At 68.5% G+C, this 57,671-nt stretch carries 47 protein-coding genes, 2 tRNA genes and 1 pseudogene (2 of these 50 only partly in view); 34 read left to right on the forward strand and 16 right to left on the reverse strand.

What is annotated here, in order from left to right; translation table 11 throughout:
• The 3 genes from nudC to ACZ5Z0_RS14475 form a co-directional block, all read left to right on the forward strand.
• Positions 1–236, forward strand: partial view of an NAD(+) diphosphatase gene (gene nudC, locus ACZ5Z0_RS14465; protein ID WP_464109023.1) — the 3' portion only. The gene continues 886 nt to the left of window position 1, outside the view; only the last 236 of its 1,122 coding nucleotides appear in the window; its start codon lies off the left edge, out of view; it ends in the stop codon at positions 234–236.
• 151 nt (positions 237–387) lie between these two features.
• Positions 388–2,529 (forward strand): ATP-dependent DNA helicase UvrD2, encoded by a 2,142-nt coding sequence (locus ACZ5Z0_RS14470; protein WP_464110795.1) that lies wholly within the window; start codon positions 388–390, stop codon positions 2,527–2,529.
• Positions 2,529–3,179: a M48 metallopeptidase family protein gene (locus tag ACZ5Z0_RS14475; RefSeq protein ID WP_464109024.1), complete on the forward strand. Its 651-nt coding sequence runs from the start codon at positions 2,529–2,531 to the stop codon at positions 3,177–3,179. The genes ACZ5Z0_RS14470 and ACZ5Z0_RS14475 overlap by 1 nt, the downstream gene beginning before the upstream one ends.
• Before the next feature lie 7 nt (positions 3,180–3,186).
• On the opposite strand, the gene ACZ5Z0_RS14480 is transcribed toward ACZ5Z0_RS14475, so the two are convergent.
• On the reverse strand, positions 3,187–4,641 hold the full coding sequence (locus tag ACZ5Z0_RS14480) for a zinc-dependent metalloprotease (protein ID WP_464109025.1): 1,455 nt from the start codon (positions 4,639–4,641) through the stop codon (positions 3,187–3,189).
• 235 nt (positions 4,642–4,876) lie between these two features.
• Here ACZ5Z0_RS14480 and ACZ5Z0_RS14485 point away from each other — a divergent pair, with 235 nt between their 5' ends.
• From ACZ5Z0_RS14485 to ACZ5Z0_RS14500, 4 genes are all read left to right on the forward strand, one after another.
• Complete coding sequence (locus tag ACZ5Z0_RS14485; protein WP_464109026.1) at positions 4,877–6,034, forward strand: YlbL family protein; 1,158 nt, start codon at positions 4,877–4,879, stop codon at positions 6,032–6,034.
• An 84-nt stretch (positions 6,035–6,118) separates the two neighbouring features.
• Positions 6,119–9,133, forward strand: a complete 3,015-nt coding sequence (locus tag ACZ5Z0_RS14490; protein WP_464109027.1) for a UPF0182 family membrane protein — start codon at positions 6,119–6,121, stop codon at positions 9,131–9,133.
• Between the two features lie 174 nt (positions 9,134–9,307).
• A tRNA-Met gene (locus ACZ5Z0_RS14495) sits at positions 9,308–9,381 on the forward strand.
• Between the two features lie 123 nt (positions 9,382–9,504).
• Positions 9,505–9,581, forward strand: a tRNA-Met gene (locus tag ACZ5Z0_RS14500).
• A gap of 70 nt (positions 9,582–9,651) precedes the next feature.
• Here ACZ5Z0_RS14500 and ACZ5Z0_RS14505 read toward each other — a convergent pair.
• From ACZ5Z0_RS14505 to ACZ5Z0_RS14515, 3 genes are all read right to left on the reverse strand, one after another.
• On the reverse strand, positions 9,652–11,076 hold the full coding sequence (locus ACZ5Z0_RS14505; RefSeq protein ID WP_464109028.1) for a cryptochrome/photolyase family protein: 1,425 nt from the start codon (positions 11,074–11,076) through the stop codon (positions 9,652–9,654).
• 95 nt (positions 11,077–11,171) lie between these two features.
• Positions 11,172–11,960, reverse strand: coding sequence for a PspA/IM30 family protein (locus ACZ5Z0_RS14510; protein WP_464109029.1), 789 nt, complete (start codon positions 11,958–11,960; stop codon positions 11,172–11,174).
• Between the two features lie 115 nt (positions 11,961–12,075).
• Complete coding sequence (locus ACZ5Z0_RS14515; protein ID WP_464109030.1) at positions 12,076–14,124, reverse strand: TPM domain-containing protein; 2,049 nt, start codon at positions 14,122–14,124, stop codon at positions 12,076–12,078.
• A 306-nt stretch (positions 14,125–14,430) separates the two neighbouring features.
• Here ACZ5Z0_RS14515 and ACZ5Z0_RS14520 point away from each other — a divergent pair, with 306 nt between their 5' ends.
• The 6 genes from ACZ5Z0_RS14520 to ACZ5Z0_RS14545 all read left to right on the forward strand — a co-directional run bounded on the left by ACZ5Z0_RS14520 (position 14,431) and on the right by ACZ5Z0_RS14545 (position 20,962).
• Positions 14,431–16,026 carry a S1C family serine protease gene (locus ACZ5Z0_RS14520; protein ID WP_464109031.1) on the forward strand — a complete coding sequence of 532 codons (1,596 nt, stop codon included), beginning with the start codon at positions 14,431–14,433 and terminating at the stop codon, positions 16,024–16,026.
• Positions 16,027–16,334: 308 nt separating this feature from the next.
• Positions 16,335–17,135, forward strand: a complete 801-nt coding sequence (locus tag ACZ5Z0_RS14525; RefSeq protein WP_464110796.1) for an electron transfer flavoprotein subunit beta/FixA family protein — start codon at positions 16,335–16,337, stop codon at positions 17,133–17,135.
• Between the two features lie 14 nt (positions 17,136–17,149).
• The gene (locus ACZ5Z0_RS14530; protein WP_464109032.1) at positions 17,150–18,109 is read left to right on the forward strand and encodes an electron transfer flavoprotein subunit alpha/FixB family protein; all 960 of its coding nucleotides are present in this window, start codon (positions 17,150–17,152) and stop codon (positions 18,107–18,109) included.
• Positions 18,106–18,885 carry a PIG-L deacetylase family protein gene (locus tag ACZ5Z0_RS14535; RefSeq protein WP_464109033.1) on the forward strand — a complete coding sequence of 260 codons (780 nt, stop codon included), beginning with the start codon at positions 18,106–18,108 and terminating at the stop codon, positions 18,883–18,885. The genes ACZ5Z0_RS14530 and ACZ5Z0_RS14535 overlap by 4 nt, the downstream gene beginning before the upstream one ends.
• A gap of 74 nt (positions 18,886–18,959) precedes the next feature.
• Entirely contained in the window at positions 18,960–19,505 is a 546-nt protein-coding gene (locus ACZ5Z0_RS14540; protein ID WP_464109034.1) for a gluconokinase, read from the forward strand.
• Positions 19,506–19,549: 44 nt separating this feature from the next.
• Positions 19,550–20,962: a GntT/GntP/DsdX family permease gene (locus ACZ5Z0_RS14545; protein ID WP_464109035.1), complete on the forward strand. Its 1,413-nt coding sequence runs from the start codon at positions 19,550–19,552 to the stop codon at positions 20,960–20,962.
• Between the two features lie 82 nt (positions 20,963–21,044).
• On the opposite strand, the gene ACZ5Z0_RS14550 is transcribed toward ACZ5Z0_RS14545, so the two are convergent.
• From ACZ5Z0_RS14550 to ACZ5Z0_RS14565, 4 genes are all read right to left on the reverse strand, one after another.
• Entirely contained in the window at positions 21,045–21,926 is an 882-nt protein-coding gene (locus ACZ5Z0_RS14550; RefSeq protein WP_464109036.1) for an anti-sigma factor, read from the reverse strand.
• A 1-nt stretch (position 21,927) separates the two neighbouring features.
• The gene (gene sigK, locus ACZ5Z0_RS14555) at positions 21,928–22,533 is read right to left on the reverse strand and encodes an ECF RNA polymerase sigma factor SigK (RefSeq protein WP_464109037.1); all 606 of its coding nucleotides are present in this window, start codon (positions 22,531–22,533) and stop codon (positions 21,928–21,930) included.
• Positions 22,534–22,787: 254 nt separating this feature from the next.
• Positions 22,788–23,255, reverse strand: a complete 468-nt coding sequence (locus ACZ5Z0_RS14560) for a tRNA (cytidine(34)-2'-O)-methyltransferase (protein WP_138768792.1) — start codon at positions 23,253–23,255, stop codon at positions 22,788–22,790.
• Positions 23,256–23,284: 29 nt separating this feature from the next.
• The gene (locus ACZ5Z0_RS14565) at positions 23,285–24,256 is read right to left on the reverse strand and encodes a J domain-containing protein (RefSeq protein ID WP_464109038.1); all 972 of its coding nucleotides are present in this window, start codon (positions 24,254–24,256) and stop codon (positions 23,285–23,287) included.
• Between the two features lie 125 nt (positions 24,257–24,381).
• Here ACZ5Z0_RS14565 and ACZ5Z0_RS14570 point away from each other — a divergent pair, with 125 nt between their 5' ends.
• On the forward strand, positions 24,382–25,284 hold the full coding sequence (locus tag ACZ5Z0_RS14570; protein WP_464109039.1) for a diacylglycerol/lipid kinase family protein: 903 nt from the start codon (positions 24,382–24,384) through the stop codon (positions 25,282–25,284).
• Between the two features lie 52 nt (positions 25,285–25,336).
• On the opposite strand, the gene ACZ5Z0_RS14575 is transcribed toward ACZ5Z0_RS14570, so the two are convergent.
• Positions 25,337–25,750 (reverse strand): hypothetical protein, encoded by a 414-nt coding sequence (locus ACZ5Z0_RS14575; RefSeq protein ID WP_464109040.1) that lies wholly within the window; start codon positions 25,748–25,750, stop codon positions 25,337–25,339.
• 90 nt (positions 25,751–25,840) lie between these two features.
• On the opposite strand from ACZ5Z0_RS14575, the gene ACZ5Z0_RS14580 reads away from it, so the two are divergent.
• The gene (locus tag ACZ5Z0_RS14580) at positions 25,841–26,539 is read left to right on the forward strand and encodes a helix-turn-helix transcriptional regulator (RefSeq protein ID WP_464109041.1); all 699 of its coding nucleotides are present in this window, start codon (positions 25,841–25,843) and stop codon (positions 26,537–26,539) included.
• Here the strand turns inward: ACZ5Z0_RS14580 and ACZ5Z0_RS14585 are convergent.
• Entirely contained in the window at positions 26,526–27,401 is an 876-nt protein-coding gene (locus ACZ5Z0_RS14585) for a DMT family transporter (RefSeq protein ID WP_464109042.1), read from the reverse strand. The two genes, ACZ5Z0_RS14580 and ACZ5Z0_RS14585, sit on opposite strands and share 14 nt — an antisense overlap.
• A 93-nt stretch (positions 27,402–27,494) precedes the next feature.
• On the opposite strand from ACZ5Z0_RS14585, the gene ACZ5Z0_RS14590 reads away from it, so the two are divergent.
• Positions 27,495–28,721 (forward strand): cysteine desulfurase family protein, encoded by a 1,227-nt coding sequence (locus ACZ5Z0_RS14590; RefSeq protein WP_464109043.1) that lies wholly within the window; start codon positions 27,495–27,497, stop codon positions 28,719–28,721.
• 8 nt (positions 28,722–28,729) lie between these two features.
• Here ACZ5Z0_RS14590 and ACZ5Z0_RS14595 read toward each other — a convergent pair whose 3' ends face one another.
• Positions 28,730–29,974, reverse strand: coding sequence for an NAD(P)/FAD-dependent oxidoreductase (locus tag ACZ5Z0_RS14595; RefSeq protein ID WP_464109044.1), 1,245 nt, complete (start codon positions 29,972–29,974; stop codon positions 28,730–28,732).
• 228 nt (positions 29,975–30,202) lie between these two features.
• On the opposite strand from ACZ5Z0_RS14595, the gene mnmA reads away from it, so the two are divergent.
• The 7 genes from mnmA to ACZ5Z0_RS14630 all read left to right on the forward strand — a co-directional run bounded on the left by mnmA (position 30,203) and on the right by ACZ5Z0_RS14630 (position 39,175).
• The gene (gene mnmA / locus ACZ5Z0_RS14600) at positions 30,203–31,309 is read left to right on the forward strand and encodes a tRNA 2-thiouridine(34) synthase MnmA (RefSeq protein WP_464110797.1); all 1,107 of its coding nucleotides are present in this window, start codon (positions 30,203–30,205) and stop codon (positions 31,307–31,309) included.
• Between the two features lie 659 nt (positions 31,310–31,968).
• Positions 31,969–33,603, forward strand: a complete 1,635-nt coding sequence (locus tag ACZ5Z0_RS14605) for an ABC transporter substrate-binding protein (protein WP_464109045.1) — start codon at positions 31,969–31,971, stop codon at positions 33,601–33,603.
• A 132-nt stretch (positions 33,604–33,735) separates the two neighbouring features.
• Positions 33,736–34,827 (forward strand): ABC transporter permease, encoded by a 1,092-nt coding sequence (locus ACZ5Z0_RS14610; protein ID WP_464109046.1) that lies wholly within the window; start codon positions 33,736–33,738, stop codon positions 34,825–34,827.
• A 1-nt stretch (position 34,828) separates the two neighbouring features.
• Positions 34,829–35,848: an ABC transporter permease gene (locus ACZ5Z0_RS14615; RefSeq protein WP_138768803.1), complete on the forward strand. Its 1,020-nt coding sequence runs from the start codon at positions 34,829–34,831 to the stop codon at positions 35,846–35,848.
• Positions 35,845–37,551 carry an ABC transporter ATP-binding protein gene (locus ACZ5Z0_RS14620; protein ID WP_464109047.1) on the forward strand — a complete coding sequence of 569 codons (1,707 nt, stop codon included), beginning with the start codon at positions 35,845–35,847 and terminating at the stop codon, positions 37,549–37,551. The genes ACZ5Z0_RS14615 and ACZ5Z0_RS14620 overlap by 4 nt, the downstream gene beginning before the upstream one ends.
• A gap of 134 nt (positions 37,552–37,685) precedes the next feature.
• Complete coding sequence (locus ACZ5Z0_RS14625) at positions 37,686–38,120, forward strand: chorismate mutase (RefSeq protein WP_464109048.1); 435 nt, start codon at positions 37,686–37,688, stop codon at positions 38,118–38,120.
• Positions 38,121–38,122: 2 nt separating this feature from the next.
• Complete coding sequence (locus ACZ5Z0_RS14630) at positions 38,123–39,175, forward strand: uroporphyrinogen decarboxylase/cobalamine-independent methonine synthase family protein (protein WP_464109049.1); 1,053 nt, start codon at positions 38,123–38,125, stop codon at positions 39,173–39,175.
• A gap of 3 nt (positions 39,176–39,178) precedes the next feature.
• On the opposite strand, the gene ACZ5Z0_RS14635 is transcribed toward ACZ5Z0_RS14630, so the two are convergent.
• Together ACZ5Z0_RS14635 and ACZ5Z0_RS14640 are read right to left on the reverse strand one after the other, a co-directional pair.
• Positions 39,179–39,889 carry a DUF4166 domain-containing protein gene (locus ACZ5Z0_RS14635; RefSeq protein WP_464109050.1) on the reverse strand — a complete coding sequence of 237 codons (711 nt, stop codon included), beginning with the start codon at positions 39,887–39,889 and terminating at the stop codon, positions 39,179–39,181.
• A 16-nt stretch (positions 39,890–39,905) separates the two neighbouring features.
• A pseudogene (locus tag ACZ5Z0_RS14640) lies at positions 39,906–40,123 on the reverse strand (DUF58 domain-containing protein); the annotation flags it as partial.
• Positions 40,124–40,338: 215 nt separating this feature from the next.
• On the opposite strand from ACZ5Z0_RS14640, the gene mtrA reads away from it, so the two are divergent.
• From mtrA to secA, 7 genes are all read left to right on the forward strand, one after another.
• Positions 40,339–41,013, forward strand: coding sequence for an MtrAB system response regulator MtrA (gene mtrA, locus ACZ5Z0_RS14645; RefSeq protein WP_290255690.1), 675 nt, complete (start codon positions 40,339–40,341; stop codon positions 41,011–41,013).
• Positions 41,014–41,170: 157 nt separating this feature from the next.
• A complete protein-coding gene (mtrB, locus tag ACZ5Z0_RS14650; RefSeq protein WP_464110798.1) occupies positions 41,171–42,940 on the forward strand; it encodes an MtrAB system histidine kinase MtrB in 1,770 nt (589 codons plus the stop codon).
• Positions 42,937–44,655 carry an LpqB family beta-propeller domain-containing protein gene (locus tag ACZ5Z0_RS14655; RefSeq protein ID WP_464109051.1) on the forward strand — a complete coding sequence of 573 codons (1,719 nt, stop codon included), beginning with the start codon at positions 42,937–42,939 and terminating at the stop codon, positions 44,653–44,655. The genes mtrB and ACZ5Z0_RS14655 overlap by 4 nt, the downstream gene beginning before the upstream one ends.
• A 104-nt stretch (positions 44,656–44,759) precedes the next feature.
• The gene (locus ACZ5Z0_RS14660) at positions 44,760–45,791 is read left to right on the forward strand and encodes a ComF family protein (RefSeq protein ID WP_464109052.1); all 1,032 of its coding nucleotides are present in this window, start codon (positions 44,760–44,762) and stop codon (positions 45,789–45,791) included.
• 143 nt (positions 45,792–45,934) lie between these two features.
• On the forward strand, positions 45,935–46,654 hold the full coding sequence (hpf, locus tag ACZ5Z0_RS14665; RefSeq protein WP_138768814.1) for a ribosome hibernation-promoting factor, HPF/YfiA family: 720 nt from the start codon (positions 45,935–45,937) through the stop codon (positions 46,652–46,654).
• Positions 46,655–46,684: 30 nt separating this feature from the next.
• Complete coding sequence (locus ACZ5Z0_RS14670) at positions 46,685–47,923, forward strand: winged helix-turn-helix domain-containing protein (RefSeq protein ID WP_464109053.1); 1,239 nt, start codon at positions 46,685–46,687, stop codon at positions 47,921–47,923.
• A gap of 84 nt (positions 47,924–48,007) precedes the next feature.
• Positions 48,008–50,743: a preprotein translocase subunit SecA gene (gene secA, locus ACZ5Z0_RS14675; protein WP_464109054.1), complete on the forward strand. Its 2,736-nt coding sequence runs from the start codon at positions 48,008–48,010 to the stop codon at positions 50,741–50,743.
• 111 nt (positions 50,744–50,854) lie between these two features.
• Here secA and ACZ5Z0_RS14680 read toward each other — a convergent pair whose 3' ends face one another.
• Both ACZ5Z0_RS14680 and ACZ5Z0_RS14685 read right to left on the reverse strand, forming a co-directional pair.
• Positions 50,855–51,325 carry an Rv3235 family protein gene (locus ACZ5Z0_RS14680; RefSeq protein WP_138768817.1) on the reverse strand — a complete coding sequence of 157 codons (471 nt, stop codon included), beginning with the start codon at positions 51,323–51,325 and terminating at the stop codon, positions 50,855–50,857.
• Between the two features lie 45 nt (positions 51,326–51,370).
• Positions 51,371–52,189, reverse strand: coding sequence for a LysM peptidoglycan-binding domain-containing protein (locus ACZ5Z0_RS14685; protein WP_464109055.1), 819 nt, complete (start codon positions 52,187–52,189; stop codon positions 51,371–51,373).
• A 183-nt stretch (positions 52,190–52,372) separates the two neighbouring features.
• Between ACZ5Z0_RS14685 and ACZ5Z0_RS14690 the strand changes: the two genes are divergently transcribed.
• Positions 52,373–52,951, forward strand: coding sequence for a hypothetical protein (locus ACZ5Z0_RS14690; protein ID WP_138768819.1), 579 nt, complete (start codon positions 52,373–52,375; stop codon positions 52,949–52,951).
• 39 nt (positions 52,952–52,990) lie between these two features.
• On the opposite strand, the gene ACZ5Z0_RS14695 is transcribed toward ACZ5Z0_RS14690, so the two are convergent.
• Positions 52,991–53,206 carry a helix-turn-helix domain-containing protein gene (locus tag ACZ5Z0_RS14695; protein ID WP_138768820.1) on the reverse strand — a complete coding sequence of 72 codons (216 nt, stop codon included), beginning with the start codon at positions 53,204–53,206 and terminating at the stop codon, positions 52,991–52,993.
• A 153-nt stretch (positions 53,207–53,359) separates the two neighbouring features.
• On the opposite strand from ACZ5Z0_RS14695, the gene ACZ5Z0_RS14700 reads away from it, so the two are divergent.
• The 3 genes in view from ACZ5Z0_RS14700 to ACZ5Z0_RS14710 are tightly spaced (at most 58 nt apart) and all read left to right on the forward strand, a layout consistent with a single transcriptional unit that may run on beyond the window.
• Positions 53,360–54,001, forward strand: a complete 642-nt coding sequence (locus ACZ5Z0_RS14700; RefSeq protein WP_464109056.1) for a CpaB family protein — start codon at positions 53,360–53,362, stop codon at positions 53,999–54,001.
• A complete protein-coding gene (locus ACZ5Z0_RS14705; RefSeq protein WP_464109057.1) occupies positions 54,001–55,332 on the forward strand; it encodes an AAA family ATPase in 1,332 nt (443 codons plus the stop codon). The genes ACZ5Z0_RS14700 and ACZ5Z0_RS14705 overlap by 1 nt, the downstream gene beginning before the upstream one ends.
• Before the next feature lie 58 nt (positions 55,333–55,390).
• Positions 55,391–57,671, forward strand: the 5' end (the start) of a protein-coding gene (locus ACZ5Z0_RS14710; RefSeq protein ID WP_464109058.1) for an NAD-glutamate dehydrogenase. 2,585 nt of this gene lie beyond the right edge of the window; only the first 2,281 of its 4,866 coding nucleotides appear in the window; the start codon lies at positions 55,391–55,393; its stop codon lies beyond the right edge, outside the window.

Raw genomic sequence — 57,671 nt, forward strand, 5'->3', positions numbered from 1 at the left:
CCCAGTCCTGGCCCTTCCCGGCCTCGCTCATGCTCGGCTTCACGGCGACGACGGCGGACACCGAGGCCACGCCCGACGGCGTCGAGGTCACCCGGGCACGGTGGTTCAGCCGCTCCGAGCTGCAGGAAGCGGTGCTGAGCGGCGAAATCGTCATCTCCAGCAGGCTCTCGATCGCCCGCGCCCTGATCGAGCACTGGTACGGCGGCGTCATCCAGGACCGCACGGACGACGCATGACGTCCCCGTGACAACGCATCGCGGGACCGCCGCGCCCGCCCGTTCCGCACTGCGGCGCCTCCGACGCAGACCCTCCAACGACTGAGCAGCAGAAGTGAACACAGATATCTTCCAGTCCAGCGCCTTCCCGGCCGGACAACCCGAATCCGGCATGCCGGCCGGCGAACCGCCCGCACCGGACACCCGATCCCTCGAGGAACGGATCCTGGGCGGCCTGGACGCCGAACAACGCGAAGTGGCCAGCACCCTGAACGGCCCCATGTGCGTGCTCGCGGGCGCCGGCACCGGCAAGACCCGTGCCATCACGCACCGCATCGCGTATGGGGTGCACTCGGGGGTGTACAGCCCGCAGCGGCTGCTGGCCGTCACCTTCACCGCACGGGCCGCCGCCGAAATGCGCAGCAGGCTCCGCGACCTGGGCGTCGGCAGCGTGCAGGCCCGCACCTTCCACGCAGCTGCGCTGCGCCAGCTCCAGTTCTTCTGGCCCCAGGCCGTCGGCGGCGCACTGCCGAACCTGCTCGACCACAAGGCCCAAATGATCGCCGAGGCCGCCCGCCGGCTGCGGCTCAGCACCGACCGGGCCTCCATCCGGGATCTTGCCTCCGAAATCGAGTGGGCCAAGGTGTCCATGCTCACCCCGGCCAACTACCTGGAAAAAGCCCAGGGCCGCGGCACCCCGGGCGGGTTCGACCTGACCGCCGTCGCCCGGGTGTTCCAGTCCTACGAGGACGTCAAGACGGACCGGAACGTCATCGACTTCGAAGACGTGCTGCTGATCACCGTGGGCATCCTGCAGGAGGACCCCAAGGTCGCCGCCACCGTGCGGGAGCAGTACCGGCACTTCGTGGTGGACGAATACCAGGACGTTTCGCCGCTGCAGCAGCGGCTCCTGGAACTGTGGCTGGGCGGCCGCGATGACCTCTGTGTGGTCGGCGACGCCAGCCAGACCATTTACTCCTTCACGGGCGCATCGCCCAAGCACCTGCTCGGCTTCAAGGGCCAGTACCCGGACGCCACCGTGGTCAAGCTGATCCGGGACTACCGTTCCACCCCGCAGGTGGTGAAGCTGGCCAACGAGCTGCTGGCCGGCCGCCGCAGCGGCGGCCCCGTGGCAGACGCCGCCTGGGCCGCGCCGCTGCAGCTGGTGGCGCAGCGGCCCGCCGGACCCGTGCCGCAGTTCACCGAATGCTCCGACGACGAGGCCGAGGCCGCCACCGTGGCGGTCAAGGTCCGGGCGCTGCTCGAAGCGGGCACGCCTGCGAGCCAGATCGCCGTCTTGTTCCGCACGAACGGCCAGTCGGAGGCCTACGAACAGGCACTCGCCTCGGCAGGCATCGGCTACCAGCTGCGCGGCGGCGAACGGTTCTTCGCCCGCAAGGAAGTCCGGGACGCGATCCTGCAACTGCGGGCCGCCACCCGGGCGGTCGCCGAAACCGCCGCGCCCGAGCCCCTCGGCCAGCTGGTCCGCGACATCGTGTCCTCCCTCGGCTACACCGACGCGGCGCCGCACAGCGGAGGCGCCCTCCGGGAACGCTGGGAATCCCTCGCCGCCCTGGTGGCCCTCGCCGACGAACTGGTCATCAGCAGGGGAGCGGAGTTCAGCCTCGCGGACTTCGTGAACGAACTGCAGGAACGCTCGCTGGCGCAGCACGCCCCGACCGTCCAGGGCGTGACCCTGGCGTCGCTGCACGCGGCCAAGGGCCTGGAATGGGAAGCCGTGTTCCTGGTCGGCCTGAGTGAAGGCCTGATGCCGATCTCCTTTGCGGACACCCCCGAGGCGGTGGATGAGGAACGCCGCCTGCTCTACGTCGGCATCACCCGCGCCAAGGAGCATCTGTACCTGTCCTGGTCCACCGCCAGGACCCCCGGCGGCCGGGCCAACCGCAAACCCTCGCGCTTCCTCGACGGGCTGCGGCCCGACTCGGTGGCCAGCTCCTCCGTCCGCGGCAAGGGGGCCGCGCCGCGCCGCAAGGCGGCAGCGCCGGCGTCGTGCCGGGTCTGCGGCAGCATGCTCTCCTCAGGCGCCGAACGCAAGGTGGGCCGGTGCAGCCAGTGCCCGCCGACTTACGAGGAACAGACGTTTGACGCGCTGCGGCAGTGGCGGAAGGCGGTGGCCCTGGAGGCCGATGTCCCCGCTTTTGTGGTGTTCACCGACGCGACCCTGACCGCGATCGCCGAGGCGCGGCCGGAATCCCTGGAAGAGCTCGCCAAGCTGCCCGGGGTGGGCGCCTCAAAGCTGGAAAAGTACGGCGAGACCGTGCTGGCGGTCCTGGTCGAAAGTTCCACGCTCTGATGGCCGGTGCCGTGAACCGCAGCAACACGCCGTTGACCACCGCGGACGGCGCACCCGTGGAGGTGCGCCGCTCGGCGCGCCGGCGCCGGACCGTGGCCGCCTTCTGGGAAAACGGCACCGCCGTCGTCGCTATCCCCGCGCACTTCAGCGGCGCGCAGGAGCGAGAATGGGTACACCGGATGCTGGAGAAGCTTCGCCTGCAGGGAACCCGCGGCCACAAGGCGGCGGGCAAGCGCCGCACCGGCAGCGACGCCGGGCTGGCGGCCCACGCGGCGGAGCTCTCGGCCAGGTATCTGGGCGGCCGGGCCGTCCCGACCTCGGTCCGCTGGGTGACGAACCAGAAGTCCCGCTGGGGCTCGGCGACGCCGTCGGAGGGGACCATCAGGCTCTCCCACAAGCTTCAGCCGATGCCGCAGTGGGTCATCGACTATGTGCTGCTGCACGAACTGGCGCACCTGCTGGTGGCAGCCCACAATGCGGCGTTCTGGCGGCTGCTGGCGGCCTACCCGGAAACCGAACGTGCCAAGGCTTTCCTGGAAGGTGTGTCCTTTGCCACCGCCCGCGGCCTCCCGGCCGGGGAGGGCGACGGCGTCGAGGGCACTGCCGACGACGTCGACGCAGCGGGCGAGCTCGAGGGCGCGGCCCGCTGAGTCGCCGTCAGGCCTTGGGGTTGCCGCCGTTCTCGCCGGCCCCCGGTTCGTCGCCGGAATCGTCAGTGGCGGGGCCGGAATCGTCCGTGCCGTCCGATCCGGCGTCGGGAGCCGCCGTGTCGAACCCGCCGCTGAGCAGCTTCTGCAGGGCGTCGTCGACTTCGGTGTCGCTGGCCTCGGCCAGCTTCCGGCGTTCGCTGAAGCCCTTCGGGTCATCCAGATCCTCCGCCGTGGGCAACAGGTCGGGGTGCTGCCAGATGGCGTCCCGGCCCTCCACGCCGCGTTCTTCCTTAAGCTGGGCCCACAGCGTGGCGGCCTCGCGCAGCCGGCGGGGCCGCAGTTCCAGGCCGACGAGGGACGAGAACGCATGTTCCGCCGGGCCGCCGGTGGCACGCCGTCGCCGGACGGTCTCGCGCAGCGCCGCCGCGGAGGGCAGCAGCTTCTCGGTGGCGGCGGCCGTGAGCTCGTCGACCCACCCCTCCACGAGCGCCAGGGCCGTCTCCAGCTTTTCCAGCGCCTGATCCTGGGCGGGGGTCCGCTGCGGCATAAAGACGCCCTGCGACAGGGCTTCCTGGATGCCCTCCGGATTGCTCGGATCCAGCTCGCGGGCCAGCTCCTCGATCTTCGAGGTGTCGATGTGGATGCCGCGGGCGTAGGCCTCGATCGCACCGAGCAGGTGGCCTCGCAGCCATGGCACCTGGACGAAGAGCCGGGCGTGGGCGGCTTCGCGGACCGCAAGGAAGAGCCGGATGTCGTTCTCCGGCAGGCTGAGGCCCTCGCCGAACTTCGCCACGTTGGCAGGCAGCAGCGCCATTTCCAGGTCGGCAAGGGGCACGCCGATGTCGGTGGAGCTGACCACTTCGGCGGAGAGGGCGCCGATCGCCTGGCCCAGCTGCATGCCGAAGATCGCCCCGCCCATGTTCTGCAGCATCGAGGAGGCGCCGCCCATCATGGACTTCATTTCCTCGGGCATCTGCTCGGTCATGGCGGAAGACAGTGCGTTGGCGATGCTGTTGGCGACCGGTTCCGTCAGCCGCTTCCAGGTGCCGAGCGTTTCCTCCACCCATTCGGCGCGGGACCAGGCCCGGCCGATCAGTCCGGTGGCGGGAAGTTCGGTGACCTGGTCCAGCCACAGTTCGGCAAGCCGCAGGGCTTCGTCGACCTCACGGGACTGAGCGGCGGTGACGGACGGGTCCGAACCGCTGGCGGCCACCCGTCGGGCATTCTCATGGGCCAGTTGCCAGTTCACGGGCCCGTCCGAGGACGCGCTCATCATGGCCTGCACCTGGGAAAACATCTGGGCCAGCAGGTTCGGGTCGTCCGGCAGTCCGGCGGCCTTGGCGAGCTCCGCCGGATCGATGTCCCCCATGCCCTTGCCGCCCATCAGGTTCTGCAGCATTTCTGCCAGCGGATCCTTGGGTTCGTCGTCCCCGTTGGACGGATTGAGTGGGTTAGAGGTCATGATCCCGCCGATCGTCGGTGTGACTGGTGCTCAAGTTCACGCTACCCCTCCGCGTGAGCGGCTGTCTTGCGAAACCCGGCCCCGTTCGCTGTCGGCAAAGAGCCCCGTGGGTGCCCGAGCGCGTAGTGTTAGAGGCTGGAATATTTGCAGGCTGCCGAGCCGGTTTCGGCCGCAGCCGCAGCGCCAGATTCCGGCCCCGAAAGTGGCCCAGGCGCCGGCACGGAGAGGTCCTTCATTGACGTTTACCCAGGGCGCACAGCCCCCCGGCGAAGCCGCCGCCCACGACGGCGAAGCCGCGCCCCACGACGACGGCACTAAGGCCCGCCAGGACGGTGGCGGGGGAGGGGACCGCCGCTCCTCCACCATGCTCGTCTCCGGCCTGCTGGCGCTGGGACTCGGCCTGGCCGCGATGACCCTCCCCGTCCCGTATGTGGTCGAATCGCCCGGCCCGACCTTCAACACGCTCGGCACGGACAACGGCAAGCCGGTCATCACGGTGTCCGGGCACGAGACGTTTCCGGCCAAGGGCAGCCTGGATCTCACCACCGTGTACGTCGACGGCGGCCCCAACGGCCCGGTGACCGCGTTCGAAGCCCTCAACGCCTGGCTCAACGCCTCCAAAGCGGTCTACCCGGAGGAACTGATCTTTCCGAGCGGCGTCACCAAGGAACAATCCCAGCAGGAGAGCGCCGTCGCCATGACGACGTCGCAGGAGAACGCCGTCGCCGCGGCGCTGAAAGAACTCGGCATCCCGTTCGAGCAGAAGCTGCAGGTGGCAGGGGTTCCGGACGGCTCGGCGTCCAAGGGCAAAGTCCAGGAAGGCGACGTCCTGGTCTCGATCAACGGCAAACCGATCACCGCCCTGAGCGTTGTCCAGAGCGAGCTCGCGGCGGGGAACGGCAAGCCGGTCACGGTCGTCGTCGACCGCAACGGCAGCCAGCAACCGCTGACGATCACGCCGAACAAATCCCAGGCCGGGCGCTACCTGCTCGGCGTCGCGCTGCAGTACAAGTTCAAGTTCCCCTTCGACGTCAAGATCTCCCTCGACAAGGTCGGCGGCCCGAGCGCCGGCATGATGTTCGCGCTCGGCATCGTGGACACCGTGACCCCCGGTGACCTGACCGGCGGCAAACACATCGCCGGGACCGGCACCATCACGCCCGACGGCGCCGTGGGGGCCATCGGCGGGATCGGCCAGAAGATGGTCGGGGCCAAGGCGGGCGGCGCGACCATGTTCCTCGCCCCGGCGGCCAACTGCGACGACGTCGTGGGCCACGTTCCCGCGGGCCTGCAGGTCGTCAAGGTGGAGAACCTTGCCGAGGCGCGGCACGCTGTTGAACTGTCCGCGGCCGACGGCGACATATCGGGACTTCCCACCTGCACCAGCAACTAGACTGACCCCGGAACTAAGCTCCATTGCCACTCGTGGCACTAATGACTCAATCCAGCACTGACGACCAGCTATGAGGTACCGAGTTTGTCCCGTCCCAGCACCGTCCCACCCGGAAGGCCACAGCAACGGCGAGGCGCCCTGACGCCCACCCTGATTGTTGTCGCACTCATCGTGGTCGGCTTCATCTTCTTCGCTAATGTCTGGACGGACGTCCTCTGGTACCGGCAGTTGGGCTACTTCGAAGTCTTCCTGACGGAGAACCTCGCGCGGATCACCATCTTCCTGACCGGATTCGCCGCCATGTTCGCCGCGATGTTCTTCGCGATCCGGATCGCCTACACGTCCCGTCCGGTCTACGCCCCCGACTCGGACGTCCGGGACAACCTCAACCGCTACCAGGCCCAGCTTGAGCCGATCCGCCGTGTGGTCATGATCGGCCTGCCGGTCCTGTTCGGCCTCTTTGCCGGCAGCGCGGCCGCCAGCCAGTGGCAAAAGGTGCTCTTGTTCCTGAACCAGGAGTCCTTCGGCCAGAACGACCCACAGTTCAACCTCGACATCAGCTTCTACCTCATGACGCTGCCGTTCCTGGGCTTCGTCACAGGCTTCCTGATCAGCGTCGCCATCGTGGCCGGCATCGCAGGGATCCTGACGCACTATCTTTACGGCAGCATCCGGCTGATGGAGCGCGGCGTCTTCACCAGCCGCGCCGCCCAGATCCACCTGGCGGTCACCGGCGCCGCATTCCTGCTGCTGCTCGGCGCCAACTTCTGGCTGGACCGCTATTCCGCCGTGCTCAACAACGGCGGCCGCTGGGCCGGCGCGCTGTACACCGACGTGAACGCGGTGATCCCCACCAAGGCCATCCTCGCCGTCGCCGCGGCCCTCGTTGCTGTGTTGTTCATTGTGGCTGCCGTGATCGGGAAGTGGCGGCTGCCGGTCATCGGCACCGCCATGCTGGTCATCACCTCGATCCTGGCCGGCGGCGTCTACCCCTGGGTGATCCAGCAGTTCCAGGTCCGCCCCTCGGAGCAGACCCTTGAGAACGAATACATCAAGCGGAACATCGCCATGACCCGTGCCGCCTACGGCCTGGATAAGATCCAGGAGAAGCGCTACGAGGCGACCACAAACGCCACCACCGGCGCCCTGGCCCCGGACGCGCAGACCACTGCCAATATCCGGCTGCTGGACCCGAACCTGATCTCGGACGCGTTCTCGCAACTCGAGCAGTACCGGCCGTACTACCAGTTCCCGAGCACGCTGAATGTGGATCGTTACGAGGTGAACGGCAAGATCCAGGACACCGTGATCGCGGTGCGCGAGCTGAACCCGGGCGGTCTCGCCACCAACCAGCAGTCCTGGCTGAACCGGCACGTGGTCTACACCCACGGCTACGGGGTGGTCGCGGCGAAGGGCAACAAGTTCACCGCGGACGGCAAGCCCGAATTCCTGCAGTCCGGCATCCCGTCCACCGGCGTGCTGGGCACCGACACCACCTACCAGCCGCGGATCTACTTCGGCGAAAACTCTCCGGACTACTCGATTGTCGGCGCCCCGGAAGGCGCCGCGCACCGCGAGCAGGACCGCCCGGCGGCCAAGGAAGGCGACGCCGGCACCCAGTACACCTTCACCGGCAACGGCGGCCCGAACGTCGGGAACTTCTTCAACAAGATCCTCTACGCGATCAAGTTCCAGTCCTCGGACCTGCTGCTCTCCGACGGCGTCAACGCCGAATCGCAGATCCTCTACGACCGGAGCCCCAAGGACCGCGTCGAAAAGGTTGCGCCGTATCTGACCGTGGATGGCAACGCCTATCCCGCCGTCGTCGACGGCAGGGTGAAGTGGATCGTGGACGGCTACACCACGAGCCCTTATTTCCCGTACTCGCAGCAGGAGCAGCTCTCGGACGCCACGAGGGATTCGCAGACCTCGGCGGGCCGAACCGCCGCGTTGCCGAGCAACTCCGTCAACTACATCCGCAACTCGGTCAAGGCCACCGTGGACGCCTACGACGGTTCCGTCACGCTCTACGCGTGGGATGACAAGGATCCGGTCCTGAAAGCCTGGCAGAAGGTGTTCCCGACGTCGCTGAAGCCCTTCTCAGAGATGTCCGGGGCCCTGATGAGCCATGTCCGGTACCCGGAGGACCTGTTCAAGGTCCAGCGTGAACTCCTGGGCCGCTACCATGTGACCAACGCGGACAACTTCTTCACCAACAACGACGCCTGGAGCGTGCCGAACGACCCGACCGTCAAGGAAGAGGGGGTCAAGCAGCCGCCGTTCTACATGTCGCTGCAGATGCCCGACCAGGACAAGCCGGCCTTCCAGCTGACCTCCTCGTTCATCCCGCAGGTGGTCAACGGGAATGCCCGCAACGTCCTCTACGGCTTCCTGGCCGCGGACTCGGACGCAGGCAACCAGAAGGGCGTGAAAGCGGACAGCTACGGCCAGTTGCGGCTGCTGCAGATCCCGCCCGAGGCCAACGTCCCCGGCCCCGGCCAGGCGCAGAACAAGTTCAACTCCGATCCCACCGTGTCCCAGGCGCTGAACCTGCTGCGGCAGGGTGCCTCGGCGGTGCTCAACGGCAACCTGCTGACGCTGCCGGTGGGCGGCGGCCTGCTCTACGTCCAACCGGTCTACTTGAAGTCGACCGGCGAGACCTCGTACCCGACGCTGCAACGCGTGCTGGTAGCCTTCGGTGACAAGATCGGCTTCGCGCCGACACTGGACGAGGCGCTGAACCAGCTGTTCGGCGGCCGGTCCGGTGCCACCGCCGGCGACGCGGCCAACAACGGCCAGACGCCCCCCACCCCGGCGCCGGGGACCACCCCGCCCGCCACCGGCGGCACCGACGCCAAGGCGGAGCTGAAGGCCGCCCTGGACGACGCCAACGGAGCGATCAAGGCCGGCCAGGAGGCCCTGGCCAAGGGCGACTTCGCCGCCTATGGCGAGCAGCAGAAGAAGCTCTCCGCTGCCCTGCAGCGGGCCATCGACGCCGAAGCCAAGATCACCACCACGACGCCGGCGCCCGCCCCCTCGGCCACACCGTCACCGAGCGGCAGCGCGTCGCCGTCGGCGTCGCCGTCGCCGAGCAAGTAGGCGGCAGCAAGACGGCAGCCGAAGGCCGGATTTCCCGTTCCGCTGGAGCGGGGAATCCGGCCTTTTGCGTTGCCCGGGGCGGTCGCGGCGCCGGGCTCCACAGCCGGGTGGGACGCACATCACGCCGCCCCGATTTGGCCTCCCGTTCACCGGCAGGTAAAGTTGATCTTGCGACGCGGGGTGGAGCAGTTCGGTAGCTCGCTGGGCTCATAACCCAGAGGTCACAGGTTCAAATCCTGTCCCCGCAACTGAGAAGAAGTCCGGAACACTGGAAAGTGTTCCGGACTTTTTGCTTTAACCGGCCCTGGCAGGGGAGGTGCGGGACCGTGGTCGGGGGCAGCAGCCAAAGTAGGGTATTGTTGATCAAGCGACGCGGGGTGGAGCAGTTCGGTAGCTCGCTGGGCTCATAACCCAGAGGTCACAGGTTCAAATCCTGTCCCCGCAACCAATGGCAGTAAGGCGAAGGCTCGGATCAGCAGATCCGGGCCTTCGTTGTTTCCCTGAACGTGTGGTGGTTCCTAGCCGTCCTTGAGCCGCTGGTACGTCTCCAGCGCCCGGGCGCGGGATTCGGGCAGGCCCACGATCGGCGCCGGGTAGCCCGCGGCCGCGCCGTCGGCCTTCCACGGTTCATGCACTGCCTTGTCGCCCAGCTTCGCCAGCTCCGGAACAAACTCCCGCAGGTAACGGCCGGCGGCGTCGAACTTCTTGCTCTGCGTGACCGGGTTGAAGATACGGAAGTACGGCGAGGCGTCCGCACCCGAGCCGGCCACCCACTGCCAGTTGGCGGGGTTGCTCGCGGCATCGGCATCCACGAGCGTGTCCCAGAACCAGGCCTCACCCAGCCGCCAGTCGGCCAGCAGGTTCTTGACCAGGAACGACGCCGCCGCCATCCGCACGCGGTTGTGCATCCAGCCGGTCTGCCACAGCTGGCGCATCCCCGCATCCACCAGCGGATAGCCGGTGCGGCCCTGCTGCCAGGCCTCCAGCTCGGCGTCCGACGGCGTCTGCCAGGCGAAGCGGTCAAATTCCGGGCGGTAGTTGCGGGTGGCCAACTGCGGGTTCTCGTAGAGCAACTGCCAGCAGAATTCCCGCCAGCCTAGTTCGGAACGGAAGACCCCGACGTCGGCGGGGGCGCCGTGCGGGAAGCGTTCCCTGAGCGCGTGCCAGACCCGGAACGGACTGATTTCGCCGAAGCGCAGGTGGGGGGAAAGCCTGCTGGTGCCTTCCATACCGGGGACGTCCCGTCCGGTGCCGTAGTCGGCCGCGGGACCGTCCAGGAAGTCCGCCAGGCGGCGGTGGGCCCCTGCCTCGCCCGGGGTCCATTCCGCGGCAAGCCCGGCGCTCCAGTCCGGACGGTGGGGGAGCAGGGCCCAGGCGTCCAGCGCCTCACCGGCGGGCAGTTCACCGGAGCCGTTCTGCGCCGGCGCCGGAAGCTGGTCCGGGGCGTCCAAGGGCTGCCGTGGCTCCGGTGCGTCTAGGCAGGCCTTCCAGAACGGCGTGAAGACTTTGTAAGGCCCGCCGGAGCCGGTGCGCACCGTCCAGGGCTCGAACATGAGGCTGGCCTGGAAACTGGTGGCGCTGATGTCCTGCCCGGCCGCCCACTCCTTGAGGCCGGAGTCTACGGCGCGTTCGGGGCCCCCGTAGCGGCGGTTCCAGAGCAGCCGGGTGGCGCCGGTTTCCTCTGCCACCTGACGGATGACCCGCTCCGCCGGTCCGCTGCGCAGTAGCAGGCGGGAACCGGCGGCCTCAAGGTCCGCGGCGAGGGACACCAGCGAGTGGTGCAGCCACCACTTTGCGGCGCCGCCCAGGGGACGCACGCCCGGTGACGCCTCGTCCAGCACGTAAACAACTGTGAGGGGTTCGCCCAGCGACGCTGCCTCCGCCACGGCGGGGTTGTCATCAAGGCGGAGATCATCGCGGAGCCACACAAGGGTCGAAGACATTTCTCCACGCTACTGGATCGGCGGCGGCCCGGTCATGCGCCCCGGGACATGGAAAAGACCGGGCACCATCGGTGCCCGGCCTCGCCCTCGGGGCGTTAAAGCTTGTCGAAGTCTGCTTCCTCCACCGTGCTGCCGGTGGTCGAACCGTTGCCGGCGCCGAGGGCCTGGGTTCGGCTGCCGGACTTGAGCGCTGCCAGGCGCGCCTCGATTTCGGTCTGTTCGCCGAGGTCCTCCAGGGAGTTGAACTGGGCGTCCAGGCTGGACGCGGCCAGTTCCTGCTGGCCGCGGACCTTGGCCTCCTCGCGGCGGATCTTCTCTTCGAAGCGGCCCACCTCGGAGGTCGGATCCATGATATCGATGCTCTTGAGGGCGTCGTGCACCTGGGTCTGCGCGGCGACCGTCTTGGATCGGGCCACGAGTTCGTTGCGCTTGCTGGTGAGCTCGTTGAGCTTGCCCTTCATCTGGTCCAGGCCGTGCTTGAGCTTGTCCACGACCTCGGACTGGGAGGCGATGCTCGGCCCAGCCGACTTCGCCTCGTTCTCCGCCGTCATTTGGCGCTGCAGGGCCACCTTGGCGAGGTTGTCGAACTTCTCCGCGTCCACCGTGTCGCCGTTGGCGCGGTACTCGTCGGCCTTGCGGGATGCGGCGAGGGCCTTGTTGCCCCAGTCCTGGGCGTTCTTGATGTCCTCGTTGTAGTCGTCCTGGAGCATACGCAGGTTGCCGATGGTCTGGGCGACGGCCGATTCGGCCTCGGCGATGTTGTTCGTGTAGTCGCGGACCATCTGGTCCAGCATCTTCTGCGGATCCTCGGCCTGGTCCAGCAGGGAATTGATGTTCGCCTTCGCCAACTGCGCCATACGGCCGAAAATGGACTGCTTAACCATGGTGTTGCCTTTCGTCCTACCCAGTGGTGGCCACTGGATTCGGTGAACAGTGAATGTACCGCTTCTACCCGCCGGCCGGAACGAGTCCGCCGGCGCCTAGTCTTTCACCGGCCTGCTAGAAACTTCCGGAGTCCCCGCCGCCGAAATCGCCGCCGCCGCCAAAGTCGCCGCCGCCTCCGCCCCAGCCGCCGCCGGAATCGCCGCCCCAGCCGCCGCCACCGCCCCAGCCACCGCCACCGCCGCCATGGAGGATGGAGTTGATCAGGATGCCGCCGAGGATGGCGCCGCCGAGGCCGCCGCCACCGCCGCCGCCGAACATTCCGCCGCGGCCGTACCCCTGGTTGGCGTAGCCGCCGAACTGGTCCACATCGGCCTGGGCCTGTTGGGCCGCCTGCGCGGCGAGCGAATGCGCCTGCTGGGCGTACTGCAGGGCGGTTACCGGGTCGGTGCGCGAGATGGACAGGGCGTAGTCGAGGTTGCGCTGCGCCTCGGCGAGCCGGGTGCGCGCCTCGGTGCCCACGCCGCCGCGGCGGGCGGTGATGTAGTCCGAGGTGGCGCTGATCTGCGCCTGGGCGGACATGATGCTCTGCTGCAGCGAGGCCTGCGCCCGGCGGGCTTGTTCCTGCTGGTCACGGATGCCGGTGAGGGCCGCATCGAGGGACTGGTGGGCACTCTCCACACGCGCCAGGGTGGTGATGGGGTCGATTTTGCCGCCCTGGATCTCGGCTTTGACCTGGGCCAGCGCGGCCTCCACCCCGGCCACTGGGCCGGCCAATTCCGGGTGCGCACCGGACTGGATCATCGCCCGCGCCTGGGCCAGGTCCTGGGAGGTGTCGACGACCGCGGTTTCCAGCCCGTTACGGGCTTCGTCGAGGTTCGCCGCCACCTTGGTGATGGCGCCGAGCAGCACGTTGGTCTGGTGCAGGCTCTCCTCCGCGGCCCGGACCGCGACAGCGGCGAGGCTGCCCTCGCCGGCGCTGAGCTTCTCCTGGGCCGTGGCGGAGGCGTTCTGGACAAAAGCCAGCCGTTCCTTGGCCTGGCCGATGTTGTCCGCCACCTGCGTCAGTGCGGTATCGGCGTATTTCGCCCGGAGACCGGTCAGGGACTCCTCTGCGGCGGCGATTTTGGCCTGGGCTTCCGTGGCGCCGGCGCCGACGGCAGCCAGCGCCTGCGGGGCGTTCTTCTCAAGCTCCCGCAGGGAGTCGAAGTCCGCTTTCTGCTCCTGGAGGGAAGACAGCGCAGCCTCGGACCGGCGGATGATCTCGCCGAGCCAGGTCCGCTGCTGCTCCTCGGTGTCCGGGATGTGGTCATCGAGCTGCTGCTGCAGTTTGAACGATTCGGACATGTGGGCCTTGGCGTCCTGCAGTGCCTTAGTAAAGTTCCCGACTGCGGCATCGCCGTATTGCGCCTGGGCGAAGCCAAGCTCCTGCTCGCTGGACTTGATGGCGTCGTCCGCCTCGATCAGCAGCGAGCCGCTCTTGCGGCGCAGTTCTTCGACGCTCAGTCCGGCCAGCGGGTCCAGGTCGGCACCCTGCGGGCCGTAGGCGGTGCCCCCACCCACGGCTGCCTTCTTGCGCCGGTTGCGGAGGTAAAGGTAGGTTCCCACACCGCCGGCGGCCACGACGCCGACGCCGACCAACACGCCGTTCCCGGCGTTGGCCCCCGAGGGGACCGATCCGCTGCCGCCGCCGGCGGCGTCGCCGACTGCGGCGGCGGTGTCGATCGCGGCCTGGGCAAAGTCACGCTTGCCCCCGGCCAGGTTGGCGACGATCGCATTCTGGCTGATGGCGCTGGTCTTGGAGTAGATGGCGCTGGCCGAGTTGGGGGAGAAGTAGTACTTGCCGTCGTCGGACATGGCAAGGATGACGTCGGCCCGGCCCATGCCCTTCTTTGTGGCGACAGCCTGCGACCACGATTTCGGATCGGCCGGATTCTCGAAAGTCTTCACGGTGACCACATACAGGTTGTACTTGTGGTCCTTCAGGAGCTTCTGGATAGCGTCCTGGACCTCGCCCTTGCGGCTGCCCAGCACGTTGCCGCTGTCCACGATGTTCTGTCCGGAAGGGATGGCCACCGGGTCTTCGGCGAGCGCGGGAGCGGCGGGGAGGGCCAGCAGTCCGGCGACGCCGAGAACGGCGAGGAATCGTTTCATCATTGACCGCATGTGCAACCCTTCAGCACTTCTGTGACCGGATCGGGCCGAACCGGTCGTCTCAGAACGCAGCAGCGCCCCCACGCAGGTGTAAAGCCGCAGGTCGCTGTGGCAATTCCATTTGATTCTATGGTGCACCCCAGAGGGCGTCCACCGCGGGGAATATGCCACCAGCGAAACGCGCTGAACCCAGCGGGACGGCAATTCACAAGGCCTCCCACCACGGGGTCGGCGTTCAGGAACCTCCCAGCAAATGTTCGCTTTTGCACCAGTCTGGGCGAGCATACTTATCTGCAGACGAGGATGAAAGGAAGTCCCATGACTGAGAACCCAATGCAGGGCGCGTCACCGGATCCATCGATGAAGAACCGGGACCCGCTTGAGCCGGGCGAGGGTGCTGCCGCGGCTCCGCACGCCGCGCCCGCTGAGGACTCAGCCCCCGAGAACCCGACCATGAGGCTGGACCGGCCGGCGGACGACGCCCCCCGGCCCGTGTACCCGCCGCGTCCGCCGGCCTACGGCCAGCACGCAGACACCGACACCCAGCAGTTCGGTGCACAGGCGACCCAGTCTGAACACGGCCAACCCGGCGCCCCGAACACCGCACCGTACGCCCACACCCCCGGCTCCTACGGCGGGTACGGCAACCAGCCGCCGACCGGCCCGGGGACCCAGAACTCGTTCGGACACCCGGGCAACGCCCCGAAGCGCAAAGCCGCCTTCGGCGTTCCCACCCTCATCGCCAGCATCCTCGCCGCCGGGCTCGTGGGCGGCGGCGTCGTGGCCGGCAGCAGCGCCCTGCTGGGGAACCGTCCGCTGACTTCCACCGGCAGCACCGGCCAGCCAGGCACCGTGATCGTCAACAACAAGGACGACGTCAACGCCATCACCGCCGCGGCCGTTAAGGCCTCGCCCAGCGTCGTGACCATCAAGGCCACGAGCGGGAGCAACGGCGGAACCGGCTCCGGCATCGTCCTCGACGGCGAGGGGCACGTGCTGACCAATACGCACGTCGTCACCCTGGACGGCAAGACCGCGAAGGCCGCCGTCGAAGTCCGTACCAGCGACGGCAAGGTCTTCACGGCCAAGATCGTCGGCACAGACCCGCTATCCGACCTCGCCGTGATCAAGATCGACAACCCGACCGGGCTGGTCCCGGCCACCCTCGGCGACTCGGGCAAGCTCAACGTCGGCGACACCGCCGTCGCGATCGGCTCGCCGCTGGGCCTGACCGGAACCGTCACCGACGGCATCGTCTCGACGCTCAACCGCACCATCAGCGTCGCGTCCTCGGCAGCGCCCAAGGACGGCGCGGACAACTCCCAGGGCGGCAGCCAGGGCTTCCAGTTCGCCCCTCCCGGCGGCGGACAGGCACCGAGCACGACCGACCAGGGCAGCATCTCGATCAACGTCATCCAGACCGACGCCGCGATCAACCCCGGCAACTCCGGCGGCGCCCTGGTCAACAGCAAGGGTGAAATCATCGGCGTCAACGTCGCCATCGCTTCCGCCGGCGGAGACGCGAGCGGCAGCAGTAGCGGCAACATCGGGGTCGGCTTCAGCATCCCGATCAACCACGCCAAGCGGGTGGCCCAGGAGATCATCAGCAACGGCAAGGCCAGCCACGGCCAGCTGGGCGTCAGCGTCAAGTCCAAGGCGGCGGGCAGTTCATCCTCCGGCTTCTCGGTTGGCGCCGACGTGGCCACGGTCGAGCCGGGATCGGCCGCCGACAAGGCCGGGATCAAGGTGGGAGACGTCGTCACCAAGTTCCAGGACCTCTCCATCAGCGATCCAAACCAGCTCACGGCCGCAGTACGGGAACAGGCCGCCGGCGCATCGGTGAAGGTGACGGTCCTGCGGGGCGGCCAGGCGAAGGAACTCGACGTGACCCTCGGGGCCGCGGCAGAACAGTAACCGGCAGGGCTGTACTAGGCAGGGGTGCATCAGTGCACTACCGAAAGCGACGCCGGCCGGCACCTTGGGGGTGCTGGCCGGCAGTGCTTTAACCGGCCCTTTCCTCCGTTTTGGTGGGCGCGCGCCGGTGCCGCGCCGTCGGGCCGGCAGGGCCCTGACACAGGCGTTAACCCGGGCCGCGCCGTCCCCGCGCTATATGGTTAGCTAGGAGAAACCGCGGCGCCCCCGGCCGCGCGCCCTGGCCACGACCCCACCCGGCTGGCCGCCCACCCGCATGGAAGGCTGCTGTAAACACAGTGGAAGAGACCCTGAAGATCATCGTGCTGGTCAAGCACGTACCGGACGCGCAGTTCGACCGCCACCTCAGCGGCGGGGACAACACGACCGACCGCTCCGAGAGCATCCTGTCGGAGCTGGACGAATACGCCCTCGAGGCCGCCCTGCAGCTGATCGAGGCCCGCGGCGGCGAGGCGGCCGGCAACAAGGTCATTGCCCTGAGCATGGGCCCGGCCGGTGCCGTCAACGCCGTCAAGAAGTCGCTCCAGATCGGCGCCACCGAAGGCGTCCACCTCAGCGACGACGCGCTCGCCGGCTCGGACGCGGCGGCCACCTCACTGGCCCTGGCGGCCGCGATCCGGCACCTCGGCACCGATGTCCCCGCCGACCTGGTCCTGACCGGCATGGCCTCCACAGACGGCGAGACCTCCCTGGTTCCGGCCCAGCTGGCCGAACGCCTCGGCCTGCCGCAGGTCACCTTCGCGTCCTCGCTTGAACTCGACGGCGGCAAGCTCACCGCCCGCCGCGACGGGGACTCGCATGCGGACACCGTGGAGGCCACCCTCCCGGCACTCGTCTCCGTGACCGACCAGATCAACGAACCCCGCTACCCGAATTTCAAGGGCATCATGGCGGCCAAGAAGAAGACCATCACCACCCTGAGCTTGGCCGATATCGGCGTCGATGCCTCCTCGGTGGGGCTGGCCGGGTCCTGGACCGCGGTCGAAACCGCCGACGTCCGACCGCCGCGGACCGCCGGCACCATCATCACCGACGAGGGCGACGCCGGCATCCAGCTGGTCGAGTTCCTGGCCGCGCAGAAGCTGCTCTAAGGGGAGAACCGGACATGGCAAAAGTACTTGTATTCATTGACACTCCCGGGGCCGCGCTGAAGAAGTCCAGCCTGGAACTGCTTACCATCGCCCGCTCCCTGGGCGAGCCGGCGGTGGCGTTCAACGGAGAACTGCAGGACGACGTCGCCGCCGGCCTCGGCGCGTACGGCGCCGCGGAACTCTACGTTCCTGCCGCCGCGGATCTCAACGACTACCTCATCGGCCCGAAAGCCGCGTTCCTCGCCGCCGCCGCGGAGACCTCCGGGGCGACCGTTGTGCTCGCCGAGAACTCGGCCGAGGGCAAGGAGATCGCGGCGCGGCTGGGCATCAAGCTCGGCGCCGGCGTCATCACCGACGTCGTCGCGGTGGACCCGGACGGCACGGCGCACAAGTCGGTGCTCGCCGGCTCCTACACCACCACGGCGAAAGCCACCACCCCGGTGGCCGTCCTGACCGTCAAACCGAACAGCGTCGAGCCGGAGCAGGCCGCCGCGGCGACCGCCCCGCAGCCTGTCACCGTGGAATTGCCGGCCGATGCCACGGCCGGAGCAGCGCGCGTCACCGCCCGGAACGAAAAGGCCGCCAGCGGCCGGCCCGACCTCTCCGAGGCCCGGATCGTGGTGGCCGGCGGCCGCGGCGTGGACGGCAACTTCGGACCCGTCGAGGACCTGGCAGACGTCCTGGGCGCGGCCATCGGCGCCTCCCGCGCGGCCACGGACGCCGGCTGGATCGGCCACGACGCCCAGATCGGTCAGACCGGCAAGACCGTCTCGCCGCAGCTCTACATCTCGGCCGGCATCTCCGGAGCCATCCAGCAGAAGGCCGGCATGCAGACCGCCAAGGTGATCGTGGCCGTCAACAAGGACGCGGAGTCACCGGTCTTCGAGATCGCCGACTTCGGCATCGTGGGCGACCTCTTCCAGGTGCTCCCGCAGGCCACCGAGGAAATCAAGAAGCGCAGGGCAGGCCATTGAGCACCAACGCCGTCTCGGCACAAAGCCCGTTCGATCCGGAGCACCACCGGATCGAGCGGGTGCTTTGTTTCACCGCCCACCCGGACGACGTCGATTTCGGCGCCGCGGGCACCATCGCCGCGTGGACCGCCGCCGGGGTCCAGGTCAGCTACTGCATCATGACCGACGGCGACGCCGGCGGCTTCGACCCGGCGCAGCGTGACGAAATCGTGCGGCTGCGGACGGAAGAGCAGCAGCGCGCCGCCGCGCTCGTGGGCGTCACCGACATCCATTACCTCCACCAGCGCGACGGCTATCTCGAGGCCTCGCATGAGGTCATGCGCGAGGTGGTGCGCCTGATCCGCCAGCTCCGTCCCAACGTCGTGCTGGCCACGCATCCCGAACGCAACTGGAACCGCATCCAGAAGAGCCACCCGGACCACCTGGCGGTGGGGGAGGCGGTGACCAGGGCGGTGTACCCTGCGCTGGAGAACCCCTTCGCCTATCCTGAGCTGGCCGACGCCGGGCTGGCGGCCTACAAGCTGCCCTGGCTCTGGCTCTTCGCCGGCCCGGAGGAACGCGAAAACCACTTTGTCGACGTCACCGGGCACGTCGAGGCCAAGCTCGCCGCCATCCACATCCACGTCAGCCAGCACCCGGACGTCGAGGCCATGGAACGCACCGTCCGCGGCCTCATGCTGGGCACCGCGCAACGCGGCGGGCTGGCCGACGGGCGCAGCGCCGAAGCCTTCCACGTCGTCGCCGTCAACGGCCCAGGAACCATCGCCGGCTTCTAGTGTTGCCCGCGCGGGACCGCTGCCATATGCTTGCCATTGTTTAAATCATATTTATTGATGGAAGGCAGACTTTAATGGCGAAGACTGCGCAGCACCCCGTTCTGGTCGTCATGGGCGTATCGGGCTCGGGAAAATCCACCGTGGCCGGCCTGCTGGCAGGCCGGCTCGGTTGGGAACTCGCCGAAGGCGACGACCTGCACCCTGCGTCCAATGTGGCCAAAATGCACGCCGGACAGCCGCTGACGGACGAAGACCGCTGGCCCTGGCTGGACAGCATTGCCGCTTGGATCCGGGCGCACACTGAGGCCGGGATGCCCGGCGTCGTGACCTGCTCGGCCCTGAAGAAGCGTTACCGGGACGTGCTGCGCGGAGAGGGCGTCGTCTTTGTCTTCCTCGAGGGCAGCAAGGACCGGATTTCGGACCGGCTCGCCTCGCGGCACGGCCACTTCATGCCGCCTGCGCTGCTGGAGTCCCAGTTCGAGGCGCTGGAGGCGCCCACCGAGGACGAAAACTTTATGACCCTCTGTGTCGGCGCAACGCCTGCGGAAGAGGCGCAGGAAATCATTGACCGGCTCCACCTCGACGACGCCGCCGCCGCGTCCGACGCCGGCACGCACTGACCGCGCGCCGGCCACCACCCTTCATTCCCAGCTAGGAACACGTTTTGAATTCTCTTGCAGCACTGCAGCTTCCGGCTGCCGTCGAGGCCTGGACAGGCCACGACACCCGACTCCTGGTAGTCGCCGCCCTCGGCATCGCACTCATCGTGGTGCTGATCGCCAAGTTCAAGCTCCACCCCTTCCTCGCCCTCGTGCTCGGCACGGCGTTCGTCGGCCTGGCCTCCGGCGTGGAACTGGCCAAGATCATCACCAACTTCGAGGACGGGGTCGGCGGCGTCCTGAAGGAGGTCGGCCTGCTGATCGCCCTCGGCGCCATGCTCGGCAAGCTCCTGGCGGATTCCGGCGGGGCCAACCGGGTGGTGGACACACTCCTTGCCAAGGCCAGCGGCAACCGCGTGGTCTGGTCCATCACGCTCGTTGCGGTGATCATCGGCCTGCCGATGTTCTTCGAAATCGGCCTGGTGTTGCTGCTGCCGGTGATCGTCCTGGTCACGCAGCGCTCCAGGATGCCGCTCATGCGCGTCGCGATCCCGGCCCTGGCCGGGCTGTCGGTGCTGCACGGCCTGGTGCCGCCGCACCCGGGACCCCTGATCGCGATCAGCGCCGTCAAGGCGGATCTCGGCACCACGCTCGCGCTCGGGCTCCTGGTCGCCATCCCCACCGTCATCATCTGCGGGCCGCTGTTTTCCCGGCTCGCCGCCAGATGGGTTCCCGTGGGCGCCCCCGCCGTCGCGGGCGGCATCGACACCGAGCACGGGGCCGACCTGGAAGGCGTCAAGCGCCAGCCCAGCTTCCTGGTGACACTGCTGACCATCATCTTCCCCGTGGTGCTGATGCTGCTCAAGGCCGTCGTGGACATCATCTGGCCTGACGCCAAAACGGCACCGTGGATCCGGGTCTTCTTCGACTTCGTCGGCCAGCCCCTGGTGGCAATGACCCTGGCCGTGCTGCTGGCCATCGGAACCTTCGGCTACGCCGTCGGCTTCACCGGAAACAAGATCACCGCCAAGATCGGTGCGAGCCTCGGCCCGATTGCCGCAATCCTGCTGATCGTCGGCGCCGGCGGCGGCTTCAAGCAGACCCTGATCGGCGCCGGAGTCGGCGACGCGGTCAAGAAGTGGGCCGAGGGCGCCAACATGTCCGTGCTGGTGCTTGGCTTCCTCGTGGCGGTCGCGCTCCGCCTGGCGACGGGCTCTGCCACCGTGGCCACCGTGACGGCGGCCGGCATCGTTGCCCCGCTGGCCAGCTCGCTGTCCCCGACCCATGCGGCGCTGCTGGCCCTCGCGATCGGCGCCGGCTCGCTCTTCCTTTCGCACGTCAACGACGCCGGATTCTGGCTGGTGAAGGAACTCTTCGGCCTCAGCGTCGGCCAGACGTTCAAGACCTGGTCCGTAATGGAAACACTGATCTCCGTGGTGGGGTTCGGCTTCGTGATGCTGCTCTCGCTGGTCATCTAGCGGCGCACGGACAACACCACGCCGGCACAACAAAGCCGCGCAGGCCCGAGGGGGTCCTGCGCGGCTTTGTTTTTGTTTGGTCCTAGGCGCCCAGCGGGGCCGAGGCCACGGTCGGCATCGTGGGTGTCTTCGAGCCGCCCGCCGGCTCCACCGTGATGCCCAGGGCGGCGGCAGAGCCGATGCCCGTGACGACGGCAGGCTTGGACAGCGCTTCGGCGTCCATCAGGCCCTTGGAAACCGGGGCCGAACCGTCCTTGGGGATCAGCCACATCTGGTAGACCTTGCCCGAGGGCGGGGCGGGCACGCCGTTCATCTTTACCACCGCGGCGTCCTTGGAGGGCGAGAGCGTGAGCGAGGCCGTGCCGCCGCCGACCACGTCGATCGTCGCCTTGCGCACGTCGCCGGCCTGCATCACCTGGTTGAGCGGGTCGTTCTGGTTGGCGACGTAGGCGCCCACGCCGACTCCGCCCACGGCAATCGCGGCTGCCGCGGCGACGCCGATCAGCCAGTTGCGGGTGCCCTGCGGTCGCCGCCGCTCCTCCCGGCGCTTGCGGGCGGCACCGAGTTCGTCCGTGACCGGAAGTTCGGCGTTGTCCCGGACCGGCCGGGCCACCACCGGGGCAACGGCGGGGGAGGCGTGCCCGCCGGCGGCGGTCCGGGCACCTTGTGCGGGAAGGGCCGAGACGATGCGGTCGAAGAGCCCGGCCGGCGGTTCCTCCTCCGCGCTGAAGCTCATGGCCAGTGTCTCGCGTGCCTGCCGGACGCGCTGTTCGAACTCGGCGCGCTCGGCCGGCGGGGCGTCGGCGAGGTAGCGGTCGACGGCGTCGCGTTCGGCGTCGTCGAGGGCGTGCAGCGCGTAGACCTCGGCGAGGTCGACGGCGCGGCCGGAGCTGAGGTCGCCGGCGATGTCGGTGGAAAAGCTGCCGGGCGTGCCGGCGCCGTCCTGTGGATTCATGTCGTTCATCTCAACTCACCCCCAAGCAGGTCTTCAGGCGGATTAGTCCGTCGCGGATGCGGGACTTGATGGTGGGAACGGCCGCGTTGAGTTTCTCGGCGACTTCCCGGTAGGTCAGCCCGCCGTAGTAGGCGAGGCGGACGGATTCCTGCTGCGTGTCGGTCAGCGTGTCCAGGCAGCGAACCACCGCTTCGGCTTCGAGGCGGCTGCCGACCTCGTCGGAGACGGAGTCGTGGTCGATCTCCTGGCTGCTGGCGCCATACTTGGACTCCCGGTCGGTGGACGACTGCGAGGAGCGGACCTTGTCCACGGCCCGGCGGTGCGAAATCGTCATCAGCCAGGCGAGCGGACTGCCGACGTCGGCGTTGAACTTCGCCGCGTTCTGCCAGACCTGGAGGAAGACCTCCTGGGTGGTGTCCTCGCTCAGCTCCGGGTCAATCAGGACCCGGCGGGCCATGCCAAAAACGCGGCGCGAGGTGAGCTGGTAAAACTCGGCGAAAGCGGCCTGGTCCCCGTCGGCGATCTGCCCGAGCAGAGCTGACAGCCGGCGGTTCAGGTCGGCTGGGGCGCTGGGGGGAGCGGCGGCCTCGGGGTTCGGGGCATTCGGAGTGTCCATCGCCTTCAAGCATAAGGCGCCAGCCGCGGAACGCGGGCCAGGACGGGCTTCGACAGCGCCGTGGTTGCCCGCAGCCTGGGGGGCCGGGCGTCTATCCACCTGCATTGTGCTCACCTGCCGTTCCTCGCTCCCTTCGACGTTTAGCCTGGAATGGTCTCTCAGAAGGCATTCGGAGCAGCGGCGGACCCGGATGGGCCGGACTTCGGGGTTCGTTCGCGGGCGGACCTTCCCACCCGCACCGGTCGGCAGCGCTGCTAGAGCTTCGCTCCCGCGAAGCCGTGCTGGCGCCAGGCCTCGTAGACGGCGATCGACGCCGCATTGGCCAGGTTCAGCGAGCGCAGCGCCGGCAGCATCGGCAGCCGGACGCGGGACGTCACATGCGGGTCGTGCTTCAGTTCCTCGGAGAGGCCCACGGATTCCCGGCCGAACATCAGCACGTCGCCGGGCAGGTAGCCGATGTCCGTGTAGGAGGTTTCGCCGTCGGAGGTGAACGCAAAAACGCGCTCCGGTGCCAGCGCCTCCCAGGCGGCGTCGATGTCCGGGTGCACGGTGACGACGGCGAGGTCGTGGTAGTCCAGGCCGGCGCGGCGGAGCTTGGCATCGGAAAAATCAAAACCCAGCGGTTCCACGAGGTGCAGCTCTGCCCCCGTGATGGCGGCCAGTCGGATGGCGTTGCCGGTATTGCCGGGAATTTCGGGGCTGTGGAAGAGGATGCGGAACACGTTTCCATCCTAGCGAGCGGTCCGGGACGCTAGTGCATTCCGCGCAGCAGCCGGGCGAGCACCGGAACGTTCACCGTGTTCGGGGCCGGCCCGGAACTGAGGAACTGCTTGAGGCCGCGGGCCAACCCGGCGGCGTTGACGACCTGCACAATCTCGTGGTTGTCGCCCCGATCCCGGGGGCGTCCGTGCCGGTCGATCACTGGTTCGTGCAGGTTGCCGTCGGTGCTGTGGACAACCGTCCAGCCGGTGACGTTGAGTTCGGGGAAGATGTCCTGCATCCTGCGCACCACGTGCGCCAGCTGCGGCGGGGCGATGGAACGGCCGCCGTGGTTCAGGGTGCTGCCGTTCCAGGCGTAGGCGCCCGGCGGCAGGAGCATCGAACCGATGACGGCCAGCCGGTAGCCGGAGAGCAGGACATGGTCAATGTGGCTGTTGTCCGCCGGGGACTGCAGTCCGTTAACCAGGCGGGCGGCGGGTATGGCCGGCAGGATCTGCCGGGTGATCAGCTGGACCGTCCGCATTTCGCGCTGGATGCGTGCCTCAGCGCCGAAGAGTCCGCGTTTGCGGGGCATGCCGTGGACCTGCTGCCGGGCCACCGGCTCCGGGATCAGCGGCACCTCGCCGCTTGCCGCCACCTCCTCGAAGGAGGGCACGTACACCGGGGCGTCCGCGGCGGTGTTCCGCGGCGTGTTGGGCCGGCGGACATGCGCGGATGCCCGGCTCCCGGCGGCGGGCGCGTCGAAGTGCGCCCCTTCCTCGGCCGGGGCCGTCCGGCTGGAAAATGCGGTGCCGCTGCCGTAGGAGCGGTCGTAGTCGGCGCGGCGCTTCGCATCGATGAGGGTCTCGTAGGCCAGGGTCACCCGGCGGAAGGTAGCGGCGTCGCCGCCGTGGTCGGGGTGCGCCGTGCGGGCGGCCCTGCGGTAGGCCACCTTGATGTCCTTGTCCGTCGCCGTGACAGGGATCCTGAGGACCTGGTAATGCGAGCTGCTGCCCTGCGTCAAGCAAGAATCCTCTGCGTCTGTGGAGCGGGTCCGGCCTGGACCTCCGGCGTGGCCAGTTTAACCGGCTGGGTGGATAACGAGCGCGCAGCCGTGGATGGTTCCCGGTGGCTGGCATAATTCAGCCCATGAAGATCGCCCTCGCCGTCAATCCGCGCGCCTCCTTTGGCCGAGGACGGCATGCCGGCCGCGAAGCGGCGGAGTGTTTCCGCGCGGCCGGCGTGCAGGTCCAGTTGTTGTGCGAGGACAGTTACGAGCTGCTGTCCCGGTCCGTGGACAAGGCCCTGGCCGACGGGGTGGACGCGCTGGTGGTGGCCGGTGGCGACGGAATGGTGCACCTTGGCGTGAATGCGCTCGCCGGATCAGGTGCCACCTTCGGCGCGACCGCCCTTGGCATCATTCCGAGCGGCACGGGAAACGACATGGCCCGGGCGCTTGGGCTGCCGCGGCACAACGTCCCCGCGGCGGCCGCCCGGATCCTCGCGGCGCTGCCCGCGGGCGGCCGCGTGATCGACGCCGGCCGGGTGCGCGCGGGCGGCCGGACGCACTGGTTTGCCGGCGTTGTGTCGGCTGGTTTCGATGCGGCTGTCAACGAGCGCGCCAACGCGTGGCGGTGGCCGCGGGGCCGCGCCCGGTACAACCTGGCCATGCTGCGCGAGCTGGCTACCTTCGGCGCCATTGAGTACACCGTGACGGCCGACGGTGAACGCTGGCAGCAGGGGGCCATGCTGATTTCGGTGGCCAACGGACAGTCGATCGGCGGCGGCATGAAGGTCGTGCCCGACGCGGTGCTCGACGACGGGTACCTGGACCTGTTCATCGTCCGGCCGCTGTCCCGCGCGGGATTCCTGGCGGTGTTCCCCAAGGTGTTCTCCGGCAAGCACGTGGGCCACCCGGCCGTGCAGATCCGCCGGGTCCGTCGGGTTGAGCTGGAGGCGCACGGCGTCGTCGCCTATGCAGACGGCGAACGCGTCGGGCCGTTGCCGCTGACCATCGACGTCGTTCCCGGCGCCCTGCGGGTGCTGGCATAGGCGCGCGTCGACGCGGGCTGCCTCGCGGCGGCCCGCGCCGACGCAGGCGAGGCTACCGGCCCCTGACCGGCGAGAGCCGGTTCAGGGCTAGTGCCCCGACCAGCAGGCCGAAATCACGAAGCGCCACGTCGAAGTAGCTGCCCAGGACCAGCAGGTTGATGATGATGCCCAGCAGCCAGACGGCGACGAGCAGCGACCCGAAGCGGGGCCGGAGGGCTACCGCGAGGCCGGCAACAATTTCCACGACGCCGACGATGTACATCAACGTTTGCGCCGGCAGGGGGACCACCGACGTCGCCACGGGGGCGAGGTACATCGTCCAATGGGTGAGCAGGTTGGTGAACTTGTCCAGGCCGAAAATGATCGGCGCCACCGTGAAAACCGTGCGCAGCAGCAGGAAGGCCTGCCGCTGGGCGCCGGCCGCGACGGTCGGGGCTGGGGCTGCCAGTGTGGTTGAAGATTTCATCTTGCACTCCTTCTAAAAATGGATATCTTGATTTTAGAATGGAAGAGCAGGTTAAGCAATGAATCTTGTTTTTAGAGTTAGGGTGGATTTATGAACCCCTTTTCGTGGAGCCGGAGGCTGGCCGCCGTGGCCTCGCTGGGCGATGAGAGCCGCCGGCGCCTCTTCCGCTTCGTCGCCGCCGCGGAGGATGCCGTCAGCCGCGACGATGCGGCCGGTTCGCTGGGGCTGGCCCGCAGCACGGCGTCCTTTCATCTGGACCGCCTGGTCCACGACGGCCTGCTGGCGGTGGAGTTCCGGAAAATCGGCGGCAAGGAAGGCCCGGGCTCGGGCCGTCCGGCCAAGCTCTACCGTGCCGCCGTGCAGGAGGTCTCGGCGTCGGTTCCGGAGCGCAGCTACGACCTGGCCGCCGAACTGCTGGTGACCGCCGTTGAACAATCCGCGGCCGACGGCGGATCCGCCCGGGACGCGCTGCTGCAGGCGGCCCGCATGCGCGGGGTGGCCGCGGGGGAGTCCTCCGGCGGGGGTGACTTTGGCGCGCTCCTCGCCGAGGAGGGGTACCTGCCCGCGGACGACGGCGCCGGCGGGCTGGTGCTGCTCAACTGTCCCTTCCACCGGGTGGCCAAGGGCCACACGGCCGTGGTCTGCGCCATGAACGGCGCCTTCCTGGCCGGCGCCGCTGCGGGCTGCGGTGTGGACCCGGACCGGGTGGAGGCGCTCGACATCGAGGAGCTCAGGGCGCGGGATGCCGCGACGCCGGCCCAGTGCTGCGCCCGGATCAGGCCGGCTTGAGCCTGGCCTGCCCCTTGAGGCCGGTCAGCAGGACTCCGGCGACCACCATGGCGCCGCCGACGACCTGGACGAGTGTCAGCGGCGTCCCCAGCGCGACCGTAATGAGCGCCGTGAACACCACCATCAGGTTCAGGTAGTTCCCCGCGGTCCCCGGCGGGGTGGACTTCAGCGCCAGGTTCCAGAACAGGTAGGCACCCAGCGAGGGGAAGACGGCAATGTAGGCCAGCGACCAGCCTTCGGCCGGGGTCTCCGGGAACCGTACGTGCAGCGCGAGGGCGAAGGGCGCCAGCGTCACGGTGGCGATGGTGACCTGCACCGCGGTGGCGGCGATGGCGGGGATGTCCAGCCGGCGGGCGATGATCGTGTAGCTGCCCCAGACGACAATGGCGCCGATCATCATCAGTTCGCCGGTGTTGATCGAGAGGCTGAAAACCCGCTGCAGTTCGCCGCGGGTCAGAACCAGCAGTACCCCCAGCAGCCCCAGCCCGATGCCAAGCCAGCCCAGACGGGTGGTCTTCTCGCCGAGCAGGACGATCGCCATCACCACGATCAGCGCGGGATTGGCCGCCGTGATCAGCGAGGCGTTCATCGCGGAGGTGTAGCCCAGCGCACCGTAGAGCAGCAGGGTATAGCCGCTCATGCCCAGCACGCTCAGCAGCAGCAGCACCGGCCAGCGGCGCAGCACCGCCCCCCAGTCCGGCTTTTCCACGAAGTGGGCCAGGGCCAGCAGCGGCAGCGCAGCCAGCGTCCAGCGCCAGAAGGTCAGGTCCATGGGGGTCATTGAGGCGACAGCGGCCTGGCCGACGACGAAATTTCCGGACCAGAACAGGGTGGCCAGGACGAGGTACAGGGACGCCTTCACCGCTCGAATGTACACCAGCGCGGCGGCCGTCCGGCGCCGTGCTGTCGGGAGGCGGCCCCCGCCCCCGCCAGCACGCGACGGTAGAATTGGGCTGTGCCCGTTTACCTAGACCACGCCGCCACCACGCCGCTCGCCGCCGAGGCGCTCGCCGCGCTGACGCGTGAGCTGTCCCGCACCGGCAACCCCTCCTCACTCCACGGTTCCGGCCGCCGCGCCCGCCGTGCCGTCGAGGACGCCCGCGAGGCGCTGGCAGCCGCGGCCGGGGCGCATCCCTCGGAAGTCATCTTCACCTCCGGCGGCACGGAGGCCGACAACCTCGCCGTCAAGGGCCTTTACTGGGCCCGCCGCGCCGAGGACCCCCGGCGGACCCGGATCCTGTGCTCCACCGTCGAACACCACGCCGTGCTGGACACCGTCGAATGGCTGGAACGGCATGAAGGCGCGGACGTGCGCTGGCTGCCGGTCGACGCCGAGGGCGTGCTGGACCTGGCCGCGCTGGAGGCCGAGCTGGCCGAGGACCCCGCCTCGATCGCCCTGGTGACCGCCATGTGGGCCAACAACGAGGTGGGCAGCATCCAGCCCGTCGCCGACGTTGTGCGCCTCGCACACGCCGCCGGTGTGCCCGTGCATTCCGACGCCGTGCAGGCATTCGGCTCCGTGCCGGTCGATTTCCGCGGGACAGGCCTGGACGCGATGTCCATCTCGGGGCACAAGATCGGCGGTCCGGTCGGCGTCGGCGCCCTGCTCCTGGGCCGCGCCGTCAAGCTGACCCCGGTCCAGCACGGCGGGGGACAGGAGCGCGACGTGCGCTCCGGGACCCTGGATACCGCGTCAATCGCGGCCTTCGCGGCGGCGGCGGAGGCCGTCACCGGAAAACTGGCGGGGGAGTCCGCACGGATCTCCGCGCTCCGGGACCGCCTGATCGAGGGCGTCCGCGCCGCCGTGCCGGAGGCCGTGCTGCGCGGGGCCCCCGGGGCCGGCCGGCTGCCGGGCAACGCGCATTTCACCTTCCCCGGCTGCGAGGGCGACTCCCTGCTGTTCCTGCTGGACCTCGCGGGGGTGGAGTCCTCCACCGGGTCCGCCTGCACCGCCGGCGTTCCGCGCCCCTCGCATGTGCTGCTCGCGATGGGACTGGACGAGGACACGGCCCGCGGCGCCCAGCGTTTCACGCTGGGCCATGCGTCCACGGACGCCGACGTCGACGCCCTGCTGGCCGCCCTGCCGGCGGCGTACGCCCGCGCCCGCCAGGCCGGCATGGCCGGGCATGAGTCCAGCATCCAGACCGCCGGAACCGTCGCCCGCCACACTGCCACCGGCTAGCGCTCAGGCTAGCCCTCCGGCAGCAACTGCTCAAGCGGGACCTCCGGGTCCGCCAGTGACTCCGGGCTCACCGGGGCCTGTGCGGTGATCAGGGCCTTGATGGCCTTCTGCGGCTTGGCGGACCGGGGCCAGTTGACGTTCATGCCTGCCACCACACGGCCCCCGCGCTGCCAGAAGGCCAGGAACTCCCGGTCATCGAGCGAGCCCCGGACCACGGGCAGGCCTTCGACGAGCGTCGGGAACCCGGAGTACTCCATGCTGACGTCGTACTGGTCCGTGTAGAAGTACGGAATGGTGTCCAGCACGGCCTCGCGGCCCAGCATCGCCCGTCCGGCGACCTTGCCGCCGTTGAGTGCGTTGGACCAATGCTCGCTGCGGTGGTGCCCGCCGGTGAACGGATGCAGGGCATTGGCGACATCCCCGGCGGCAAAGACCCCGGCGGCGGAGGTACGCAGCGACGCGTCCGTGCGGATCCCGTTGTCCAGCTCGATGCCGGCGGCAGCGGCGAGCGAGGTTTCGGGGACGACGCCGACGGCGATCACCACCAGGTCCGCTGCCAGGACTTCGCCGGCGTCGGTGCGCACGCCGGTGACTTGGCCGGCGTCTCCCGTGATAGCGGCGGCCGACGCCGGCAGCCGGAACCGCACGCCGTGCGATTCATGCAGCGAGCGGAAGAAGGTTCCCAGTTCCGGGCCGATCGCTGCCGCGAGCGGTACCTTTTCAAGCCCCAACAGGGTAACGGTGTTGCCGTAGGAGTTCGCGGCTGCGGCCAGTTCCATCCCGATCCAGCCCGAGCCGACCATCACCACGTTCCGGCCGCCGCCTGCCAGGGCGTCCCGGAGCCGGCGGCTGTCCTCCAGCGTCCGGAAGGTCATCACGCCGTCGAGGTCGCTGCCGGGCAGCGCAATGGAGCGCGGACGTGCCCCGGTGGCCAGCAGGAGCGCGGAATAGGTGAGCCTCGCGCCGTCGGCGAGGTCCACCGTGCGGGCACCGGTGTCCAGCGCGGTGGCCGGAACGCTCAGGCGCAGCTCGACGTCGTTCTCCGCGTACCAGTCGGCCGGAACCACGGGGAGCGCCTCCTCGCCGTCCTTGCCGAGGAGGTACTCCTTGGACAGCGGCGGCCGCAGATAGGGGGCATGCGGCTCCTCGGCGAGCAGGGTCACCGGCCCCTCGTAGCCTTCGGCCCGCAGGGTCTTGGCGGCGGTGGCTCCGGCCAGCCCGCCGCCCACAATCACGATGTTGTCGACAGCCATCTCTGTTGTCCCGTCTGCGCTGGTGCCAGGGGTTGGTACAACCAGGGGTTTCTAAAACTGTTAATTTTGACGCTAGAAGAACGGGACGGGGGCGTCAAGGCTTTTTGGGGGAGGAATCGGCGTGGCGATAGAATAGCCAGGCGGACGTTGTGTTAGCTCCACGCCGTGGGGCGACCGCCCGCGAACCCCCGTTTCCCAGAGAAAGCCAGCATGCGAGTTCTTGCAGCCATGAGCGGCGGCGTCGATTCCGCCGTCGCCGCAGCCCGCGCCGTCGAGGCCGGCCACGACGTCGTCGGGGTCCACCTCGCCCTCTCCCGCATGCCCGGAACGCTGCGCACCGGCAGCCGCGGCTGCTGCACCATCGAGGACTCCCGCGACGCCTGGCGGGCGTGCGACGTGCTGGGCATCCCGTACTACGTGTGGGACTTCTCCGAGCGTTTCAAGGAAGACGTCGTCCAGGACTTCATCGACGAATACGCCGCCGGCCGCACCCCCAACCCCTGCATGCGCTGCAACGAGCGGATCAAGTTCGCCGCCCTGCTGGAGAAGGCGATCGCCCTGGGCTTCGATGCGGTCTGCACCGGCCACTACGCCAAGGTGATCACCGACGCCGAGGGCAACCCGGAACTGCACCGCGCCGCTGACTGGGCGAAGGACCAGAGCTACGTGCTGGGCGTCCTCACGCACGAACAGCTCCGGCACTCGATGTTCCCGCTCGCCGACACCCCGTCCAAGGCCGAGGTCCGCGCGGAGGCGGAGCGCCGCGGGCTCTCGGTGGCGAACAAGCCCGACAGCCACGACATCTGCTTCATCCCCGACGGTGACACCGCCGGCTGGCTGGCCGAGAAGATCGAGATGACCACCGGCGACATCGTGGACGAGTCCGGCGCCAAGGTCGGCGAGCACCCCGGCGCCAACGCCTTTACCGTAGGCCAACGCCGCGGCCTGAAGCTGGGTACCCCGGCCGCCGACGGCAAGCCGCGCTTTGTGCTGGAAATCCGGCCCAAGGAAAACAAGGTGGTTGTGGGCCCGGAGGCCCTCCTGGCCATCGACGAGATCCGGGGCATCAAGGTCTCCTGGGCCGGGTTGCCGATCGCCGAGATCGCCACCGGCGCGGACTTCGACTGCCACGCCCAGGTCCGGGCCCACGGGGACCCCGTCCCGGCAACGGCCCGGATGGAACACGCGGAGGGATCCGGCAACCTCGTGGTTACCCTCGCCGAGCCGCTGCGCGGCGTGGCCCCCGGCCAGACCGTGGTGCTCTACCAGGGCAGCCGGGTCCTCGGCCAGGCCACGATCGACGCCGCACGGTCGCGGCAGCGCGCCGCCCTCTAGCCGCGACCACACGCCCGCCCGAACTGGGGCAGAGGGCATGTCCATTCCTCCAGCCCCCCAACGGAGGGCATGTCCATTCTTCGGCCCTCACGCGGGGCATGTCCTCCGTCCGGAAACGGGTGCGGGGCATGCTCATTCTTCGCGGCCACGAGCGGGCATATAGGCATTATGTCCATTGCCCGGCCCGCGCGGAGGGCATGTCCGTTGGCCAAACCCCGGATGCAGGGCATGTCGATCGTTCAGCCCCCAACGGAGGGCATGTCCATTGGCCAAACCCCGGATGCAGGGCATGTCCATTCTTCGGCCCTCACGCGGGGCATGTCCTCCGTCCGGAAACGGGTGCGGGGCACATGCTCATTCTTCGCGGCCACGAGCGGGCACATAGGCATTATGTCCATTGCCCGGCCCGCGCGGAGGGCATGTCCGGCGCTGCCAACGTCCGCAGGCGACCCCGCGGCGGGGTGCCGAAGATCCGGGCCAAATCCTGCAGAAAACGATGAGTTCCTTCGGATCGTGTAAATTTTGTGTCTCAACTCACAAGATTTGACGATTCACCCCACGGTCTTCTGGTTGAATCTAGGAATCAGGACAGTGTGCTGCCCCTCGAGTCAAGCTACTTCGGGCAGCGGACGAGTACTCATCGAACAGAAAGTTCACAGATGGCAATGAACAAAAAGGCCCTGCAGAGCGCCATCGCGCTCGCCGGGGTTTCCGCCTTTGCATTGACGGCCTGCACCGGCCCTTCCGGCGGCGGAACGTCCTCCGGCAGCGCCGCAGGCGGAGGCACCATTACGTACGGCACCACTGACAAGGTGGTCACCCTCGATCCGGCCGGCTCCTACGACGCCGGCTCCTTTATGGTGATGAACCAGATTTACCCGTTCCTGATGAACTCGAAGCCCGGAACGGCAGACTCCACGCCGGACATCGCCGAGTCCGCCTCCTTCACGAGCCCGACCGAGTACACCGTCAAGCTCAAGTCCGGCCTGAAGTTCGCCAACGGCCACGCCCTGACGTCTTCCGACGTGAAGTTCTCGATTGACCGCGTCGTCAAGATCAACGACGACAACGGCCCGGCCTCCCTGCTGGGCAACCTCGCCTCGGTGGAAGTCAAAGACGACACCACCGTCGTGTTCAAGCTCAAGCAAGGCAACGACCAGGTCTTCCCGGGCGTCCTCGCGGCCAACGCCGGCCCGATCGTCGATGAGGAAGTCTTCCCGGCCGACAAGCTGATGAGCGATGACGAGATCGTCAAGGGCAAGCCCTTCGCCGGCCAGTACACGATCGAGAGCTACAAGAAGAACGAGCTCATCAGCCTCAAGGCCAACCCGGACTACAAGGGCATGCTCGGCAAGCCGGCGAACGACAGCGCCACGATCAAGTACTACGCGGACTCCAACAACCTGAAGCTCGATGTCCAGCAGGGCAACATCGACGTCGCCGGCCGCAGCCTGACCGCGACCGACGCCGCCGACCTGGAGAAGGATTCCAAGGTCAAGGTCCACAAGGGCCCCGGTGGCGAACTGCGCTACATCGTCTTCAACTTCGACACCATGCCGTTCGGTGCGAAGACCCCCGACGCCAGCCCGGCGAAGGCCCTCGCCGTGCGCCAGGCGATGGCCGACGTCGTAGACCGCGACGCGATCGCCAGCCAGGTCTACAAGGGCACCTACCTGCCTGCGTACTCCGTGGTCCCCGACGGCTTCGTCGGCGCCATCAAGCCGCTCAAGGACATGTACGGCGACGGCAACGGCAAGCCCAGCCTCGACAAGGCCAAGAAGGCCTTCAGCGACGCCGGCGTCACCGCCCCGGTCACCCTGAAGCTGCAGTACAACCCGGACCACTACGGCAAGTCCTCCGGCGACGAATACGCCATGATCAAGGAACAGCTGGAAAAGTCGGGCCTGTTCAAGGTCGACCTGCAGTCCACCGAGTGGGTCACCTACTCCAAGGACCGCACCAAGGACGTCTACCCGGTCTACCAGCTCGGCTGGTTCCCGGACTACTCCGACGCCGACAACTACCTGACCCCGTTCTTCATCCCGGGCAACTTCCTCAAGAACCACTACGAGAACGCCTCCGTGACGGACCTGATCAAGAAGCAGCTCACCACCGTTGACAAGAGCGAGCGCGAAAAGGTACTCGGTGACGCCCAGACGGCCGTCGCCAAGGACCTCTCCACGCTGCCGCTGTTGCAGGGCGCCCAGCTCATGGTCGCCGGCAAGGACGTCCAGGGTGTCGACAAGACCCTCGACGCGTCCTTCAAGACCCGTCTTGGTGTGATGTCCAAGTAGGTCCATTCCCCATCCGGTCCTGACCAGCCAAGGAGGCGGGGCGCCTGCGCGGCGTCCCGCCTCTCTTGCTGAGAGCAGGACAACCGATTCCGGAAGCCCACGAAGCCGACGGAAACACAAATTTAGGTACCAATGACAACACTTATTGAGGCGCCGCCCAGCGACGCCGACGGCCTATTGCCGACAAAGAAAAAGGCGTCCGGTGGGGGACTGGGCCAATACATCCTGATCAGGTTCCTGCTGATCTTCCCGACCATCTTCATCCTGGTCACCCTCGTGTTCTTCCTGATGCGGATCACCGGCGACCCGATCACGGCCGCCCTCGGCGGCCGGCTCCCGCCGGAGCAACTGGCCGAACGCATCCACTCGGCCGGCTACGACCGGCCCATCTTCGTGCAGTACTTCGAATACCTCGGCCACCTCATCACCGGCAACTTCGGTACCACACTGTCGGACAACCGGCAGGTCTCCGAGATGCTGACCACGTACGGGTCGGCAACACTCGAGCTGTCCATCAACGCGCTGCTCGTGGCCCTGGCCGTGGGCATCCCGCTCGGCATGGTCGCCGCGCACCGCCGCGACAAGGCGCCCGACGCCGTCCTGCGGATCTTCGCCATCCTCTGCTACGCCACGCCGGTCTTCTTCGCCGGCATGCTGCTCAAGCTGACCTTCTCGGTCTGGCTGGGCTGGCTTCCGGTGGCCGGGCGGGCCAAGACCTCCACGGAACTGGCACTGACAGCGCTGCAGGCACCCACCGGAATCTACTGGCTCGACGCGGTGCGCAGCGGCAACATGGCCGCGCTCGGCGACGTCACCGCGCACGCGGTGCTGCCCGCCGTCGCCCTGGGCCTGCTGACCGCCGGCATCTTCCTGCGCCTGGTCCGCACCAACGTGATCGGCACCCTCGGCAAGGACTACGTGGAAGCCGGACGCTCACGCGGCGTCAGCGAATTCCGCCTGGTCACCAAGCACGCCTACAAGCCGGCGCTGATCCCCATCATCACCGTGATGGGCCTGCAGATCGCGGTCATGCTCGGCGGCGCCGTGCTGACCGAGACCACCTTTGAATGGAAAGGCCTCGGCTTCCAGCTCGCCACCTACCTGACGGCCCGCGACTTCGTGGCCGTGCAGGGCATTGTGGTGCTGCTTGCCGTGATCGTGGCCGTGACCAACTTCATCGTGGACATCGTCGCCGCGCTGATCGACCCCCGCGTGAGGTACTGACATGAGCATCGAACCAACCATCGCCGCAGAAAACCGCAGGGAACCCTGGTTCCGGCGGCTGCCGGTCGTTTCCCACTTCAACAAGAGCGTGGGCCTCCAACGGGGCATGCTCGTCGCCGGCCTCGTCCTGACCGCACTGTTCCTGCTGACGGCGATCTTCGCGCCGTTGATCGCCCCGTACGGCTTCTCGCAGATCTCCGACGCCGAAGGCAGCTTCCCCGCGCAGCAGGCCCCCGGCGGCCGGCACCTGCTCGGAACCACCGTCGGCGGCTACGACGTGTTCTCCCGGGTTGTCTGGGGCGCGCAGACCGCCGTTATGGTGATCGTCGTGGCCGTGATCATGTCGATCTTCATCGGCGTGATCCTTGGCCTGGTCAGCGGCTACATCGGCGGCTGGCTGGACCGGATCCTCGTTGTGATCGCCGACGCCGTCTACGCCTTCCCGTCCCTGCTGGTGGCGATCGTCATGGCCATCGTCATCAGCGGCGGGCGTTCCAGCCTGTGGGGCGGCATCCTGGCCGCGGCGATCTCCATCACCGTGGTCTTCATCCCGCAGTACTTCCGCGTCATCCGCGCGGAGACAATCCGGCTCAAGGCCGAACCCTTCGTTGAATCCGCCAAGGTGGTGGGCGCGTCCAACATCCGGATCATGACCCGCCACATCTACAAGAACGCCACCCGAACGCTGCCGCTGATCTTCACGTTGAACGCCTCCGAAGCCATCCTCACCCTCGCGGGCCTGGGCTTCCTCGGCTTCGGCATCGAACCGACGTCGGCCGCGGAATGGGGCTTCGACCTCAACAAGGCGCTGGCGGACACCACCTCCGGCATCTGGTGGACGGGCGTCTTCCCCGGCCTGGCCATTGTCCTCACCGTGGTGGGGCTGACCCTGGTCGGCGAGAGCATCAACGACCTCAACGACCCGCGCCTGCGCGGACGAAAGAAGGCTTCCTCCGGCAAACCCGGACCCGGCCCCGCCGCCGCCCAGACAGCAAACTCAGCAGAAGTGAGCAGTTCATGAGCACCAATATCGGCTCCGTTTCAGACCGGCACACCCGAGGCTCCGGGCCCGTGCTGGACATCGACCACCTCAAAGTCACCTTCGCCACGGACGCCGGGGACGTCTATGCCGTGAAGGATGTCAGCCTCGAGGTCAACCCGGGCGAGGTCGTCGCCATCGTGGGCGAATCCGGCTCCGGCAAGACCGTCACCGCTAAGACCATTCTGGGGCTGCTGCCGGAGACGGCCATCAGCTCCGGCGCCGTGCTGATCAACGGCAACAACGTGATCAGCGTCAGCGCGTCCAAGCTGCGCGAAATCCGCGGCCGCGACGTGGCCATGGTGTTCCAGGAGCCCTCGACCGCGCTCAACCCGGTCTTCACCGTCGGCTGGCAGATCGCCGAGGGCATCCGTGCCCACGCCGGCCACGGCCGGGTCAGCGCCAGGGACGCCAAGGCACGGGCCGTCGAGGCCCTGCGCAAGGTCGGTATCCCGGATCCGGAAACCCGGGTGAACTACTACCCGCACCAGTTCTCCGGCGGCCAGAAGCAGCGCGTCGTCATTGCCGCCGCGCTGGCGCTCAACCCGGGACTGATCGTCGCCGACGAACCGACCACCGCGCTGGACGTCACCGTGCAGGCGGAGATCCTTCAACTCCTGCGCGAGCTCAGGGACCAGTACGGCACCTCGATCGTGCTCATCACGCACAACATGGGCGTCGTAGCCGACCTTGCCGACCGCGTCGTCGTGATGTACCAGGGCGACGTCGTCGAGGAGGCCAGCGCGCGGGTGCTCTTCGCGGAACCGAAGCAGGACTACACGAAGAAGCTCCTGGCGGCCGTCCCTCACCTGGGCCGGAACTCCGCCTCGGCGGGCATGACCGAACGCGCCCACCAGGGCGGCAAGGTCCTGGTCGAGGCGAAGAACCTGACCATCGAGTACCCCGGCCGGCTGGGCAGCCCGGCGTTCAAGGCCGTGGACGGCGTGAACTTCACGCTCTCCGAGGGGGAGGTTTTCGGCCTCGTCGGTGAGTCCGGTTCCGGCAAGACGACCATCGGCCGCGCCATCGCGGGCCTGAACAGGACCACGGGCGGCAGCCTGAAGGTGCTCGACTACGAGATGCTCAATCTCAAGGAGCGCACCTTCAAACCGCTGCGCAAGCAGATCGGTTTCGTTTTCCAGGACCCGGCGGCCTCGTTCAACCCGCAGCTCACCATCGGTGATTGCATCGCCGAGCCGATGATCATCCACAGCAAGCCGACGCCGGCCCAGGCACGCCAGCGGACCCGCGAGCTGCTCGAATCGGTGCAGCTGCCGGCGTCGTACGCCGACCGCTACCCGCACGAGCTCTCCGGCGGCCAGCGCCAGCGCGCGTCACTGGCGCGGGCATTGATCCTGAACCCGAAGCTGCTGATCGCCGACGAGCCGACGTCGGCGCTGGATGTTTCGGTGCAGGCGAAGGTGCTGGAGCTGTTCAAGGAGATCCAGGCCGAATTCGGTTTCGCCTGCCTCTTCATCAGCCACGACCTGGCCGTGGTGGACATCCTCTCGCACTGGGTCGGTGTCCTCTACAAGGGGAAGATGGTGGAGCAGGGGCTCGGAAACCAGGTCATGGGCCACCCGCGGCATGAGTACACGAAGAAGCTCATCGCGTCGCTGCCGGTACCCGATCCGGATGAGCAGGCCCGGCGCCGCGAGGAGTTTCGCGCGGTGCTCGGCGCCTGAGATCCGGACCGCTCCGGCAGCACCAAGGGGCATGCCCGCCGTTCACTTCGAACGGCGGGCATGCCCCTTTTCGGGCCGGGCGCACACGCGCTTAACACCCGAGGGATTTCGGCCCGGCACCCTAGACTGGGTCAATGACCGAGCAGAACCAGAACCTTCCCGACGCCGATGCCTATGACCCCGCCGCCAGTTCCCTGGCCGGGCACGTGGATCCCGCGGTGATGGCGGAACTGCTCTCGATCCGGTCCAGCATCGACAACATCGACGCCACGCTGGTGTTCCTCCTGGCCGAGCGGTTCAAGGCCACGCAGAAGGTCGGCTTCCTCAAGGCCGCGCACAAGCTTCCGGCCGGAGACCCGGGCCGCGAGACCGCCCAGATCGCCCGCCTGCGGCGGCTCGCCGCCGAGGCGCATCTGGACCCGGCGTTCGCCGAGAAATTCCTGAACTTCATCATCGGCGAGGTGATCCGCCACCACGAGGCCATCGCCGAAGACCACCAGGCCGCCGCACACCAGGCCGCCGGCCGGGCCCCGGCGGCCCCGGATTCCGGCATCTCCGCCGAGGCGTAGCCGTGCCCGCACCCGAGCCCTCGCTGTCTGCTGCCGCCGCACAGGTCACGGCCACCGCGCTCGGCGCCTGGCCGGGGGAGGACCCCGTCGAGGCCGCCCGCATCATCCGCGGCGAACTGGGCAGCCCGCACCTGCCATTCCTCGCCGAACTCCCGGACCGTGGTGTCGGCTCGGACGCGCTGGGTCGCACCGCGTCGCTGCTGGAGGGCCTCGCCGTCGACGTCCAGCCCTACGGCTGGAGGATCGTGGACCGTCCCGGCCAGGACCTCAGGCGCGCCCGCTCGGCGCTGTCCACCGACATCAACGTCCTCGCCGACGTCGTCGGGGCGGAAGAGACCCCCGCGGCCGAGCTGAAGATCCAGCTGCGCGGCCCGCTCAGCCTCGCGGCCGGACTGCACCTGCACAACGGCGAGCGTGCCCTGATCGACCACGGTGCGCGGCGGGACCTCGCGGCCTCGCTCGCGGCCGGCGTGGACGCCCACCTGCGCCGGGTGGCCGCCGCCGTGCCCGGCGCCAGCCTGGTGGTGCAACTCGACGAACCGGACATCGCCGCCGTCATGGCGGGCGCCATCCCGACTTCCAGCGGGTACCGCACCCTGCGCGCCGTGCCGGGTTCGGAGGTGACCGAGTCCTGGCGGATTGTCATCGACGCCCTGCGGGCCGCCGGGGCGGCCGAAATCGTGGTGTCCGTTCCCGAAGTCGAGGCGCCCTTCGACCGGATCCTGGCCGCCGGCGCGGACGGGATCGCCGTACCGTTGCGGGCGCTGACCTCCCGCCAATGGGAGCAACTCGCCGGCGCCGTGGAGTCCGGGAAACGCCTGTGGGCCGGCGTGCTGCCGGTTGACGATCCCGCGGCCGCGCTGCCCCGTGTGCCGCAGGCGGTCGAAACGCTGTGGCGCCCGTGGCGCCAGCTCGGGCTCCCGGCCAGCGCGTTGGGCCCGGTGCGGGTCACACCGGCCGGTGGCCTCGCAGGCCACACACCCTCCTCCGCGACGGCGGTGCTGACCCGGCTGACGCAGCTGGCCGAGGGTTTGAACCAGCTCGCCCTCGGCTAGGGACTAGACGCGGCTTTCCCAGCGGCCGGGCCTGGCGCGCCCCGGCAGGTAGCCGGGCGCCAGCGTGCCGGCCGGGTACGGCTCAAGCCGGTAGTCGAAGCGGCCGGCGTACACCAGCACCAGGCCGATCTGCGGCTGGATCACCTTGACCTGGATCCGGTGCCGGCCCTCGTCCGGTTCCCACCACTGTTCGGCGTAGGCCTTGGCGTCCAGGGCCGCCGGCAGCGGGATCCGAAGCGGGCCCAGGAACAACCGGGAGGCCTCCGAGACGCCGCGCAGCCGCCCTTCCGCGGTGACGCTGAGGTTGAGGTCCGTCACGAGCCTGCGGTAGCGGCCCACGTAATCCACCAGCCGCGGGCTGCCGGTGGAGGAATCCAGGCTGGTGGTGTCGTGGAAGAGCCTGGTGGTCTGCGGAAAGAAGATCTCCCGCCGGGCCGTCAGGCTGGACCGGCCGAACGGGTCCAGGTGCGCGTGGTTCTCGATCCGGAACCTGATGCCCTCGCCGTATTCCGGGAAAAACGCCTCCTCACCGGTCGCCAAGCCCAGCAGCGGCCGCAACCAGCGCTGCCGGCAGCCGACGACGTCGAAGACGCCCTCGCCGACCCCGTAGTGGCCGGAGCCCGGCACCAGCGAGAAGTAGTCCTGCAGTTCGGGCTGCAGCCTGGAAAAGTCGGATCCCAGGCCGAGCCGGTAGATGGGGTCATAGCCGGTCACGCCGTCCTCCTTCGGTTCACAGCCGTCCTGCGGCCTTCAAACGAATGTACGCGTCCGCGAGCGCCGGCGGCAGCTGCGAGGGTTCGGCGTCCACCATTTCGACCCCGCCTGGCGCAGTTGGGCGCTGACTGCCTCGCGTTCGAGCAGGGCGCGTTCGGCGGCCGCGGCGCGGAACACGCCGGTGGCACTTGAGCGCTCCCACTGCATCCCGCCGAGCATGAGCGGTGCGCGGAGACGGAACGGATCTCGGCCGGGATCTGCGGGCCTAGCTTGCCCCAGCCTATAGTTTCGCGCCCCGGCCGCAAGCACCCGGGCCAGTTCGGGCGTCCAGCACGGCGGGCAGTTTCCGCCGCAGGCGGCCGGGTCGCGGCACGTCGTGCGGCCGCGCGCGCCATGCCGGGGACTGCCGGAATACGACAAAGCCATTTCAATAGGGGAATATGTAATCTATGAAGGCACGGATTTTGGTAGTGGACGATGACGAGGCGCTGGCCGAGATGATCGGTATTGTGCTGCGCAACGACGGCTTCGACCCCGTCTTTTGCGCGGACGGCGGCCAGGCCCTCGAGGTCTTCCGCTCCGCCAAGCCCGATCTCGTGCTGCTGGACCTGATGCTTCCGGGCATCGACGGCATCGAGGTGTGCCGGCAGATCCGGGCCGAGTCCGATGTTCCGATCGTGATGCTGACGGCGAAAGCCGACACCTCCGACGTCGTCCGCGGCCTGGAGTCCGGCGCCGATGATTACGTCCCCAAGCCCTTCAAGCCCGCCGAACTTGTGGCGCGGGTCCGGGCGCGGCTGCGTCCCGGCGACCAGAAAGCCCCCGAGACGCTGCGCATCGCGGACGTCACCATCGACGTCGCCGGCCACGTCGTCAGCCGCAACAGCGAGCGGATTTCGCTGACCCCGCTGGAATTCGACCTGCTGGTCGCCCTGGCCCGCAAACCATGGCAGGTCTTCACCCGCGAACTGCTCCTGGAACAGGTCTGGGGCTACCGGCACGCGGCGGACACCCGCCTGGTCAACGTCCACGTCCAGCGCCTGCGCTCGAAGATCGAACGCGATCCCGAAGCCCCTGAAGTTGTATTGACGGTCCGTGGTGTCGGATACAAAGCAGGTTCCTGAGCCGGCGGACGGCAACCCGGGGCAAGCCCCGGAGCGTGGGTCAGCGCCGGAGACCGAGTCAGCGCCGGAGCCAACTGCGGCCCGGCCCGGCCCGGAAAGTGAAAGTGCGGCCCCGCCGTCGCCGTCCCATGGCCAGTCCCCGCTCTTCCGGGCCGGCATCTGGGCCCGCCGCGCCCGGATCGTAACTGCCAGGGTGGCGCGGCTGGTGCGCACCGGGGCGTCCAAGGTGTTGCCCGGGACCCGGTACCTGCTGCGCGCCCTGCACCGGCGCTGGCGGCGCTCGCTGCAGTTCCGCACCGTGCTGACCACCCTCCTGCTGGCGGTGGGCTCGTTCGCCGTCGTAGGCGCTTACCTCTCGAACCAGATCGCCAATAACCTCTTCCAGGAACGGCTGGCGCAGGCGGAGTCCGAGACCCGCTACAACGTCAAGCAGGTCCAGGACACTTTCGACGGCGCGCAGGTCACCGACCAGTCGAGCGTCATCACCCTCGTCTACGACACCCTGAACGCCGTCGAAGGCCGCGGCTCGGTGATCCAGCGCCGCTACGTCTTCGAGGCCATGCCCGAACAGACCAAACCGCGCAACCGCTGGGTCGAATCGCGGGCCTCCGACCAGCTCACCATCAGCGTGATCCCGCCCGAGCTGCGCAAAGCGGTGCAGGACTCCGGCAAGGACCAGTTCTGGGCCTCCACGGAGTTCCCCGTGGGCACCGAGGACCGCCCCGGCATCGCCGTCGGGAACAAGGTGACGTTCAACGGCACGGTCTACGAGCTCTACCTCATCTATGACCTGAACACCGCGCAGAAGACGCTCGACGAGATCCAGAACGTGCTGCTGGCCGGCGCCGCCGCCCTGGCGCTCATGGTCGGCGCGGTCGCCTGGTACGTCACCCGCAACGTGGTCAGCCCGGTCAGCCATGCCGCCCTCGTCTCCGAGAAGCTCGCTGCCGGCCAGCTGCAGGAACGCATGGTGGTCAAGGGCGAGGACGAAGTGGCCCGGCTGGGTGCCTCCTTCAACCACATGGCCGCCAGCCTGCAGGAGCAGATCACGCAGCTGGCCACCCTGTCCCAGATGCAGCAGCGCTTTGTCTCCGACGTCTCGCATGAGCTCCGGACGCCGCTGACCACGGTGCGGATGGCCGCCGAGGTGCTGTACGACGCCCGCGACGAGTTCGACCCGGTCAACAAGCGTTCCGCCGAGCTGCTGTACCACCAGGTGGAGCGCTTCCAGTCGCTGTTGGCCGACCTCCTGGAGATTTCCCGGTTCGACGCCGGTGTGGCCATGCTCGACGCCGAACCCACCGACATCGTCCAGCTCATCGCCCACGTGATGGAGGGGGTGGCTCCGGTGGCCGCCGAATACGGCTCGGAGGTGACGCTCAATGCCCCCAAAGGCACCATTGTGGTCGAGATGGATGACCGGAGGATCGACCGGATCCTGCGCAACCTGGTCCTGAACGCCCTGGAGCACGGGGAAGGCAAGCCGGTGAACATTTCCGTGGCCGCCAACGACACCGCGGTAGCCGTGGCCGTGCGGGACCACGGAATCGGCATGACCTCCGCGGAAGCCGCCCGCGTGTTCGACCGGTTCTGGCGGGCCGACCCCGCCCGGGCCCGCACCACCGGCGGCAGCGGCCTGGGACTCTCCATTGCGACCGAGGACACCAAGCTGCACAACGGCTGGCTGCAGGCCTGGGGGAAGAAGGGGAGCGGGTCCAACTTCCGCCTCACGTTGCCGCTGCGCCAGGGCGAAGCGATCGCCAAATCCCCGCTCCAGCTCGAACCTGCCGACGTCGGGATCACCAGCGGCCCGGGCAGGGCGATGATGCTGCTGGAGGCGGCCGCCACCGTGCCCCGCCCGGCTGCCGGCCCCGGGGCAGCGGGATTCAACGGAACAGGATTTAACGGAACAGGGGAACAGCCATGAGAGGTGCCCGTACGCTCACCGGCCTCGCCGCGGCACTGCTGGCGCTGGTCCTCGTGGTGCTGACGTCCTGCGCGCAGATCCCGCGTTCCGGCCCGGTAGGGAAGAGCACCGATGAGAGTGCCGGAAAACCGAACAACGCCCCGGTCTTCTTCCCCGTGGCTCCGCGGGCCGGCGCCGGCCCGGAGTCGGTGATCGAGGACTTCTATCTCGCGGGCAGCGGCTACGAGGACGATTACGCCGTGGCGCGTCAGTACCTCACCCAGGCCGCCTCGGTGAGGTGGAAGCCGGACAAGCGGGTGCTGGTCTTCCGCTCCGCCCGCGTGGTGGGCACCGCCGTCGAAAACGTCTTCAACTACGAGCTTGACCTGGCCTACTCGGTGGACGCCGACGGCATCGCTACGCAGCTGCCCGAAGGCTCCAAGGAGCGCATTCCCGCGACCCTGACCAAGGTGGACGGCGAGTGGAGGATCGCCGAAATCCCTGACGGCACGGCCATCCCAGAGGAGACCTTCAAGGTAATTTACGGTTCTTATCCCATCTACTTCTACGACCCCACGTTCACCTATGCGGTCCCGGATGTGCGCTGGTTCATCAAGAAAAAGACCGTCAAGGCCATGGCCAGCGCCCTGCTCGGCGGCCCCGCCCCCTATCTGAAGGGCGCCGTCGTCAGCGCGTTCCCCTCGGGCATGAAGCTGGCGCGCGAATCGGTTCCCGTGGTGTCAGGGGCGGCCCAGGTGGATCTTTCGGCTAAGGACCTCGTGGAGACCTCCAACGAAGATCGGCTGCGGATGCAGACCCAGCTGGCCCTGACCTTCCGCAGCCAGCCCGATGTGATCAACGTGGAGCTGCGGGCGAACCAGGACCTGGTGCGGGTCGAGGACAACGGCTCCGTGCTGCCGCCCGTGCGGGACAAGGACGTACCCGCGCGCCAGATAGCGGTCAGCAACAATGATCTGGTCCGCCTAGAGAACAACAAGGTGGGCCCTCTCCCGGACATCCTGTCCGTGAGCGCGCTGTCCCCGCGGCTGCCGGCCGAATCCCCGGTCTCGCAGACCGCGGCCTTCCTCAACCCCGGACGCACCACGCTGTATTCGATCGTCCCGGGCCAGCCCGCGCGAACCCTCACTACGAGGGCCAGCCTGTCCCGGCCGTCTTTCGACCGGTACGACTGGATCTGGGCGGCCGGCCCGGGCGGCAACGGGGCCACCGAGGTCCTGGCCTACCGGACGGCGGGGATCGCCGAAGGTGCGAACGTCCCCGGCGTGACCCTCACCCCGGCCTGGCTGGCCGGACGGAAGGTCAAGGAGTTCCGGATTTCCCGCGAAGGCACGCGGGCGCTGGTGATCTCGGAGCTCAACGGTAAGACCAGTGTCCAGGTCACCGGGATCATCCGCACCGGCGACGGCACGCCGCGGGACCTCACCGCACCGATCACCCTCCAGACGGTCCACGACCCCGACCAGGGCGTCTGGGTCAACGACACCACCGTTGCCGTGATGAAGGGGTCCGCGAGCGAGAACGTCACTCCGGAACTGGTGTCCCTGACCTCCGCGGCGCCGCAGCCGCTGGCGCCCTGGCCGGGGCTTACCGCGCTGAGCGCGGGCAACGGACCGGCCGAGATTTTCGGCCAGTCAGCCGAAGGCGTCTTCCAGCGGCTCGGCAACGGCTGGTCACCGCAGATCAAGGGCGTTATCGATCCGTCCTTCGTGGGCTGACCCGGTCAGCCGCCGCGTCGACCCGGCGGCTGACCACATAATGGCTGTCCACATAGCGGCGGGGCGGGCTTCCGCGCCGGCACCGCTGCGGCCAGCCTTGAGGAGTGACCATACAACAACGCCGGTCCCGCGCCGGACCGGGAAACCCAATCCCCGGCCCCGACCAGGCCCCTGTCCCCGGACCGGTCCCCGAAGCTGACCTCGAACCAGGCCTCGACCCTGACCTCGCTCCGCCGACGGCGGCGGGTCACCGCGGGGGCTACCGCCGCTGGCCGGCGCGGATCGGTGACCGGGCAGCCGCAGCCGCCGCGGAACTCCTGGCGCTCGTGGTCCCGGTGGAATGCGTCTGCTGCGGCGCCGAGGACAGGACCCTCTGCGTCGCCTGCGCCCGCCGGGTCCGGCTGCTCACCCGCCGCCCGTTCCGGGCCGAGGGGAGGGCGCCGGCCCTGGTGGACATGGACGGCTCGGTCCTGCTCCCGGTCGTGGCTGCCGGCGTCTACCGGCGCGAGCTGGCGCAGACCGTGCTGTCTTTCAAGCGGCGCGGCCAGCGGCAGCTGGGCGAGGAGCTGGCCAGGGCACTCGCCCGGGCCGTCGGCGCGGCGGTGGCCCCCGTGGACGGAGTCCTGCTGGTCCCGGTCCCCACCAGTGGCACGGCGTTTCGACGCCGAGGCTTCAGTCCCGTCCATGTGCTCCTCGCCAGGGCCCGGCGAAGCCCGGCCCTGGAAGGCGCCACCGTCGCCGACGTGCTCCGCAAGACCAAGCCCGCACCGACCGGCCTACGGACGGCCAGCGCCGCCATCCGGGCGGCCGGCCCGCCAGGCTGGCCCGGCGGGCAGAAGGGCCTGGGCCGCTCGGCCCGGGCCGGACGGGTGCGCGGCTCCATGCGGGTCGCGGCCGGCTTCGGTCAGCCGGGGCTTGCCGGGCGGCCCTGTGTTGTCGTGGACGATGTGCTCACCACGGGGGCCACCCTGGCCGAAGCGGCCCGTTCCTTGCGTGCCGCGGGAGGTGTTGTCCGGGGCGCGGTGGTGCTCGCGGCGACACGCCCGCCGGCCCAGAACGACTTTGCCGCGGCAAACCCCGCGCTGGCGCGGAACACCGGTGACGAGGAAAAAAATAAACCAAAAAAGGATGAATAACAGGGGCCCATGAACTAACGTCGAAGATGGGTACCAAGAACAGATGTACCTGTCGATAGCGGCTCGGAAAGGGGCTCGACTGTCAGTCAGATCAGCCCCCGGACGTGCCGCCGTCGTGTCACCGAAGTCATTTGGAGGGCACCATGGAGTTCATGATCAGCGGTCGTAATTTGACGGTTTCGGACCGGTTTCGCGAATACGCCGACGAAAAGATCTCAAAGATCGCGTCACTGGGGGACAAGGTCCAGAGGGTGGACGCAAAGGTTTCCAAGGAGACCAAAGCCCGTCAGACCGCAGAACTGCTCACGGTTGAGCTGACCGTCCTGGGGCGAGGCCCCGTGATCCGCGCCGAAGCGAGCGCCGCAGACAAATTCGCCGCCTTCGATCTTGCCTACAACAAGCTTCTTGAACGGCTGCGCCGGGCCAAGGACCGCAAGAAGGTCCACCACGGCCGGCACACACCGAAGTCCGTCACCGAGGCGACGGCAACCCTGGAACCCGCCAGTACCCAGGAACCCATTTACGAGGAGGCGAGCCATCCGCCGCAGGCCCGGCCGGAGGAGAAGTCGCCCTACGAGGTGGAGAACGACATCCCGGCTGGGGACTCGCCGGTTTTGATCCGGCGGAAAGTCTTTCCCGCGGCCTCCCTCTCGCTCGACGACGCCGTCGACAACATGGAACTCGTAGGCCACGACTTCTACCTGTTCGTGGACAAGGACACGAAGGCCCCGTCGGTCGTCTACCGCCGTGAAGGCTGGACCTACGGCGTGATCAGCCTGGACCAGACCTGCGAGCCGGGCGAGGCTCCGTTGGAAGAGAAGATCATCGCTTATCGTTCAGAGGATGAGCCCGCCAGCGCCTAAAGCTGGCGACCATCCAACGAAGGGAATGATGTGCCCGCATCGCTGAGCCTCAAGCAGGCGCGGCGGATCGCACTGGCAGCCCAGGGATTGGACAAGGTCCGGCCCGCCGCACCCGTGAGCGCACGGGCGGTGGGCCGTACCTTTGCCCGCCTGCACCTGGTCCAGATCGATTCCGTCAACGTGCTCTCGCGCAGCCACTACCTGCCGTTCTTCTCCAGGCTGGGGAACTACGACCGGTCCATCCTGCACCGCATGGCGGGGACACACCCCCGCCGGATGATGGAGTACTGGGCCCACGAGGCCAGTTTCATCCGGCCCGAGCATTTCCGGGACCTCGTCCAGTGGCAAAGCCGCAAGTGGGTCGGCGCGCACGACATGGACCCGGAGCTGCGCGGCGAGGTGGCGCAGCGGGTGCTGGCTGCACTGAGCGCGGGCCCGCCGCTGACCGCAGCCGAACTAACAGCCAGGCTGGGCCACATCGAGGACCGCTCGAAGGACAACTGGGGGTGGAACTGGAACGCGGTCAAGCGGGTCCTGGAACACCTCTTTGAAGAAGGGCTCGTCTCGGCCGCGTCCCGGACGGAATCCTTTGAACGCCGCTATACCCTGACCGCCAGGATCCTGGCCGCCGCGCCGCCCGGGGCGGCAGCGCCCGGTGAGGCAGGTGCGCCGGATGCCGCGGCCGCCATGGTCCGGCTGATCGACGCCGCGGCGCAGGCCCACGGGATCGGCACACTGCGGTGCTTCGCGGATTACTTCAGGACCCCGCAGCGCGCCGCCGCCATCGCGGTGGAGCAACTCGTGGACGCCGGCCGGCTGGAGCCGGTCACCGTGGCAGGCTGGAACAGGCCGCTCTACCGTCACGCCGACGCCGTGCTGCCGCGCGCCGCCACCGGCCGTGCGCTGCTGAGCCCGTTCGATTCCCTGGTCTTCGAACGCCGCAGGCTGGAGGAACTCTTCGGCTTCCACTACCGGATCGAGATCTATACCCCGGAAGCCAAACGCCGCTACGGTTACTACGTGCTGCCCTTCCTGCTGCGCGACGGGATCGTGGCCCGCGTCGACCTGAAAGCGGACCGTGCAAGCGGCAGCCTGCTCGCCCGGGCCAGCCACGCCGAGCCCGGCGCGCCCGCGGACACCGCCGTCGAACTCGCCGAAGAACTGCAGCTCATGGCAGAGTGGTTGGAGCTGGACCGGATCGTAGTCGCCCCCGTGGGGGACCTGGCGCCCGCCCTCGGGCAGGCCGTGGCCGGCCTGCATCCGCTCTGAGGGAACAGGCGCGTTCCGCCCTGCGTCTCTCCCGTAGACTAAACACGCCGGAATTCGGCAGCTTGAGACTGGGAGCAATTTCACGTGGCATCACTTATTGAAAAACTTCTCCGCACGGGTGACAAAAAGACCCTGCGGCAACTGCGGAACTATGCCGATTCCATCAATGCCCTGGAAAGCTCCTTCCAGACCTTCACCGACGCCGAACTGCGTGAAGAGACGGACCGGCTGCGTGCCCGCCACGGCGACGGCGAGAAGCTGGACGACCTGCTGCCCGAGGCCTTCGCGGCCGTCCGTGAGGCCTCCTCGCGCACCCTCGGGATGCGCCACTTCGACGTCCAGTTGATGGGCGGCGCCGCCCTGCACCTGGGCAACATCGCCGAAATGAAGACCGGTGAAGGCAAGACCCTCGTGGCCACCGCTCCGGCCTACCTCAATGCGCTCGCCGGCAAGGGCGTGCACGTCATCACCGTGAACGACTACCTCGCCGAATACCAGTCGGACCTGATGGGCCGCGTCTACCGCTTCCTGGGCCTGAGCAGCGGCTGCATCCTGTCCAACCAGGACCCGGCCGTCCGCCGCGAACAGTACGCCTCGGACATCACCTACGGCACCAACAACGAATTCGGCTTCGACTACCTGCGCGACAACATGGCGTGGGACAAGTCTGAGCTGGTCCAGCGCGGCCACCACTTCGCTATCGTCGATGAAGTGGACTCCATCCTCATCGATGAGGCCCGCACTCCGCTGATCATCTCAGGACCGGCCCAGGGGGACACCAACCGCTGGTACAGCGAGTTCGCCAAGGTGGTGCTGCGGCTGCAGCCGGAAACCGACTACGAAGTCGATGAGAAGAAGCGCACCGTCGGTGTCCTCGAGGCCGGCATCGAAAAGGTCGAGGATTACCTCGGCATCCACAACCTCTACGAGTCGGCCAACACCCCGCTGATTGGCTTCCTGAACAACGCCATCAAGGCCAAGGAACTCTTCAAGCGGGACAAGGACTACGTCATCCTCGACGGCGAAGTGCTGATCGTGGACGAGCACACCGGCCGCATCCTCGCCGGCCGGCGCTACAACGAGGGCATGCACCAGGCGATCGAAGCCAAAGAAGGCGTCGAGATCAAGGCCGAGAACCAGACCCTCGCCACGGTCACCCTGCAGAACTACTTCCGCATGTACGACAAGCTCGCGGGCATGACCGGTACCGCCGAAACCGAAGCGGCCGAGTTCATGAGCACCTACAAGCTCGGCGTCGTCGCGATCCCCACAAACCGGGACATGCAGCGCATCGACCAGCCGGACCTCGTCTACAAGAACGAGGCCGTCAAGTTCGACGCCGTGGTCCGGGACATCGCCGAGCGGCACGAAAAGGGCCAGCCGGTCCTGGTCGGCACCACCAGCGTGGAAAAGAGCGAGTACCTGTCCCGGCTGCTGGCCAAGGAAGGCATCCGCCACGAGGTCCTGAACGCCAAGAACCACGCCCGTGAAGCGTCCATCGTGGCGCAGGCCGGGCGCAAGGGAGCCGTGACAGTCGCGACCAACATGGCCGGCCGCGGTACCGACATCATGCTCGGCGGCAACGCCGAATTCACCGCCGTGGCCGAACTGGCCAAGCGCGGACTGGACCCGGAGGAAAACTCCGAGGAGTACGAAGCCGCGTGGCCCGCCGCGTTCGAGGCCGCCAAGCAGTCCGTCAAGGATGAGCACGAGGAAGTCCTGAACCTCGGGGGCCTATATGTGCTTGGCACCGAGCGGCACGAGTCCCGCCGGATCGACAACCAGCTGCGCGGCCGCTCCGGCCGCCAGGGCGACCCGGGCGAATCCCGCTTCTACCTGTCGCTGACCGATGACCTGATGCGGCTGTTCAACTCCGGCGCTGCCGAGCGGCTCATGAACAGCTCGGTGCCCGACGACGTCGCCCTCGAATCGAAGCTCGTGTCGCGCGCCATCGCCTCGGCCCAGGGCCAGGTGGAAGGCCGCAACGCCGAACAGCGCAAGAACGTCCTGAAGTACGACGACGTCCTGAACCGCCAGCGCGAAGCCATCTACGGGGACCGCCGCCGCATCCTCGAGGGCGATGACCTGCACGAGAAGGTCCAGTACTTCCTTGAGGACACGATCACCGCGTTTATCGACGAGGCCACGGCCGAGGGGACGGGCGACGACTGGGACTTCAACCTGCTGTGGTCCAACCTGAAGACCCTGTACCCGGTCAGCTTCACCCCCCGCGACGTGATCGACGAGGCTGGCGGCAAGTCGCGGATTACCGTCGACTTCCTCAAGGAAGAGATCCTCTCCGATGCCCGCCTGGTCTACCAGGCCCGCGAAGAGCTGATCGGCTCCGAGAGCATGCGCGAACTCGAACGGCGAGTGGTCCTCTCCGTGATCGGCCGCAAGTGGCAGGAACACCTCTACGAGATGGACTACCTCAAGGAGGGCATCGGCCTGCGGGCGATGGCCCAGCGCGATCCCCTGGTCGAGTACCAGCGCGAGGGTTTCATCATGTTCCAGGCCATGATGGAGGCAATCCGGGAGGAGAGCGTCGGCTTCCTGTTCAACCTGGACGTCGAGGTGACCCCGGCGCAGGACGTCGTGGTGGCCGACGCCGAGGGCCAGCACACGGAACACCGCGACCTGGAAGTCCACGCTGCCGGCCTGGACGCTCCGGAGAAGCCTGCCCAGCTGCAGTACACGGCACCCGGCGAGGACGGGGCTGCCCAGACCCGCGTCGAGACGAAATCCTCCGGACGCTCCGGCAACCCGGCGAAGGCGGCGCAGGAGTCGCCGCGCCGAGCCAGCAAGAAGAAGCGCCGGTAGGAGAGATCCGCCGCAGGGCATCAGGCAAGCAGTCACAGTGCAGGGCCGGAACGAAAGTTCCGGCCCTGCACTTCTTAACGCCGTCATCCTTTCCCGTTCAGGCTCTGGGACTCAGCCGATCTCAAGCACGGTGACCCGCCACACCAGCCGGCTCCGCTCCAGCCGCAGCGCAACGGCACGGACGCGCAGTTCATCCGACACGACGGCGCTGGCCTCGTAGACGTCACCGGATACCCGGCACGCGCGGACCGAACGGACAGCCGGATTCCGGTGCAGCCGGCCCGCCGTCGGGGAGGTGCCCGAGGCGACCCTGCGGGTCAGTGCGGCCCGGTGCTGCAGCGCGGCCAGGCAGCGCTCATCAAGCCGGCGGGCGAGCTGCTGGGCGGGCCGGGTGCCGGCGAGGACTTCGATGGCAGCCTGCACGGTAGAGCGGGAAATGGCGCACACCTCGCGGTGCTCGTCTACCAGCCGCAGGACCGGCGCGGGGCCGCGGGCCGCGGGGCGGAGCCCGACGCGGTGATCCGGCGGTGCCGGCGGGAGGGGAACCGCGTTGCCTGTGCGGATGCCGGTGAGGGGGCTCATGGGGATTCCTTTGCTGTCGTCGGGCGGGTGTGCGGTTGGAGTGGTTCAGAGATTGGCGGGCAGCCTGAGGACCTGCCCGGGAAGCAGCAGTCCGGGATCGCCGCCGATGACGTCGCGGTTGGCCTGGTACAACCGGGGCCACGCCAGGGCGATGTCGACGTCGGATGCCAGCGGACCCAGCTCCGCCGCGCAGATGCTCCACAGCGAATCACCGGTCCGGACAGTCACCTCCGAGGTGCCTGCCGCCGGTTCCTGCGCGGGCACCGGCAACGGCGGCTGGCCTGGATCCTGCGCCCGCAGCTGCCGGGCCGCGAGGGTGTACGGATCCACCGGCGGCGGAACCGGCGTCCAGTGCGGGTCGAGGCCAAGGCTGCCTGGACCGGAGGAGGGTGCGGCGGGCTCCGGGGCTTGGGTGCCGGCGGGCACCCAGGCCGCGGCCACGGCGGGTGGGGGATCCATGCCCGGTCCAGCGGCAACCGGAGCCGCGTGGGCCAACGGTGCCGTCACGAGCTGAAGTCCGAGGGCGGCCAGCGCCAGCCGGCGCATAAACGCGGGGCTGAATTTCCCGGCCGCCGCCGCGGCCCGCAGGCGGCCGCAGCGTTCGAGCAGCGCGGCCGCGAAGGCGATGACGAAGGACAGGGCCCACCAGACGACCACGATCAAGCCGAAGGTGTTGGCGGCTACGCCGATGTGGTCCTCGAACGAGAGGGACTGGCGCCGCGCCGCGGAGGCATTGAGCCGCTGCACGAGCCCGGCCCCCGTCCCGGCCAGGAAGCCTCCCAGAAGCAGGATGACGGACGCCATGGCCGCGTCGGCGCCCAGACCCCGCCCGGGGACGACGCGGGAAGAATCCTTGCTAGCCACAACTGCCTCCTTCGCGGGACCTGGCCCGCTCATTGTGCCGCTCATTGCCGGACAGGACTTTGATATTGTTTGATCAATTTTGATGCGATTAAGCACAGTTTGATCGCGCGAGATAAAGTTTGTCTAGGGGGTGGCCTTAGGCTGTGGATTGACCGCCGTCGGGGGTCCGCCTACGCTGGCGCCATGCGGTGGGATGCCCTGTTTGCAGACCTGGAGGCGCAACTTGCCGCCGGCGAACGCCTGGACCTGGATACGGAAATCGACGAGCGGGCGCGCGTGGACGCGGCGGCGGTCGAACTGGCGGACCGGCTGCGCGGCTCAGTGGGGCTTCGGATCGGCGTCCATCTCGGGTCCGGAACGGTCTACGAAGGGGCGCTGAGCCATGTCGGCAGCCAGTGGCTGGTCCTGAATGAGGAGCGGCACCAGGTCTTGATTCCCTATGCCTCTGCAGCCCGGTACTCGGGGCTGTCCAGGCTGGCGGTGGCCGCGGGGCCGGCAGTCCGGCAGCGGCTTGGCTTAGCCAGTGCGCTGCGCGGGCTGGCCCGGGACCGCGCCAGCCTGACGGTGCTGGTGTCCCGGGCAACAGCGGGGGAGTCCGTGCTGCACGGAGTGATTGACAGGGTCGGACGCGATTTCCTTGACCTGGCCATCACCCGGCCCGGCGAGGAGCGACGCGCGGCAAACGTCAGCGGTGCGGCCACCATACCGTTTGGCGCCTTGGCCGCGCTGCGGTCGGTCCGCGTCGCCGGCCAGCCGGGTTAGCGCCTGCGGGCGGGACGCGGGGCGCCGGCCCGCGCGGACTCAGCTGCCCTTGGCCTTGGCCTCGTCGATCATGCGGCTTGCTTCGGCGTAGCGCTCCTGGATGTACTGCTCAAGCATGGTCTCTTCGACCCGCCACTGGCCGCGACCGCCCACCTGGATGGCCTTCAGCTGTCCGCTGCGGACCAGGGCATAGGCGGCGGGCGAGTTGATCTGGAGCTGCTCGGCAACGTCCGCGAGGGTCAGGAATCGGGGCATGGCACCATTTTGCCACCGGTAGCACGCTTTGGGGCCGTTATCCACAGTTTGCTGCGGTTTGCCCCGGGATCTTCCCGCCGGGCCATCAATTCGTGAGAATAAGGGTGTCCGGCGCCAGGAGCCCGGGCTGCGACTACAGGGGGAGCAGGACGCATGAGTGAGAGCACGGTACCCGGCGGCGCCCGGTTAAAAAGGCCTTCGTGGAAGGATCCCCGACTCCTCGTCGGCCTCCTGCTCGTCCTGGCCTCCGTCGCTGGCGTCGTCTCGCTCGTGGCGGCGGCCGACCAGACTACGGAAGCCTATGCGGCCAGCAGTCCGATTGCGGTCGGCGAGAAGCTGACCACCGACAAGCTGCACCTGGTCAAGGTCCGCCTGGGCGACGTCGAACAGCAGTACCTCACCCCGGAGTCCGGCGTGCCCGACGGCCTGGTCGCCGTCCAGCGCATCGGCAAGGACCAGCTGCTCCCGCGCGAAAGCCTTGGCCGGCTGGACGCCCTGGACCGCAAACCGGTCGCGGTCACGATCGACGAAGCCCTGCCCCCGCAGGCGGTGGCCGGCTCACGCGTGGACGTCTGGGTGGCCCTGCCGGACGCGCGCAACGGATTCAGCGAACCCACCCTGCTGCTCCCGGGGGCCGAGATCGCCCAGCTCACCCCGGGCAGCACCGCCCTCGGGGCGCAGCGCTCCACCGTCGTCATGGTCCTCGTCCCGGACGGGCAGATGCCGAAACTGCTCGGGGCGCAGGCCAACAAGGCGAAGATCTCGGTGGTCTGGAATCCGGGCGGCGCAGCCTGATGGGCATCCCGGTGGTGACCGTGGGACGGACCCTGGACGACCTGGTCGGCGGGCTGGAGCGGCTGCACGGGCCGGTGTCGGTGGTCCGGCGCTGTGCTGAACTCGCCGAACTGCTCGCAGCCTGCCAGACGGGGCTGGCGCGGGCCGCCGTCGTCGCGGACGGCAGCGGGGAACTGACCGCCTCGCTGGTGGACCGCTTGTCTGCCGTGGGCGTCGCCGTGGTGGCCCTGAGCGACAGCCCGGAGGAAACGGCCAGGCTGCAGGGGATCGGCGTGACCGTGGAGGGGTCCGCGGTGGAGGCCGAGGCGCTCGCCGCCCTGATCGCCGGCGCCGTGGCACAGCTCTCGACGCCGGGGCCCGGCCCGGCGGCCAACGCCTTCGCAGACCATGCCACGGCGATTCGCCCCCCGGACGGCGGGCCCGGCACCGCGCCCAGTGCCGGCGCCGCACAGAGCCGGCCGGGGGAGCCGGGCACGGGTCGCATCATCGCCGTCTGGGGCCCTGCCGGCGCGCCGGGCCGGACCCTGGTGGCCGCCAACATCGCCGGGGAACTGGCGGCCGAGGGCAAATCGGTGTTGCTGGTCGACGCCGACAGCTACGGGGCCAGCGTGGCCGCCGTGCTGGGGCTGCTGGACGAGGCGGCCGGGCTCGCGCAGGCCTGCCGGCTGGCGGACCAGGGTGTGCTCGACGGCCCGGCCCTGCTTCGGATCGCCGCGCCGGTGGCAACCCGCGCCGGATCGTTCCGCGTCCTCACCGGCATCACCCGCGCCGACCGCTGGACCGAACTTCGTGCCGCGGCACTCTCGCTCGTCTACCAGCGGGCCCGGGAGGTCGCCGAGGTCACGGTGATCGACGTCGGCTTCTGCCTGGAAGCCGACGAGGAGCTCAGCTTCGATTCGATGGCGCCGCGCCGGAACGCCGCTACCCTACGGAGCCTGGAACTGGCCGACACCGTCTATGCCGTCGGCGCCGCCGACCCGGTCGGAGTGCCGCGGCTGGTCCGCGCCCTGGCCGAACTCGACGCCGCCGTTCCGCAAGCGTCGCCGCGCGTGGTGCTGAACAAGGTGAGGGCCTCCGCCGTCGGACGCCTGCCGGAGCGCCAGCTCCGCGACGCCTGGTCACGTTACGGCCCCGCGACCCCGCTGGAAGCGTTCCTCCCGGCCGATCCGGCGGCCTGCGATGCCGCCCTCCTGGCCGGTTCGCTGCTGCTCGAAAGTGCCCCCGACTCGGCCCTCCGCAAGGCCCTTGCCGCGCTGGTTTGTGCACCTGTCCAGCGAAATCGCAAATCCTCTGTTCTTTCTTCCACAGCAAAGCGGCGGACGAAAGACTAGGCTCGCCATGAGGGCTGCAACGGTGCGGCCATGAACTTTTTGATGGAGGCGTTTGTCGATGTCGTCTGGGTCCAGCGTGGAGGATCAACCCGTTTCGATCGGTGCCGGTGAAGGGTACTTCGGGGACTACTACGAACATCTCGCCGAGGAGGATGCTCGCGCCTACGGCGAGGACGTCCTGACCGCGCGGTCGCAGGCGCACCTGGCCACGGCCGCCACCCGGCAGCCCGGCGTGGCGAACATTGTGATCGCAGACGAGGCCGAGTCGAGCGTCGTCTACATCGTCACCGACGACATGCCGTTCCTGGTGGACTCCGTCAACGCCGAGCTCGTCCGGCAGAAGTCCCCGATCCACCTTGTGATCCACCCCCTCTTTGTCGTGACCCGCAACCGCGACAGCGGCAAGCTGGTCAAGGTCGCACGGGTTCCCTCGCACCTGGGTATCTCCAGCGGCGACACGGCGGCGATGCCCAACCTGTCGCACCTGATCGCCCAGGGCGACAACGCCTCGCATATGGAATCGTGGATCGCCGTCGAAATCGACCGGGTCGACGACTCCAAACGCCAGCAGCTGATCGAAGGCCTCTCCCGGGTACTGGGCGACGTCCGGGCGGCGGTCGAGGACTGGCCGAAGATGCGCCACAAGGCCCATGAGGTCTCCGACGATCTTGACCACCTGGCCAACGCCGCCCAGATCGCCGAAATCCGCCAGGCCCAGGACCTGCTGCGCTGGCTCGACGACGGGAACTTCACCTTCCTCGGCTACCGCGAATACGACCTGCGGAACGAATCCGGCGAGGATGTGCTGGAACTCCGGGAAGACAGCGGCCTCGGCCTGTTGCGCGACGGCGGCGACACCCGCCACCAGATCCAGCACCTGACCGAGACGGGCCGCAAGAAGGCGCGCGAAAAGAGCGCCCTGGTCATCACCAAGGCCAACTCCCGCTCCACGGTGCACCGCTCGGCCTACCTGGACTACATCGGCGTCAAGAGCTTCGATGCCGCCGGCAACGTCAACGGCGAACGGCGCTTCATCGGCCTGTTCGCCACCACCGCCTACGCCGCCTCGGTCCGCGACATCCCGGTGGTGCGCGAGAAGGTCGACGCCGTGCTGCGCGACGCAGGGTTCCCGCCCGACTCCCACTCCGGCAAGGACCTGCTCGGCATCCTAGAAACGTACCCGCGGGATGAGCTCTTCCAGATCGAAATCCCCGATCTGGCCGCCATTTCCACCGGCATTCAGCGGCTGCAGGAACGCCGCCGGACCCGGCTGTTCCTCCGCCCGGATATCTACGGCCGTTTCATGTCCGCGCTCGTCTACCTGCCCCGCGACCGGTACACCACCAACGTCCGGCTGCGCATCGAGCAGGAACTGCGGGAAACCTTCAACGCGGTCTCGATCGACTATGAGGCACGGATGACCGAATCCGCCCTCGCCCGGCTCTTCTTCCGGATCCGGCTGCCCAAGGACGCCGACGTCAGCCACGTCAACAGCGACGAGTTGGAGAAGCGCCTGGTCCGGGCCGCCCGGTCCTGGAGCGAAGGCATCGCCGAGGTGCTCCGCGCCCGGGCCGCCGCCGACGGGGAGAACGGCGCCAAGGAGCTCGCCGCCGAGTGGGCCGAAGCGTTCCCCGCCAGCTACCGCGTGGACTACGAAGTCGAGGACGCCCTCGAGGACATCGCACGCTTCGAGAAGTACGGCGCAGCCGCGGAGCGTGCCGGCGAGGCCCTCGCGGAGCGCCCCGGCGTGCACGTCTACCTGCCCGAGGGCGCAGGCGCCACGCTGGAGGAAGACGCCCGCGTCAAGCTCTACATGCTCGAGCCCAAGAGCCTGAGCCAGATCCTGCCGTACTTCCATAACCTCGGCCTCGAGGTCCTGGACGAACGCCCCTTCGAGATCGAGACCGCCGGCCACCGCGACTTCTTCCTCTACGACCTCGGCCTGAAGTACCCGGCCGGGGTGGACCCGGTCAGCACCGGCGCCCTGCTGGGCGAGTCGTTCGGCGCGGCCGTCTCCGGCGCGGTGGAATCGGACAGCTTCGACCGGCTGGTGTTGCGTGAGGGCATGCCCTGGCGCCAGGTGGTCGTGCTCCGTGCCTACGCCAAGTACATGCGCCAGATGGGCAACACCAACTCCTTCGAGTTCATGGCCGACACGCTGCTGGCGAACCCGGACGTGACCCGCGGGCTGAACGCGCTCTTCGCCGCCCGCTTCGACCCCGCGCTGGCCGCCGCGGAACGCGAACAGCGCCAGGACAGCGTCCGCGCCAGCCTGGATACCGCGATCGAACAAGTCGCCACGCTCGACGCCGACCGGGTGCTGCGCACCTTCAAGAACC

The sequence above is a fragment of the Arthrobacter sp. T2-23 genome (assembly GCF_055398325.1).

Bases quoted from the DNA above. Each gene is read 5' to 3' on its own strand.
- ACZ5Z0_RS14470 (WP_464110795.1), top strand. From the start codon at position 388: ATGCCGGCCGGCGAACCGCCCGCACCGGACACCCGATCCCTCGAGGAA.
- ACZ5Z0_RS14475 (WP_464109024.1), top strand. From the start codon at position 2,529: ATGGCCGGTGCCGTGAACCGCAGCAACACGCCGTTGACCACCGCGGAC.
- ACZ5Z0_RS14480 (WP_464109025.1), bottom strand. From the start codon at position 4,641: ATGACCTCTAACCCACTCAATCCGTCCAACGGGGACGACGAACCCAAG.
- ACZ5Z0_RS14505 (WP_464109028.1), bottom strand. From the start codon at position 11,076: ATGTCTTCGACCCTTGTGTGGCTCCGCGATGATCTCCGCCTTGATGAC.
- ACZ5Z0_RS14510 (WP_464109029.1), bottom strand. From the start codon at position 11,960: ATGGTTAAGCAGTCCATTTTCGGCCGTATGGCGCAGTTGGCGAAGGCG.
- ACZ5Z0_RS14515 (WP_464109030.1), bottom strand. From the start codon at position 14,124: ATGCGGTCAATGATGAAACGATTCCTCGCCGTTCTCGGCGTCGCCGGA.
- ACZ5Z0_RS14520 (WP_464109031.1), top strand. From the start codon at position 14,431: ATGACTGAGAACCCAATGCAGGGCGCGTCACCGGATCCATCGATGAAG.
- ACZ5Z0_RS14530 (WP_464109032.1), top strand. From the start codon at position 17,150: ATGGCAAAAGTACTTGTATTCATTGACACTCCCGGGGCCGCGCTGAAG.
- ACZ5Z0_RS14540 (WP_464109034.1), top strand. From the start codon at position 18,960: ATGGCGAAGACTGCGCAGCACCCCGTTCTGGTCGTCATGGGCGTATCG.
- ACZ5Z0_RS14550 (WP_464109036.1), bottom strand. From the start codon at position 21,926: ATGAACGACATGAATCCACAGGACGGCGCCGGCACGCCCGGCAGCTTT.
- sigK (WP_464109037.1), bottom strand. From the start codon at position 22,533: ATGGACACTCCGAATGCCCCGAACCCCGAGGCCGCCGCTCCCCCCAGC.
- ACZ5Z0_RS14570 (WP_464109039.1), top strand. From the start codon at position 24,382: ATGAAGATCGCCCTCGCCGTCAATCCGCGCGCCTCCTTTGGCCGAGGA.
- ACZ5Z0_RS14575 (WP_464109040.1), bottom strand. From the start codon at position 25,750: ATGAAATCTTCAACCACACTGGCAGCCCCAGCCCCGACCGTCGCGGCC.
- ACZ5Z0_RS14580 (WP_464109041.1), top strand. From the start codon at position 25,841: ATGAACCCCTTTTCGTGGAGCCGGAGGCTGGCCGCCGTGGCCTCGCTG.
- ACZ5Z0_RS14595 (WP_464109044.1), bottom strand. From the start codon at position 29,974: ATGGCTGTCGACAACATCGTGATTGTGGGCGGCGGGCTGGCCGGAGCC.
- mnmA (WP_464110797.1), top strand. From the start codon at position 30,203: ATGAGCGGCGGCGTCGATTCCGCCGTCGCCGCAGCCCGCGCCGTCGAG.
- ACZ5Z0_RS14605 (WP_464109045.1), top strand. From the start codon at position 31,969: ATGGCAATGAACAAAAAGGCCCTGCAGAGCGCCATCGCGCTCGCCGGG.
- ACZ5Z0_RS14610 (WP_464109046.1), top strand. From the start codon at position 33,736: ATGACAACACTTATTGAGGCGCCGCCCAGCGACGCCGACGGCCTATTG.
- ACZ5Z0_RS14615 (WP_138768803.1), top strand. From the start codon at position 34,829: ATGAGCATCGAACCAACCATCGCCGCAGAAAACCGCAGGGAACCCTGG.
- ACZ5Z0_RS14620 (WP_464109047.1), top strand. From the start codon at position 35,845: ATGAGCACCAATATCGGCTCCGTTTCAGACCGGCACACCCGAGGCTCC.
- ACZ5Z0_RS14625 (WP_464109048.1), top strand. From the start codon at position 37,686: ATGACCGAGCAGAACCAGAACCTTCCCGACGCCGATGCCTATGACCCC.
- mtrA (WP_290255690.1), top strand. From the start codon at position 40,339: ATGAAGGCACGGATTTTGGTAGTGGACGATGACGAGGCGCTGGCCGAG.
- ACZ5Z0_RS14655 (WP_464109051.1), top strand. From the start codon at position 42,937: ATGAGAGGTGCCCGTACGCTCACCGGCCTCGCCGCGGCACTGCTGGCG.
- hpf (WP_138768814.1), top strand. From the start codon at position 45,935: ATGGAGTTCATGATCAGCGGTCGTAATTTGACGGTTTCGGACCGGTTT.
- ACZ5Z0_RS14680 (WP_138768817.1), bottom strand. From the start codon at position 51,325: ATGAGCCCCCTCACCGGCATCCGCACAGGCAACGCGGTTCCCCTCCCG.
- ACZ5Z0_RS14690 (WP_138768819.1), top strand. From the start codon at position 52,373: ATGCGGTGGGATGCCCTGTTTGCAGACCTGGAGGCGCAACTTGCCGCC.
- ACZ5Z0_RS14695 (WP_138768820.1), bottom strand. From the start codon at position 53,206: ATGCCCCGATTCCTGACCCTCGCGGACGTTGCCGAGCAGCTCCAGATC.
- ACZ5Z0_RS14700 (WP_464109056.1), top strand. From the start codon at position 53,360: ATGAGTGAGAGCACGGTACCCGGCGGCGCCCGGTTAAAAAGGCCTTCG.
- ACZ5Z0_RS14705 (WP_464109057.1), top strand. From the start codon at position 54,001: ATGGGCATCCCGGTGGTGACCGTGGGACGGACCCTGGACGACCTGGTC.